At 70.1% G+C, this 56,528-nt stretch carries 47 protein-coding genes (2 of these 47 running past the window's edge); 20 read left to right on the top strand and 27 right to left on the bottom strand.

The annotated features are described in order from the left end of the window. From VFE82_RS01405 to VFE82_RS01425, 5 genes are all read right to left on the bottom strand, one after another. A protein-coding gene (locus VFE82_RS01405; RefSeq protein WP_324998444.1) for a DUF1631 domain-containing protein crosses the window boundary here: on the bottom strand, nucleotides 1-135 show its 5' end (the start). 2,313 nt of this gene lie to the left of the window's left edge; 135 of the gene's 2,448 nt are visible here — the first part of the coding sequence; it begins with the start codon at nucleotides 133-135; its stop codon lies off the left edge, out of view. Nucleotides 136-176: 41 nt separating this feature from the next. Further along, complete coding sequence (gene secF, locus VFE82_RS01410) at nucleotides 177-1,127, bottom strand: protein translocase subunit SecF (RefSeq protein WP_324998445.1); 951 nt, start codon at nucleotides 1,125-1,127, stop codon at nucleotides 177-179. Between the two features lie 86 nt (nucleotides 1,128-1,213). After that, on the bottom strand, nucleotides 1,214-3,094 hold the full coding sequence (gene secD, locus VFE82_RS01415) for a protein translocase subunit SecD (protein ID WP_324998446.1): 1,881 nt from the start codon (nucleotides 3,092-3,094) through the stop codon (nucleotides 1,214-1,216). Nucleotides 3,095-3,142: 48 nt separating this feature from the next. After that, nucleotides 3,143-3,475, bottom strand: coding sequence for a preprotein translocase subunit YajC (gene yajC / locus VFE82_RS01420; protein WP_324998447.1), 333 nt, complete (start codon nucleotides 3,473-3,475; stop codon nucleotides 3,143-3,145). A gap of 149 nt (nucleotides 3,476-3,624) precedes the next feature. Beyond that, entirely contained in the window at nucleotides 3,625-7,185 is a 3,561-nt protein-coding gene (locus tag VFE82_RS01425; RefSeq protein ID WP_324998448.1) for an indolepyruvate ferredoxin oxidoreductase family protein, read from the bottom strand. A 109-nt stretch (nucleotides 7,186-7,294) separates the two neighbouring features. On the opposite strand from VFE82_RS01425, the gene VFE82_RS01430 reads away from it, so the two are divergent. Together VFE82_RS01430 and VFE82_RS01435 are read left to right on the top strand one after the other, a co-directional pair. Further along, nucleotides 7,295-7,786, top strand: coding sequence for an Lrp/AsnC family transcriptional regulator (locus VFE82_RS01430; RefSeq protein ID WP_324998449.1), 492 nt, complete (start codon nucleotides 7,295-7,297; stop codon nucleotides 7,784-7,786). A 159-nt stretch (nucleotides 7,787-7,945) separates the two neighbouring features. Beyond that, nucleotides 7,946-9,799, top strand: a complete 1,854-nt coding sequence (locus VFE82_RS01435) for a PhoX family phosphatase (RefSeq protein ID WP_324998450.1) — start codon at nucleotides 7,946-7,948, stop codon at nucleotides 9,797-9,799. A gap of 72 nt (nucleotides 9,800-9,871) precedes the next feature. Here VFE82_RS01435 and VFE82_RS01440 read toward each other — a convergent pair whose 3' ends face one another. Together VFE82_RS01440 and VFE82_RS01445 are read right to left on the bottom strand one after the other, a co-directional pair. Beyond that, nucleotides 9,872-10,261: a hypothetical protein gene (locus tag VFE82_RS01440; protein WP_324998451.1), complete on the bottom strand. Its 390-nt coding sequence runs from the start codon at nucleotides 10,259-10,261 to the stop codon at nucleotides 9,872-9,874. Next, nucleotides 10,258-11,490, bottom strand: a complete 1,233-nt coding sequence (locus VFE82_RS01445) for a murein transglycosylase A (protein ID WP_414708707.1) — start codon at nucleotides 11,488-11,490, stop codon at nucleotides 10,258-10,260. Before VFE82_RS01445 ends, VFE82_RS01440 begins: the two co-directional genes overlap by 4 nt. On the opposite strand from VFE82_RS01445, the gene VFE82_RS01450 reads away from it, so the two are divergent. After that, entirely contained in the window at nucleotides 11,423-11,560 is a 138-nt protein-coding gene (locus VFE82_RS01450; RefSeq protein ID WP_324998453.1) for a hypothetical protein, read from the top strand. The genes VFE82_RS01445 and VFE82_RS01450 overlap by 68 nt on opposite strands. On the opposite strand, the gene VFE82_RS01455 is transcribed toward VFE82_RS01450, so the two are convergent. Genes VFE82_RS01455 through VFE82_RS01470 form a run of 4 tightly spaced genes read right to left on the bottom strand, consistent with a single transcriptional unit; the run spans nucleotide 11,557 to nucleotide 19,192 of the window. After that, complete coding sequence (locus tag VFE82_RS01455; protein WP_324998454.1) at nucleotides 11,557-12,195, bottom strand: response regulator transcription factor; 639 nt, start codon at nucleotides 12,193-12,195, stop codon at nucleotides 11,557-11,559. The two genes, VFE82_RS01450 and VFE82_RS01455, sit on opposite strands and share 4 nt — an antisense overlap. After that, nucleotides 12,195-14,273 (bottom strand): ATP-binding protein, encoded by a 2,079-nt coding sequence (locus tag VFE82_RS01460; RefSeq protein WP_324998455.1) that lies wholly within the window; start codon nucleotides 14,271-14,273, stop codon nucleotides 12,195-12,197. The genes VFE82_RS01455 and VFE82_RS01460 overlap by 1 nt, the downstream gene beginning before the upstream one ends. Next, on the bottom strand, nucleotides 14,270-15,079 hold the full coding sequence (locus VFE82_RS01465) for a carbon-nitrogen hydrolase family protein (RefSeq protein ID WP_324998456.1): 810 nt from the start codon (nucleotides 15,077-15,079) through the stop codon (nucleotides 14,270-14,272). The genes VFE82_RS01460 and VFE82_RS01465 overlap by 4 nt, the downstream gene beginning before the upstream one ends. A gap of 12 nt (nucleotides 15,080-15,091) precedes the next feature. Next, nucleotides 15,092-19,192: a YhdP family protein gene (locus VFE82_RS01470; RefSeq protein WP_324998457.1), complete on the bottom strand. Its 4,101-nt coding sequence runs from the start codon at nucleotides 19,190-19,192 to the stop codon at nucleotides 15,092-15,094. Between the two features lie 51 nt (nucleotides 19,193-19,243). Here VFE82_RS01470 and glnE point away from each other — a divergent pair, with 51 nt between their 5' ends. The 5 genes from glnE (at nucleotide 19,244) to VFE82_RS01495 (ending at nucleotide 29,368) form a co-directional block, all read left to right on the top strand. Next, nucleotides 19,244-21,997, top strand: a complete 2,754-nt coding sequence (glnE, locus tag VFE82_RS01475) for a bifunctional [glutamate--ammonia ligase]-adenylyl-L-tyrosine phosphorylase/[glutamate--ammonia-ligase] adenylyltransferase (protein ID WP_414708708.1) — start codon at nucleotides 19,244-19,246, stop codon at nucleotides 21,995-21,997. Between the two features lie 122 nt (nucleotides 21,998-22,119). Then, a complete protein-coding gene (locus VFE82_RS01480; RefSeq protein WP_324998459.1) occupies nucleotides 22,120-23,595 on the top strand; it encodes an efflux transporter outer membrane subunit in 1,476 nt (491 codons plus the stop codon). Next, complete coding sequence (locus VFE82_RS01485; RefSeq protein ID WP_324998460.1) at nucleotides 23,592-24,764, top strand: efflux RND transporter periplasmic adaptor subunit; 1,173 nt, start codon at nucleotides 23,592-23,594, stop codon at nucleotides 24,762-24,764. The genes VFE82_RS01480 and VFE82_RS01485 overlap by 4 nt, the downstream gene beginning before the upstream one ends. Before the next feature lie 13 nt (nucleotides 24,765-24,777). Further along, a complete protein-coding gene (locus tag VFE82_RS01490) occupies nucleotides 24,778-27,870 on the top strand; it encodes an efflux RND transporter permease subunit (protein WP_324998547.1) in 3,093 nt (1,030 codons plus the stop codon). A gap of 37 nt (nucleotides 27,871-27,907) precedes the next feature. Further along, nucleotides 27,908-29,368 (top strand): sulfatase-like hydrolase/transferase, encoded by a 1,461-nt coding sequence (locus VFE82_RS01495; RefSeq protein ID WP_324998461.1) that lies wholly within the window; start codon nucleotides 27,908-27,910, stop codon nucleotides 29,366-29,368. A gap of 54 nt (nucleotides 29,369-29,422) precedes the next feature. On the opposite strand, the gene rfaE2 is transcribed toward VFE82_RS01495, so the two are convergent. Both rfaE2 and VFE82_RS01505 read right to left on the bottom strand, forming a co-directional pair. Then, a complete protein-coding gene (gene rfaE2 / locus VFE82_RS01500; protein WP_324998462.1) occupies nucleotides 29,423-29,950 on the bottom strand; it encodes a D-glycero-beta-D-manno-heptose 1-phosphate adenylyltransferase in 528 nt (175 codons plus the stop codon). After that, nucleotides 29,947-30,807: a ferritin-like domain-containing protein gene (locus tag VFE82_RS01505; protein WP_324998463.1), complete on the bottom strand. Its 861-nt coding sequence runs from the start codon at nucleotides 30,805-30,807 to the stop codon at nucleotides 29,947-29,949. The genes rfaE2 and VFE82_RS01505 overlap by 4 nt, the downstream gene beginning before the upstream one ends. A 255-nt stretch (nucleotides 30,808-31,062) precedes the next feature. Between VFE82_RS01505 and VFE82_RS01510 the strand changes: the two genes are divergently transcribed. The 8 genes from VFE82_RS01510 (at nucleotide 31,063) to VFE82_RS01545 (ending at nucleotide 38,433) form a co-directional block, all read left to right on the top strand. Next, entirely contained in the window at nucleotides 31,063-31,635 is a 573-nt protein-coding gene (locus VFE82_RS01510) for a glutathione peroxidase (protein ID WP_324998464.1), read from the top strand. 306 nt (nucleotides 31,636-31,941) lie between these two features. Continuing rightward, complete coding sequence (locus VFE82_RS01515) at nucleotides 31,942-33,264, top strand: NAD(P)/FAD-dependent oxidoreductase (protein WP_324998465.1); 1,323 nt, start codon at nucleotides 31,942-31,944, stop codon at nucleotides 33,262-33,264. After that, nucleotides 33,261-34,019 carry a DUF1365 domain-containing protein gene (locus VFE82_RS01520; RefSeq protein ID WP_324998466.1) on the top strand — a complete coding sequence of 253 codons (759 nt, stop codon included), beginning with the start codon at nucleotides 33,261-33,263 and terminating at the stop codon, nucleotides 34,017-34,019. The genes VFE82_RS01515 and VFE82_RS01520 overlap by 4 nt, the downstream gene beginning before the upstream one ends. Then, nucleotides 34,016-35,233, top strand: coding sequence for a cyclopropane-fatty-acyl-phospholipid synthase family protein (locus VFE82_RS01525; protein ID WP_324998467.1), 1,218 nt, complete (start codon nucleotides 34,016-34,018; stop codon nucleotides 35,231-35,233). The genes VFE82_RS01520 and VFE82_RS01525 overlap by 4 nt, the downstream gene beginning before the upstream one ends. Nucleotides 35,234-35,235: 2 nt before the next feature. Beyond that, nucleotides 35,236-35,760 carry a chalcone isomerase family protein gene (locus VFE82_RS01530; protein ID WP_324998468.1) on the top strand — a complete coding sequence of 175 codons (525 nt, stop codon included), beginning with the start codon at nucleotides 35,236-35,238 and terminating at the stop codon, nucleotides 35,758-35,760. Then, entirely contained in the window at nucleotides 35,757-37,070 is a 1,314-nt protein-coding gene (locus VFE82_RS01535; protein WP_324998469.1) for an MFS transporter, read from the top strand. The genes VFE82_RS01530 and VFE82_RS01535 overlap by 4 nt, the downstream gene beginning before the upstream one ends. Beyond that, nucleotides 37,067-37,591, top strand: coding sequence for a DUF3833 domain-containing protein (locus VFE82_RS01540; protein WP_324998470.1), 525 nt, complete (start codon nucleotides 37,067-37,069; stop codon nucleotides 37,589-37,591). The genes VFE82_RS01535 and VFE82_RS01540 overlap by 4 nt, the downstream gene beginning before the upstream one ends. After that, nucleotides 37,588-38,433, top strand: coding sequence for an SDR family NAD(P)-dependent oxidoreductase (locus VFE82_RS01545; protein ID WP_324998471.1), 846 nt, complete (start codon nucleotides 37,588-37,590; stop codon nucleotides 38,431-38,433). The genes VFE82_RS01540 and VFE82_RS01545 overlap by 4 nt, the downstream gene beginning before the upstream one ends. Nucleotides 38,434-38,451: 18 nt before the next feature. On the opposite strand, the gene VFE82_RS01550 is transcribed toward VFE82_RS01545, so the two are convergent. Continuing rightward, on the bottom strand, nucleotides 38,452-39,066 hold the full coding sequence (locus tag VFE82_RS01550; protein WP_324998472.1) for a glutathione S-transferase N-terminal domain-containing protein: 615 nt from the start codon (nucleotides 39,064-39,066) through the stop codon (nucleotides 38,452-38,454). A 128-nt stretch (nucleotides 39,067-39,194) separates the two neighbouring features. Here VFE82_RS01550 and purB point away from each other — a divergent pair, with 128 nt between their 5' ends. Together purB and VFE82_RS01560 are read left to right on the top strand one after the other, a co-directional pair. Then, the gene (purB, locus tag VFE82_RS01555; protein WP_324998473.1) at nucleotides 39,195-40,574 is read left to right on the top strand and encodes an adenylosuccinate lyase; all 1,380 of its coding nucleotides are present in this window, start codon (nucleotides 39,195-39,197) and stop codon (nucleotides 40,572-40,574) included. A 14-nt stretch (nucleotides 40,575-40,588) separates the two neighbouring features. Further along, a complete protein-coding gene (locus tag VFE82_RS01560; RefSeq protein WP_324998474.1) occupies nucleotides 40,589-41,149 on the top strand; it encodes a YaeQ family protein in 561 nt (186 codons plus the stop codon). 31 nt (nucleotides 41,150-41,180) lie between these two features. Here the strand turns inward: VFE82_RS01560 and VFE82_RS01565 are convergent, their stop codons facing one another. Then, complete coding sequence (locus tag VFE82_RS01565; protein ID WP_324998475.1) at nucleotides 41,181-41,483, bottom strand: DUF2007 domain-containing protein; 303 nt, start codon at nucleotides 41,481-41,483, stop codon at nucleotides 41,181-41,183. Continuing rightward, nucleotides 41,483-41,917 (bottom strand): DUF3717 domain-containing protein, encoded by a 435-nt coding sequence (locus VFE82_RS01570; RefSeq protein ID WP_324998476.1) that lies wholly within the window; start codon nucleotides 41,915-41,917, stop codon nucleotides 41,483-41,485. Before VFE82_RS01570 ends, VFE82_RS01565 begins: the two co-directional genes overlap by 1 nt. A 59-nt stretch (nucleotides 41,918-41,976) precedes the next feature. On the opposite strand from VFE82_RS01570, the gene VFE82_RS01575 reads away from it, so the two are divergent. Continuing rightward, nucleotides 41,977-42,330 carry a phage holin family protein gene (locus VFE82_RS01575; RefSeq protein ID WP_324998477.1) on the top strand — a complete coding sequence of 118 codons (354 nt, stop codon included), beginning with the start codon at nucleotides 41,977-41,979 and terminating at the stop codon, nucleotides 42,328-42,330. Here the strand turns inward: VFE82_RS01575 and VFE82_RS01580 are convergent. Both VFE82_RS01580 and tfpZ read right to left on the bottom strand, forming a co-directional pair. Next, nucleotides 42,298-43,803, bottom strand: a complete 1,506-nt coding sequence (locus VFE82_RS01580) for a M48 family metalloprotease (RefSeq protein WP_324998478.1) — start codon at nucleotides 43,801-43,803, stop codon at nucleotides 42,298-42,300. The genes VFE82_RS01575 and VFE82_RS01580 overlap by 33 nt on opposite strands. After that, nucleotides 43,803-44,606, bottom strand: a complete 804-nt coding sequence (gene tfpZ, locus VFE82_RS01585) for a TfpX/TfpZ family type IV pilin accessory protein (RefSeq protein ID WP_324998479.1) — start codon at nucleotides 44,604-44,606, stop codon at nucleotides 43,803-43,805. Before tfpZ ends, VFE82_RS01580 begins: the two co-directional genes overlap by 1 nt. Between tfpZ and moaC the strand changes: the two genes are divergently transcribed. Then, nucleotides 44,605-45,093: a cyclic pyranopterin monophosphate synthase MoaC gene (gene moaC, locus VFE82_RS01590; RefSeq protein ID WP_324998480.1), complete on the top strand. Its 489-nt coding sequence runs from the start codon at nucleotides 44,605-44,607 to the stop codon at nucleotides 45,091-45,093. The genes tfpZ and moaC overlap by 2 nt on opposite strands. Here the strand turns inward: moaC and VFE82_RS01595 are convergent. The 9 genes from VFE82_RS01595 to VFE82_RS01635 form a co-directional block, all read right to left on the bottom strand. Further along, the gene (locus VFE82_RS01595; RefSeq protein ID WP_324998481.1) at nucleotides 45,084-46,559 is read right to left on the bottom strand and encodes a PglL family O-oligosaccharyltransferase; all 1,476 of its coding nucleotides are present in this window, start codon (nucleotides 46,557-46,559) and stop codon (nucleotides 45,084-45,086) included. The two genes, moaC and VFE82_RS01595, sit on opposite strands and share 10 nt — an antisense overlap. Before the next feature lie 146 nt (nucleotides 46,560-46,705). Next, a complete protein-coding gene (locus tag VFE82_RS01600) occupies nucleotides 46,706-48,391 on the bottom strand; it encodes a PglL family O-oligosaccharyltransferase (protein WP_324998482.1) in 1,686 nt (561 codons plus the stop codon). 81 nt (nucleotides 48,392-48,472) lie between these two features. Further along, a complete protein-coding gene (locus VFE82_RS01605; RefSeq protein WP_324998483.1) occupies nucleotides 48,473-48,955 on the bottom strand; it encodes a pilin in 483 nt (160 codons plus the stop codon). A gap of 144 nt (nucleotides 48,956-49,099) precedes the next feature. Beyond that, a complete protein-coding gene (locus VFE82_RS01610; protein ID WP_324998484.1) occupies nucleotides 49,100-51,505 on the bottom strand; it encodes a GspE/PulE family protein in 2,406 nt (801 codons plus the stop codon). 37 nt (nucleotides 51,506-51,542) lie between these two features. Further along, entirely contained in the window at nucleotides 51,543-52,337 is a 795-nt protein-coding gene (locus VFE82_RS01615) for a 3',5'-cyclic-nucleotide phosphodiesterase (protein WP_324998485.1), read from the bottom strand. A 77-nt stretch (nucleotides 52,338-52,414) separates the two neighbouring features. Beyond that, a complete protein-coding gene (locus VFE82_RS01620) occupies nucleotides 52,415-54,664 on the bottom strand; it encodes an adenylate/guanylate cyclase domain-containing protein (protein WP_324998486.1) in 2,250 nt (749 codons plus the stop codon). A gap of 49 nt (nucleotides 54,665-54,713) precedes the next feature. Next, nucleotides 54,714-55,367, bottom strand: a complete 654-nt coding sequence (locus VFE82_RS01625; protein ID WP_324998487.1) for an FHA domain-containing protein — start codon at nucleotides 55,365-55,367, stop codon at nucleotides 54,714-54,716. A 52-nt stretch (nucleotides 55,368-55,419) separates the two neighbouring features. After that, nucleotides 55,420-56,205 carry a Stp1/IreP family PP2C-type Ser/Thr phosphatase gene (locus VFE82_RS01630; RefSeq protein WP_324998488.1) on the bottom strand — a complete coding sequence of 262 codons (786 nt, stop codon included), beginning with the start codon at nucleotides 56,203-56,205 and terminating at the stop codon, nucleotides 55,420-55,422. Nucleotides 56,206-56,216: 11 nt separating this feature from the next. Continuing rightward, nucleotides 56,217-56,528: the 3' portion of a serine/threonine-protein kinase gene (locus VFE82_RS01635; protein WP_324998489.1), read on the bottom strand. It continues 2,484 nt past the right edge of the window; 312 of the gene's 2,796 nt are visible here — the last part of the coding sequence; its start codon lies off the right edge, out of view; its stop codon occupies nucleotides 56,217-56,219.

Consider the following 56,528-nt stretch of genomic DNA (forward strand, 5'->3'; position numbering starts at 1 on the left):
GCGCCGCTCCAGCGCCTCGCGGCTGCTGGCGGCCGAGTCGACCAGCTCGAACATCCGCAAGCGCAGCGCATCCGACAGTCCTGGCAGCACCCGTTCCAGCTGGCCGACGAAGTGCTCGCGCACCTGACGGGGCATCGGGACCGGGGAGGACGAAGGACCGCGCTTCACGGCCGGGCCTAGACGACGGCGCCCGCGTTCGGGTCGTTCGGGTCTTCCTTGCGGGGGCCGGTCTTGACGAGATCTTCGCGCTTGACTCCCAGCCACATCGCGATGGCGGCGGCCACGAACACCGAGGAGTAGATGCCGAAGCAGATGCCGATGGTCAGGGCCATCGCGAAGTAGTGCAGCGTCGGGCCGCCGAACAGCAGCATGGACAGCACCATGATCTGGGTGGAGCCGTGGGTGATGATGGTGCGGCTGATGGTCGACGTGATCGCGTTGTCGATGATCTCCACCGTGCTCATCTTGCGGTAGCGACGGAAGTTCTCGCGGATCCGGTCGAAGATCACCACCGACTCGTTGACCGAGTAGCCCAGCACCGCCAGCACCGCCGCCAGCACCGCCAGCGAGAACTCCCACTGGAAGAAGGCGAAGAAGCCCAGGATGATGACCACGTCGTGCAGGTTGGCGATGATGGCCGCCACGGCGAACTTCCACTCGAAGCGGAAGGCCAGGTAGATCACGATGCCCAGCACCACCATGCCCAGCGCCTTCAGGCCGTCGGTGGCGAGCTCCTCGCCCACCTGCGGCCCGACGAACTCGGTGCGGCTCAGGGCGACCGTGGGGTCCTGCGCCTTCAGCGCGGTCATGACGCGCTCGCTCTGCTGCGCCGAGCTGACGCCCTTCTGGGCCGGCAGCCGGATCATGACGTCCCGCGCGGTGCCGAAGTTCTGGACCTGGACATCGGAAAAACCGAGGCCGGCGACCGTCTGGCGCACCCGCTCGACCTCGGCGGTCTGCGCGTAGCTCACCTGCATGACGGTGCCGCCGGTGAACTCCACCGACAGGTGCAGCCCCCGCGTGACCAGGAAGAAGACCGCCGCGGCGAACGTGAGGAACGAAATCACGTTGAAGACCAACGCGTTGCGCATGAACGGGATGTCCCGCCGGATCTTGAAGAACTCCATCGCTTTATCCTTTCGGCGTGTTCAGCGCATCCCGTGCCTGCCGCGGCGGTGGCGGCGCCTGGACCGGGAACTGCACGCCTGCTTCCTCACTCGGCCTTGGTTATAGCGCTGTCCGGCGCCGGGCGCCAGACGGTGCCGATCGCGACGGACTTGAGCTTCTTCTTGCGGCCGTACCAGAGGTTGACCAGGCCGCGCGAGAAGAAGACCGCCGAGAACATCGAGGTCAGGATGCCGATGCAGTGGACGACCGCGAAGCCGCGCACCGGTCCCGAGCCGAACGCGAGCAGCGCGACGCCGGCGATCAGGGTCGTGACGTTCGAGTCCAGGATGGTGGCCCAGGCGCGGTCGTAGCCCGCGTGGATGGCGGCTTGCGGCGACACGCCGTTACGCAGCTCCTCCCGGACCCGCTCGTTGATCAGGACGTTCGAATCGATCGCCATGCCGAGCGCGAGCGCCATCGCCGCCATGCCGGGCAGGGTGAGCGTGGCCTGCAGCATCGACAGGATCGCCACCAGCAGCAGCAGGTTGACGGCCAGTGCCAGCCCGGAGAACAGGCCGAACAGCATGTAGTAGACCGCCATGAAGGCGACGATCGCCGCGAATCCCCAGGCCACACTGTGGAAGCCCTTGGCGATGTTCTCGGCGCCCAGGGTCGGGCCGATGGTCAGCTCCTCGATGATCTCCATCGGGGCCGCCAGCGAGCCGGCGCGCAGCAGCAGGGCCAGGTCGCTGGCCTCGTTCACGGTCATGGCGCCGGAGATCTGGAACCGGTTGCCCAGTTCGCCCTGGATCACCGGCGCGGTCAGCACCTCGCCCTTGCCCTTCTCGAACAGCAGGATGGCCATCCGCTTCTTCAGGTTCTCGCGGCTGACATCGCGCATGATCCGGCCGCCCTTGGCATCGACCGTGAGGTCGACCTTCGGCTGCTGGCTCTGCTGGTCGAAGCCGGGCTGGGCATCGGTGAGGCTGTCGCCGGTCAGGATGACCTGCTTCTTGACGATCACGGCACGGCCGTCGCGCTCGAGGTAGCGCTCGGACCCGAACGGCACCGGGCCGCTGCCGACCTCGGCCGCGCGGGCCTCGGCGCTCTCGTCGACCAGTCGCATCTCCAGCGTGGCCGTGCGGCCCAGGATGTCCTTGGCCTTGGCGGTGTCCTGCACGCCGGGCAGCTGCACGACGATGCGATCCAGGCCCTGCTGCTGGATGACGGGCTCGGCCACGCCCAGCTCGTTGATCCGGTTGTGCAGGGTGACCATGTTCTGCTTGAGCGCCTGCTCCTGCACCCGGCGCGCCGCCTCCGGCCGCAGCGTCGCGGTGAGACGGTACTCGGTGCCGTCCGGCGCGTCGGTGGCCTGCAGGTCGGGGAACTGGTCCTGGATCACGCGACGCGCGGCCGCCAGCGTCTGCGCGTCGCGCAGGCGGATCTCGACCGCCTGGCCGTTGCGGCCGATGCCGCTGTGCCGCACGTTGGCCTCGCGCAGCTGGCTGCGCAGGTCGCCGGCCAGGGACTCGGCCCGCTTGGTGAGCGCCGCCTGCATGTCGACCTGCAGCATGAAGTGCACGCCACCGCGCAGGTCCAGGCCCAGGTACATCGGCACGGCGCGGATGGCGGTCAGCCATGCCGGCGAGCGCGAGATCAGGTTGAGGGCCACCACGTAGGGCGCGTCGTTCGGGTCGGGCGACAGCGCCTTCTGCAGCACGTCGCGCACGCGCAGCTGGGCATCGGTGTTCTCCACCCGCACCTTGACCGAAGTGGCGTCCAGGGTGATCGCCTGCGGCTGCACGCCGGCGGCGGACAGCGCCTGCTCCACCCGCGCCTGCGTGGTGGCATCCACCTTCACCGTGGCCTTGCCGGCCGACACCTGGACCGCAGGCGCCTCGCCGAAGAAATTCGGCAGGGTGTACAGCACCCCCACCACCAGGGCGACCACCAGGATCGCGTACTTCCAGACCGGGTAACGGTTCATCGGGACACCAGAGGTTGGCCGCCGCCCGCGGGCCGCGGCCGTGCCGGATTACTTGATCGTGCCTTTGGGCAGCACCTGCACCACCGCGCTGCGCTGCAGCTGGATCTCGACGCCGTTGGCGACTTCGACGCCGAGGTAGGTGTCACCCAGGCGGGTGACCTTGCCGAGCAGGCCGCCGGCGGTGGCGACCTCGTCGCCCTTGGCGAGCGCCTCGATCATGGTGCGATGCTCCTTCTGCCGCTTCATCTGCGGGCGGATCATCACGAAGTACAGGACGACGAACATCAGCACCAGCGGCAGCATGCTCATCAGGGACGATTGCATGTCGCCTCCGGCGGCGGCGGCCGGCGCGGTCTGGGCGAAGGCGGAGGAAATGAACACTGTGGCTCCAGGCGGGAAAACGGGTCACGCGAAAGCGCCGCGACCGGACCGCACCGGTGGTGCGGCGGCGGGCGCGGCAAGCCTGGGATTGTATGTGGCGGGCCGTGAACCCGGCAGGAAGCCCACAAAGCGCGGGCGGTCCGGCCGGTTCAGGCTGCGCGGCGTTCGGCCGCCGGCTGCTGCCAGCGCTGCATCAGCGCCTGCCAGCGCTGGCGCGCAGCGGCCAGGTTGCGCTCCTTCACGTGCCCGAAGCCCTTGATCTGCTCGGGGATGGCGGCGATCTCCAGCGCCAGGCCGTGGTTGGCAGGCGACAGTCCCGTCAGGATCTGCTCGACGCTGGCGCGGTATTCGCCGATCAGCGCGCGTTCGGTGCGGCGCTCCTCGGTGCGCCCGAACACGTCCAGCGCCGTTCCGCGCAGGCCCTTCAGCCGGGCCAGCAACCTGAATCCCAGCAGCATGGCCGGGCCGTACTTGCGCTTGACCAGCTCGCCCTTGGCATCGCGCCGGGCCAGCAACGGCGGGGCGAGGTGGAAGTTCACCTTGTAGTCGCCCTCGAACATCGCGGCGATGCGCTCCTGGAAGCCGGTCTCCGTGTGAAGCCGGGCCACCTCGTACTCGTCCTTGTAGGCCATGAGCTTGAACAGGTTGCGCGCCACCGTCTCGGCCAGCGACGTCTTGCCCAGCGGCGCCTCGGCGGCACGCACCCGCGCCACGAAGGCCTCGTAGTCCCGGCCGTACGCCGCGTTCTGGTAGGCGGTGAGGAACTCCACCCGGCGCGCCACCAGCGTGTCGAGCGTCTCGCGCCGCTTGAACGCGATCACCTGCGCGGGCGCGAGCAGCTGCTCGACCTGCGCCGGGTCGTGGGCCGCGCGGCGCCCCCAGGCGAAAGCGGCCTTGTTGCTCTCGACCGCCACGCCATTGAGCTCGATGGCACGCAGCAGCGACTCGAGGGCGAGCGGCACCCAGCCCTTCTGCCAGGCGTAGCCGAGCAGCATGGGGTTGGTGTAGATCGTGTCGCCCATCAGCTTCGCGGCCGCCGCGTCGGCGTCGAAACTGCCGAGCCCACCGGGGCCGACGGCCTCGGCGATCGAGGCGGCGCAGGCATCGGCCGGGTTGGCCCAGTTGCCGTTCTTGACGAACGCGGCGGTCGGCGTGCTGTGCGCGTTGAGCGCCACGTGCGTGCGGCCTTCGCGCATGCGCAGCACCGTTTCCTTGCCGGCCGCCACGATCGGGTCGCAGCCGATGACCAGGTCGGCCGCGGCCATGCTGACGCGGGTGGTGTGGATGGCCTCGGGCCGCTCCCCGATCAGCACGTGGCTCCAGGTGGCGCCGCCCTTCTGCGCCAGGCCGGCCGCGTCCTGGGTGACGATGCCCTTGCCTTCCAGGTGCGCCGCCATCCCGAGCAGCTGCCCGATGGTGATCACGCCGGTGCCGCCGACGCCCGCCACCACGATGCCGTAGGCGCCCTGCAGCTGCGGCAGCTGGGGCTGCGGCAGCTCGCCCAGCTCGTAGGGCGAGGCCGCCTGCGTCTTGGCCTTGCCCTTGAGCTTGCCGCCTTCGACCGTCACGAAGCTCGGGCAGAAGCCCTTGAGGCAGCTCGTGTCCTTGTTGCAGGTGCTCTGGTTGATCGTGCGCTTGCGGCCGAACTCCGTCTCCAGCGGCTCGACCGACAGGCAGTTGCTCTTCACGCTGCAGTCGCCGCAGCCCTCGCAGACCAGGTCGTTGATCACCACGCGCACCGCGGGATCGACCATCGCGCCGCGCTTGCGGCGGCGGCGCTTCTCGGTGGCGCAGGTCTGGTCGTAGATGATGGCCGTCGTGCCCGCGAGCTCCCGGAATTCGCGCTGAATGCGGTCGAGCTCGTCGCGGTGCTCCACGCCGACGCCCGGCGGCAGCTTGGCCACGGTGTACTTCTCGGGCTCGTCGGTCACGATGACCAGCTTGTTGACGCCCTCGGCCTGCAGGCTCTGCGCGATCTGCAGCACCGAGTGCCCCTCGGGCCGCTCGCCGACCTGCTGGCCGCCGGTCATGGCGACCGCGTCGTTGTAGAGGATCTTGTAGGTGATGTTCACGCCGGCGGCGATCGACTGGCGGATCGCCAGCAGGCCGCTGTGGAAGTAGGTGCCGTCGCCCAGGTTGGCGAACACGTGCTTCTCGTTGGTGAACGGCTGCTGGCCGACCCAGGGCACGCCTTCGCCGCCCATCTGGGTGAACCCGATGGTCGCCCGGTCCATCCAGGTCGCCATGAAGTGGCAGCCGATGCCGGCCATGGCGCGCGAGCCCTCCGGCACGACGGTGGACGTGTTGTGCGGGCAACCCGAGCAGAACCAGGGCTGGCGGTCGGCCTTGACCTCCAGCACCTGCATCGACCGCTCCTTGGCCTCCAGGATGGCCAGTTGCGCATCGATGCGCGCCGCGGTGTCCGCATCCAGCCCCTGCTTCTTCAGGCGCCGGGCGATGGCACGCGCGATCAGCGCCGGCGACAGGTCGGCGTTGGCGCGCAGCAGCGTGCGCGCGGTCGGATTGGGCGTCGACCACTCGCCGCCGCTGTAGTCGCCCTCGACCTCGTCGAACTTGCCCAGCACGTGCGGACGCACGTCGGGCCGCCAGTTGTACAGCTCCTCCTTGAGCTGGTACTCGATCACCTGGCGTTTCTCCTCGACCACCAGGATCTCGCGCAGGCCGGTGGCGAACTCGCGCGTGATCTGTGCTTCGAGCGGCCACACCACGGCCACCTTGTGCACCCGAATGCCCAGGCGGCGGCAGGTCGCGTCGTCCAGCCCGAGGTCCACGAGCGCCTGGCGCATGTCGTTGTAGGCCTTGCCGCTGGCGATCAGGCCGAAGCGGTCGTTCGGGCCCTCGATCACGTTGTGGTTCAGGCGGTTGGCGCGCACGTAGGCCAGGGCCGCGTACCACTTGTAGTCCATCAGCCGCGCTTCCTGCTCGAGGGCGGTGTCGGGCCAGCGGATGTGCAGGCCGCCGGGCGGCATCGCGAAATCCTCGGGCAGGCGGATCTGCACGCGCTCGGGATCGATCATCGCGGTGGCGCTGGACTCGACGATCTCCTGGATCGTCTTCATGCCGGTCCAGACACCGGCGTAGCGGCTCATGGCGATGGCATGGACGCCGAGGTCCAGGATGTCCTGCACCGTCGCCGGGAAGAACACCGGCAGCCCGCAGGCCTTGAAGATGTGGTCGCTCTGGTGGGCGGCGGTGGAACTCTTGGCGACGTGGTCGTCGCCCGCCACGGCCATGACGCCGCCCCAGGGCGTGGTGCCCGCCATGTTGGCGTGCTTGAAGACGTCGGAACAGCGGTCGACGCCCGGGCCCTTGCCATACCAGATGCCGAACACGCCGTCGAACTTCTGGCTGCCGGCCGGCGCGAACCCGAGCTGCTGGGTGCCCCACAGCGCGGTGGCCGCCAGCTCCTCGTTGACGCCGGGCTGGAACACGATGTTCTGCGCCTTCAGGTACTTGTTGGCCTTCCACAGCGCCTGGTCGTAGCCGCCCAGCGGGGAGCCCCGGTAGCCGCTGATGAACCCCGCCGTGTTCTTGCCGGCCAGCGCGTCGCGCCGGCGCTGCAGCATGGGCAGCTTGACCAGGGCCTGCACCCCGCTCATGAAGGCCCGCCCGTGTTCGAGCGAGTACTTGTCATCCAGCGTGACGGTTTCGAGCGCCTTGCGGATGTGCTCGGGCAGCGGTGCGTTCATCGTGTCTCCATCGTTTGCCGCAGTGTAGGCCCGTGCCCCGGATAAGTTGTTGCGTTTGATGCTGCGAGATGGCTAGGATGAGAAAGATCCTTTCTCGAAAGAACGCCACATGGAAAAGCTCGACAGGTTCGACCTGCGCATCCTGGAAGAACTGCAGGCCGACGGCCGCCTCACCAACGCCGAGCTGGCGCAACGCGTCGGCCTGTCGGCCGCGCCCTGCTGGCGCCGGGTGCGCGCGCTCGAGGAGGCCGGCTACATCAAGGGCTACCACGCCGAGATCGACCGGCACCGGATCGGACTGGGCGTGCTGGCCTTCGTGCGGCTGGATGCGGACCGCAACACCGGCGAACGCACCCGCGAGATGGAGGAGGCGATCCGCAAGATCCCCGAGATCGTCTCGTGCCACTACATCAGCGGCGCGGGCACCTTCGAGCTGCAGGTGGTCTCGCGCGACCTCGATGCGTTCTCCCAGTTCGCGCGCCAGGTGCTGATCAACCTGCCGAACGTGAAGGACCTGCACACCAGCTTCTCGCTCGGCGAGGTCAAGGCCAGCAGCGCCCTGCCGCTGGCCCACCTGAGGCCCTCGGCGTCGCCCTCCTGACCCGCGCCAGCGTGCGTGCGACGTCGCTGTCGCTGTTGCTGTCGCTTTTGCTGTTGCTGTCGCTGGGGCTGTCATCAATGCGTCACTGGCGCTTCCTACGCTTGCGGCCTGCAGGAATCCCGCAACCCGTTCGACAGACCAGCAAGCAAGAGCAAGCCAATGTCCCACTTGACCGACAAGTTCCGCGCCGCCTCGCGCGCACGCAATCAACTCCCGGCCGTCCCCGGCCAGATGATGGAAGACGTCCTCGCCCAGGCCAGCGTCCCGCGCCGCGCGGTGCTGCGTGGCGGCTTCGGCGCCACGCTGGCCGCCGCCTTCGGCGGCTCGCTCCTGACCGGATGCGGCGGTGGTGGCGGCGGCGGCATCGCCGCGGCGGCGCCTGCGCCGGGCGGCACCCCCGCGGTCAGCTACGCGGTGGCCTTCAAGGGCGTGCCGCGCTCGACCACCGAGCAGGTCGTCGTGCCCGAGGGCTACACGGTCGACGTGCTGTTCGCGGCCGGTGACGCGGTCGAAGCAGGCGCCACCCCCTACACCGGCACCCTGCTGGATTCGACCGGCTACGAGAAAGTCGCCGGCGGCAACCACGACGGCATGCACTTCTTCCAGCTCGCCGGCGTCGACCCGAGCAAGGGCGGCCTGCTGGCGATCAACCACGAGGCGCCCGACGCGCAGATCCTGTTCCCGGCCGGCTTCACCTACGACGCGAACACCGCGACCGCCGAACAGAAGCGCATCGCGCTGTCGTCAGTCGGCGTGTCGGTGATCGAGGTGGAGGTCGTCAACGGCAAGTGGGTCGTCAAGCGCAACTCGCCCTACAACAAGCGCTACACCGGCAACACGGTCTACGCGGTGGGCGGTCCGGCGGCGGCGGTGGTCGGCGCCACGGTGGTTGGCACGCTCAACAACTGCTCCAGCGGCATGACCCCGTGGGGCACCTACCTGACCTGCGAGGAAACGACGGACAACTACCTGGACCCGACGCAGCCGGAGGAGGGCTACGGCTGGGTGGTCGAGATCGACCCGCAGGGCACGTTCCCCGCCACCAAGCGCACCGCGCTGGGTCGCTTCGACCACGAGAACACCGCCTACATGCTGGACGCCGACAACACGGTGGCGATCTACATGGGCGACGACAGCACCCCCGGCTGCGTCTACAAGTTCGTGCCCTCGGCCAAGTTCAACCCCGGCAACCGTGCCGCCAACCGCAACCTGCTGGACAGCGGCACCCTGTACGCCGCCAAGTTCAACGCCGACGGCAGCGGCCAGTGGATCGAGCTCACCCAGGGCGTGAACGGTCTGGTGGTCGGCGCGCAGGACCCCGGCAACGTCACCCAGTCAACCACGCCGCCGGCCGCCACCCCGGTCGACTTCGCGACCCAGGCCGACGTGTTGATCAACACCAAGTCCGCCGCCCGCGTGGCCGGCGCGACGCTGATGGACCGGCCCGAGTGGGTCACCGTGGGCCCCGACCGCAGGATCTACTGCACCTTCACCAACAACGGCTCGCGTGCCGTCGTCGATGCGGCCAATCCGCGCGCGACCAACCCGCACGGCCACATCATTCGCTGGAGCGAGACCGGCGACAGCGCCAAGGCCACCAGCTTCCGGTGGGAGCTGTTCCTGCTGGCCGGCGATCAGCGGCTGTCGGCAGCCAACCAGAAGGGCAACATCAGCGGCGACACCTTCTCCAGCCCCGACGGCATCGGCGTGGATCCGCAGGGCCGCCTCTGGGTCCAGACCGACGCCTCCACCGGTGCCAGCACCACCAGCACGTTCGGCAACAACTCCATGTACTACGTGGACCAGGCCACCAAGCAGTCCACCCGCTTCCTGGTCGGCCCGAACGGCTGCGAGATCACGGGCCTGACCTACACGCCGGACCTGGCGACGTTCTTCATCAACATCCAGCATCCCACGGGCTCGTGGCCATCGAATGTGCAGGGCAACACCCTGCCGCCCCGGTCGGCCACCATCGTGGTCCGCCGCACCGACGGCAAGCCGGTCGGCGCCTGACGCCGGCGGCGATCATCCCCGCATCGCCCATGCCCCTGCGGGGGCATGGGCGATGCGCCTTTTGCCTCTGGATCAGTGGCGCCGGCAGCGCAGCTCGGGGCCGGGTGGCCGCAGCCGGTGCAAGGTGGCCGCCGCGTCGTCCTCCCCGGAACCGAACTCCGCCCGCCAGCCGGGGCTGGACCACACGGTGTGGCCGGGGCGCGTTCCCCCGGCATCGCGCAGCAGCAGCTCGGGGCCCTGCGGCAGGCCGGCCAGCTGGAGCGTGTCGCTGGTGAAACGCGCGACCACGACGCTGCCGTCATCGCAGTGGTAGGTCGTGCCGGCGGCGGGATCGGGCACGGCCGCCACGGCCGCCGGTGCTGCCAGCGGGCCCCGCGACCCCGCGGGAGCCGGCCCTGGCGGCGCCACGCAGCCGGCCAGCACGGACAGCGCGGGGGCGAGTGCCAGCAGCCGGGCGTTCATCGCGGCCACAGCGCCCACATCCGCAGCGGCTGCTTCAGGCGGCCCGCCAGTTCGCCGGCCTCCGGACCCCAGCCCGCGAAGTAGTCGGCGCGCACCGCGCCCGTGATGGCGCTGCCGGTGTCCTGCGCGAGCACCAGCCGCTGCAGGGTCAGCTGCGGACCGGCCGAGGCCAGCCACACCGGCGTGCCGTACGGAATGCTCTCCTTGTCGACGGCGATCGAGCGTCCGGGCGTGAGCGCCACGCCCTGCGCGCCCCGCGGGCCGAAGGCCGCGTCGAAGTCGCCCAGCGGCTCCTCTCGGAAGAACGTGGTGCGCGGATTGCTCCAGAGCAGCTCCTGCAGGCGCTGCGGGTTCTCGCGCACCCAGGCCTTGATGCCGGGCCAGGAGGCGTCGCGGACAGCGCCCTGCTGCAGCAGCCAGCCGCCGACGCTGCGGTAGGGATGGTCGTTGGTGCCGGCGAAGGCCAGCCGCACGGTGCGGACGCTGCCATCGGGTTCTGCCACGCGCAGCCGTCCCGAACCCTGGATCTGCAGCATCAGAGCATCCAGCGGGTCGGCGAGCCAGGCGATCTCGCGGCCGCGCAACTGGGCCTGCGCCTGCGGCAGGGTGTCCATTTCCTGGCGGCTGTACCAGGGCTTGCGGCTGCCCAGCCCGGCGGGCGGCCGGTACAGCGGCACCGTGTGGCGCGCGGTCGGCTGGCGCGACGCCTCCAGCAGCGGCTCGTAGTACGCCGTCAACAACCCGTCCTGCGCGCCCTGCAGCGGCTCGATGCGGTACGGCTGCAGACGCTGGCGCATCCAGGCGCGCTGCTCGGCCGGCGTGGCGATCGACAGCTGGCGCACCTGCGGGCACAGCGGGGCGAAGGCCGCCGGCGGCCGCTCGCAACTCTTGAGCCAGGCGTTCCAGGCCTCGTGCAGGGCATCGTCCTCGAAGCCCGGCAGCTCGCTCCAGGGCACCGGCTGCCAGCGGCTCTTGCCCTGCAGCAGCGCCGCCCCCGGCGGCGAGTCGTCCTCGGCGGGGCGGACCGGGTCGGGCGCGGGGGCGCGCGGCGCCGGGCCGGCGCCAGGCAGGGGGGGAGCGGAAGACGGCGGCAACGGTGGCAACGGCGCGGCGCAGCCGACCAGCATTCCTACAATCGCCACCACACTCCAACCACGTTGCATGCTGCTGATTCTGCTGGAAGCGCTGGCCGCGCTGGCCTTGATCGTCCTGATCGTCTGGTGGACCATGTTCTCGGGCCGTCCCAAGGGCGAACCGCCGTCCGACCCGCCGGGCCGGGACGGCGACCCGAAACCCTAGGGCGCGGGCTCCACGTCGCGCAGGACGTTGGCGAGTTCGACGGCGGACTTCACCTCCATCTTGTCGAACACGCGCGCCCGGTGGACCTCCACCGTCCGCACGCTGATCGCCAGCTGGTCGGCGATCAGCTTGTTCGGCAAGCCCCGCGCCACCAGGCGCATGACGTCGCGCTCACGTTCGGTGAGCTCCGCCAGCCGTGCCGCGAGCCGCCGGCGCTCGCGCCAGCCGGCCTGCACCTGGGCCGACCGCTGCAGCGCCTGTTCGACCCGGTCGACCAGCGCGTTGTCGGAGAACGGCTTCTCGCAGAAGTCGAAGGCGCCCCGCTTGACCATGTCGACCGCGGTGGGCACGTCGGCATGGCCGGTCAGGAAGATCACCGGCATGGCGTCGGCCAGACCGCGCGCCACCAGCCGGTCGAACAGCGCCAGCCCGCTCATCCCCGGCATGCGGACGTCGAGCAGCAGGCAGCAGGGCTGCTCCGGCTGGAACCCGCCCTCGAGCATGGCCTCGAAGTCCTCGCCGGCGGCGAAGCGTTCGCTTGGCAGGTGGCGCGAGCGCAGCAGCCAGGCAAGGGCATCGCGCACGCTCTCGTCGTCGTCGACGATGAACACGGTGGCGTCGGGAGCGGGTTGCATCAGGTCAGGAGCGAGACGGGTCGCGGTGCGGGCGCCTGGACGACGCCGGCGGCCTGCGTGGGCAGGGTGAAACGGAAGATCGTACCCTGGGGCCGGTTGGGCTCGAAGGCCAGGAACCCTCCGTGCTGCTCCACCACCGTGCGGCACAGGGACAGCCCCAGGCCCATGCCTTCGGCCTTGGTGGTGAAGAAGGGCGTGAACAGCTGCTCGCGCACCTCGGCCGGGATGCCGGGGCCGCAGTCGGCAACCGAGAACTCGAGCCACGCCGCGGACGCGGCCGGCTCGCCGTCGGTCCGGCGCACCTGGATGACAAGCGACGGGCGCGGCACCTTGGCCTGGTCCATCGCCTGCATCGCGTTGCGCGCCAGGTTCAGCAGCACCTGCTCGACCATCGTGCGGTCGCACAGCACCGCGGGCAGGCCGGCCGCCACCCGCGTCTCCACCTGCACGCCCAGCTTGCGCGCCTGCAGGCCCACCAGCGGCATCACCGCGTCGACCAGCGCCTGCGGGGCCGTGGGTTCGCGCGCCTTGTCGCGGCGGCGCACGAAGTCGTGCACGCTCTTGATCACGCGCCCGGCGCGCTCGGCCTGCTCCGCGATGCGGCGCAGCGCCACCTGCAGATCGGCCGGCGCCGCATCCCGCCCGTCCAGCAGGTTCAGCGACCCGGTGGCGTAGCTGGAGATCGCCGCCAGTGGCTGGTTCAGCTCGTGACTGAGCAGCGAGGCCATCTCGCCGACCGTGGCCAGGCGGGCCGTGGCCTGCAGGCGTTCCTGGCTGGCGCGCGAAAGCTCCTCGACCCGGCGCTGCTCGCTGATGTCGAGGAAGGCGCTCATCCAGCCGGTCTGCACGCCTTGCGCGTTGATCAGCGGCGCTTCGATGATCAGCACCGGAAAGCGCGAGCCGTCCTTGCGCATGAACATCGACTCGAATCCTTCGCGCGGCGGCGCATGCCGCCCGGCCAGGCGGATCTCCTGCCGCTTCTGGTACTCGCCCACCAGCTCCGGCGGCCAGTAGGGGGCCGGGGTCCCCTGCCCGAGCAGCTCCTCGACCGAGAAGCCCACCATCTCGCAGAACGCAGGATTGACGTAGGTCGTGCGGCCGCGCAGGTCGCGCGCGCGCAGGCCCGTCACCAGGCTGTCCTCCATGGCCTTGCGGAACGCGAGCGCATCGGCGAGGTCGCGTTCGACTTCCAGCCGCCGCCGCGTGTCCTTGCCCAGCAGGAACAGCACCGCCAGCAGCGCGATCGACATCGCGGTGACCAGGGCCGTCAGCACGTTCGGGAACAGCTCCGGCGCCCCGCGCCAGCTGTCCATCCGCAGCACCATCGTGTTGCCTGGCAGGTCCAGCAGCTGCTGCGCGGTGAACACGCGCGAACCGCGGCGGGCCACGCCGTGCAGCGCCAGCCGGGTGCCGTCGGCCTCGGTGAACGACACCTCCTGGCTGCGGGTGAGCTGCGGCCCCACCATGTTGGACAGCATCTCGGCCAGTGAATAGGTGGCCACCACGTAGCCGGTGAGCTGGCCGCCGGTCACCTGGGGCAGGCACAGGTCCATCACCTCCAGGCCGAGGCCATCGGACTGCGGCACGAAGTAGCTCGCGGCGTAGCCGGCGCCGCTGCTGCGGCGCGCATTGGCGCAGGCCAGCGCCACCTCGGGCTGCGCAGCGGCGCGTCCGAAGCGGTCGAAGGCGGGCACCCGGTAGGGCGTGTCGACACCGGCCAGCGTGGCCAGCTGCGCATCGCGCCACTCGATGCGCAGCAGCTCGCGGCGCTCGTGCAGCAGCCGCTGTGCTTCCGCGCCCCAGGCGGCGACCTTCGGCGTGCCGGCCTGCAGGGCCTGCAGCGACTGCACGTTGCGCGTCAGGGCCGAGCGGATGTCGGACAGCGCTTCGCCGGCGTCGCGCTCCAGCTTGGACTGCACCTGGCTGGCCTCGTAGCGGCCGGCCAGCCAGATCAGCGTGACGAGCAGGGTGGCGACCAGTGCGCTGAGCGAGCCCCACAGCAGCCAGCGCTGCGCTGCCGGCGGCCGCCCGGCCGCACCCGAGGCGCCCTCGGTCCGGTCGACGCCGTCCCGGCTCATAGGACCCGGTGCTCCAGCGCCGGCAGCTGGCGGCGCACCTGGGCCAGCCGCTCGGCATCGAGCTCGGCCACCACGACCGCTTCTCCGTCCTCCTCGCGCTGCGCCAGCACCACGCCCCACGGGTCGACGACCAGGCTGTGGCCCCAGGTGCGCCGACCGTTCTCGTGCAAGCCGCCCTGGGCGGGCGCCGCGACGTACGCCAGGTTCTCGATCGCGCGGGCGCGCAGCAACGGCTCCCAGTGCGCCTGGCCGGTCACGTGGGTGAATGCGCTGGGCACGATCAGCAGGTCGGCCTGCAGCTGCCGGTACAGCTCGGGAAAGCGCAGGTCGTAGCAGACGGTCATCCCGACCCGCCAGCGACGGCCGTCGCGCGCGAGCACGTCGAAGGCGACCGGCGCCGCGCCCGGCTCGATGACGCGCGCCTCGTCGTACCGCTCGCGGCCGTTGTCGAAGCGGAACAGGTGGATCTTGTCGTAGCGCGCGACCCGCTCCCCCTGCGGCGAGAACGCCAGGCTGGTGTTGCGCACGTGCCGGTCGTCGCCCGCGGTGATCGGCAGCGTGCCGCCCACCACCCACAGCCCGTGCGCCCGCGCCGCGTCGGCCAGGAACGTCTGCACCGGCCCGTCGCCCGGCACCTCGCGCAGAGCCAGCTTGTCGGTGTCCGCGCGGCCCATGATGCAGAAGTACTCCGGCAGCACGGCCAGTTCGCAGCCCTGGGCGGCAGCCTGCGCGAGCAGCCGGCCGGCGGCGTCGAGGTTGTCCTGCAGGCGCACGCCCGAGACCATCTGGATGGCGGCGATCTTCATGGCGGAGCTCCTTCAGTTGTTGCCGGCCGCGCGGGTGTCGATGCCACGTCCGTCGCCCTGCGTGGCCTGGCGCGACAACTTGGTGATGCGCGGATCGGTCCAGGTGCCGTCGATCTGGAACTGCTGCGTCGCCGCGCGCGCCAGCGGCTCGCGCAGGAACAGCTGGGCCAGGAAGGTGCCGAGGCCGATGGCGGGGTTGATGGCGGCGGCGACCAGCGAGGCGGTCCCGGCGTTGATCTCGGGCACCACGACCACGCGCAGCTCCTGCGTTTCGCGGGCGAGGTCGGCCTTGCCTTCCATCACCACCGCCGCATTGACGCCCTTCATCTGCAGGTTGTTGGTGGCGGCGATGCCCTGCTGGATCGTGATGTCGCCTCGCACGAAGTCGAACGCGAAGCCCTGGCTGAACACGTCGCGGAAATCGAGGGTGAGCCGGCGCGGCAGCGCCTGCAGGTTCAGCACGCCCAGCAGCTTGGCCAGGCCCGGGTCGGCCTTGAGGAACTGGCCTGCCTGCACGTCGACGTGGAAGGTGCCGGTCATCGAGGGATAGTCCAGCGACATCGGCGAGCCGAGCCAGGCGACCTGGCCTTCCATGCGCCCGGCGCCGCGTCGCACGACGTCCCGCATGCCCAGTCGGCCGAGCAGCTGCCCCGCGTCGCCGATGTCCAGCCGGAAGTTCATCACCGTGCGCCGCCGCTCGCCCGGCTGCCGCGGCGGAGGCCGCTGGCCGGCTGGCAGCGCCTGCGCTTCGACTGCCGCCCAGTTCCCGGTGGCCTGGAACGAGCCCTCCGGCATCACCAGGGCCAGCCGGTTCAGCCTCCACTCGCGGATGCCGCCTTCGCGCGCGACCACGCCGGCACCCCGGTTGACCGCGTCGATCTCCAGCCGGCCCAGGCGCCTGCCGCGCAGCTCGAAATCCTCGACGACGACGTCCAGTGCGGGGATGCTGCCGGGCTGCTCGTCCAGCAGGGTCTCCACGGCCGTGGCTTCCGAGGCCGCGATCGACAGGCGCGCCAGGCGCGCGAACACGCGTCCCGCGCCCGCCCCGGACGGCTGCCGGTATTCGACGTAGCCATTGAGTTCGTCGGCGTCGACGTTGGCGCGCCACACCTGCCCTTCGCGCGCGCCGCCCACCACCAGGTTGTGCAGCACGCGCCCTTCCACCGTCAGCTCGCGCGCGCGCACCGCCAGCGTGTTGGGCAGGTAGCCCTCGGCCCCGCCCGGGGCGCCGCGCGGGGCCGCGCCCCCGGCGGGCTCGGTCCACAGTCCCTGCAGCACCTGCTGCCAGGCGTCGACGTTCGCAGCGCCGACGACCACGTTGGCGGTGACGCCCTGGTCCGGCAGCACCGCGCTCTCGCCGGGCGCCAGGCCGATGGCGATCGCACCCCGCAGCACCCGCGGCGCAGGCCCGCTCAGATCGCGGACGAAGCCGACCGAGGCGATCCGCCCCAGGTCGACCGACAGCTGGTCGGTCTGCCCGCTGGTGGTGGCGCCATCGCGCAGCAGCACGTTCTCGTAGCGCAGCGGCAGCAGCGCATCGGCGGTCTTGGCCAGCGGTGCCGGCAGGTCCACCGCAAGGCCCTGCAGGTTGCTGGTGACCTGCACCTCGGGCGTGCCCTTGCGGAAGGTGAGCACGGCCGCATAAGCGGCGCCGCCGGTGGCGTGGCGCGCCAGCCGCGCGAGCGCGCCGAGTTCGCGCGCCTGGCGCAAGCCTTCGGCCGTGGCATTGCCCTGGGCGCGCACCACCACCGCGGGCGCCTCGGCCCCCGCCGGCCGGGTGCCGCCATCCAGGCGCACGTCGCCGCCCAGCGCCCGGGCCTGCACGCCCTGGAGCGCAAAGCCCCGCTCGCTGAAGGTGACCGTTCCACGCGCCCGACCGAGCACCGGGCTGTCGGGGGTGATCTGCACGTCGTTGCCGGCGAGGGTGACGGAACCCTGCACCGTGCTGCGGTCGATCTGCGCGACCGGCAGCGAGAGCTTCAGGCGCACCTCCGCCGGCCCGGTGGCGGTCGCCTTGGCGAGTGCGTCCTGGGTGAGCGCACCCAGCGGCGAGCGCTGGACCACCCCCAGGGCGTCGGCCAGCGGACCGCGCACTTCGCCGGTGACGGCCACGGTGGCGTGCGCCAGGTCGGGCACTTCGGCATCGGCCTTGAACCGCAGGGCCGGTCCGTTGCCGAACCGCCCCTGCGCGTCCTCGACCCGCATGCCGCCGCGGTCGAACACCAGGTGCCCCGCCAGCTGGGTCAGCGCCGGCCAGGGCAGGCCGGTGCGGCCGGCGCGCGGCGCGAACGCATAGGTCGCATTGCGCACCTGGGCCGTGACGCGGAACTCGCCCGGGGCATGCGCGAAGGGGAAGTCGCGCAGATCGCCCTTGAGCCGCACCCGGGCATCGGTCACCTCGGCCTCCTGCACCGCTTCGCGCACGTAGTCGCGTGCGCTCGGCGGCAGCGCCTGCGGCAGGTAGCGCCACACCCGTGCGCCGTTGGCGCGGGCCAGGCTGCCCTGCAGCTCGAGCACCCCCGGAAACCGATGCGCGGATTCACCGGTGCGCCAGCTGGCGTGCACTTCCCCCTGCGCGTCGGCATTGCTGAACTTGAGGTTGGAGGCCGTCACCGTGATGCGGTCGCCGGCCAGCTGCCACTGCAGGTCACCCGCGAGGCGGTCGAACGGCAGCACGGGTTCCTCGAACACGCCGGGAAACTCGAGCGCGCCCGACTGCATCGCGACGCGGGCCGTGCCGCCGGCCTCCGTCAGGTCGAAGTCGACGGCGGCATTGCGCACGCCCGGGGTGCCGGCGTGGGGGCGTCCCTCCGGGGTGGCGGACACCGACCCCGCCGCGACGTGCAACCCGGAGACCCGCCCGCGCGCCTGGTACTTGACGGGGTCGTGCACGCTGCCCTGCCAGCGCGCCTGCACGCTCTCGACCAGGCCTTCGGGCGCGTACGTCGCCAGCGCTGCGTGGGTGGCCTTGCCCAGCGGCACACGCCCGGCCAGCTGCCGCAACGCCCCCAGGTCGAGCCGGTCGGCCCGCAGTTCGCCAGCGGCCGGCCGCTTGCCGTCGGCATCGGTCCACTGGACGAAGACGTTGCCGCCCGGCCAGCGCTGGCCCTGGTCGGTGACGAACTGCAGCTGCTGCGTCTCGAACTCGAAGCCCCCCGGCAGGCGCCGGCCGCCCAGCCGTCCGGACAGCGACGCCAGCCCCAGCGGCGCCAGGTCGGGGGCCAGCCGCGTGGCGACGTCGGCCACGGCGAGATCGGCGACCGCGCCGGCGAGCTGCCCGCGCGACACGTCGGCCCAGGCGCGCACCGCGCCGTGGCCGCTTTCGAGCTCCACGCCGAAACGCGCGTGCCGGCGCAGCTCGCCCAGGTCCACGCGCGGGAAATCGGCGTGGAGCTGTCCGTCCCAGTCCTGCCAGCGGCCGGGGTGGTTGGACAGCAGCGGCTGGCGGAACAGGCCCACCAGCGTGAAGCGGTCGCCCCAGCGACCCGGGGGCGTGGCATCCAGGCGGATGGCATGGCGGCGGGCGCCGTTGCGCACCACGAGGTCGACATCGGCCAGCGCCAGTTCCGGCGCGTTGCGCATCTCGTCGGTCCAGCGGATCTTGCCGCCGCGGATGACGAACTCGCGCTGGCGGAAGAACCAGTCGGCACCATCGCCGCCGTCCTGTGTTCCTCGCGACAAATCCAGGCCGGCCACATGGAGGCGGCCGTCGGCGGAGCGGCGCAGCTCGAGCTCCGGGTGGTCGATCAGCAGCTGGTCGAACCCGAGGTGCCACAGGGAACGTGGCGACAGCGACGCCAGCACCCGCGGCAGGCGCAGCGCTTCGTGCCCCTGGGGATCCAGCAGCACCACCGATTGCAGTTCCACCGAGGGGATCAGTCCGACACTGTGCGCACGGATGTTGCCGATCCGCACCGGCACCCCCACGACCCGCGAGGCATGCCGTTCCAGGACGGGGCGGAACTCACCGATTCGCGGCACAATCCAGCCGTGCAGCGTGCCCCAGGCCAGTGCCAGCAGCAGCCACAGGGCCGCGAGCAGCCACAAGGACCACTTCGCGCAGGCGCCAACGAACTTGAGCAGGCGCGAAGGAATCGGCGGCGAATCGTTCATGAAGACTTCGATGTGGCAGGAATTATGAGCCCCGGTGCCGGAGCGGGTTCGATGGCGCCGGCCGCGCAGGCCGCTGGGCTTCAGGCTGGGATGCCGCCGGCGGACGGCGGTTCCGCGCATTCGCGCTTTGCGCAGCGGATCCGCCGGCGTTACGCCGCCGACATGGCGCTGCTCGCACCCGGCGTGCCCGGGCGCGACGCGCTCCAGGCCACCTTCGACGCCCTGTCCACACGGGGTTACAACCTTTCCGACGGCCTAAGAGTCCTGCGCCAGCTGGTGCTCGAGCGCCTGCTGCGCCTCGATTGCGAGGAGGCGCTGCCGCTGCAGGCCGTCACTCGGGCCATGACGCACCTGGCCGAGTTCGCGCTGGACAAGGCCTGCAACCGTGCGATGGCCGACCTGGACGCGGTGCACGGCGAACCGGTCGGTGCCGACGGGCGCCGCGCCCGCCTCTGGATCGTGGGCATGGGCAAGCTGGGCGCACGCGAGCTCAATGTCTCCAGCGACATCGACCTGATCTACGTCTACGACCAGGACGGCGAGACCGCCGGCGTGAACGGGCGCGGCCGCATCAGCCTGCAGGAGTATTTCGCCAAGGCGGTCAAGAGCATCTTCGGGCTGATCGGCGACACCAGCGAGCATGGCTTCGTGTTCCGGGTCGACCTGGCCTTGCGGCCGAACGGCAATTCCGGGCCGCCGGCGGTGTCGCTCGATGCCCTGGAGGACTACCTCCAGGTGCAGGGGCGCGAATGGGAGCGGTTCGCCTGGCTGAAGAGCCGCGTGGTGGCGCCGCGGGCCGCCATCGTGGACGGCTCGGCGCAGGCGCTGCGGGGCGTCGTGCTGCCCTTCGTGTTCCGCCGCTACCTCGACTACAGCGTGTTCGATTCCCTGCGCGTGCTGCACCGCCAGATCCGCGAACACGCGGCGCGGCGCAGCGCCGGACGTCCCGAGCGCGCCAACGACGTGAAGCTCTCGCGTGGCGGAATCCGCGAGATCGAGTTCATCGTGCAGCTGCTGCAGGTGGTCCGCGGCGGCCAGTTCCCCGAGCTGCGCACCCGCCCCACGCTCGATGCGCTGCAGCGGGTCGCGGCGGCAGGCCTGATGCCGCAGTCGACGGCCGATGCCCTGGCGCAGGCCTACGAATTCCTGCGCCGCGTCGAGCACCGGATCCAGTACCTGGACGACCAGCAGACCCACGTGCTGCCGATGGGGTGCGACCAGACCGACGGCGACCTGGCCTGGATCGCCCGCACCATGGGCTACGCCGACTGCTGCCCGTTCCTGCACGAGCTCGACCGGCACCGCGAGATCGTGGCCCAGGAATTCGACACGCTGCTGGGGGGCCAGAGCGGCGAGTGCAAGAGCTGCGCCGGCCCGAAGGGCAGCCGTGGCGCGCCGCCCGATCTGGAAACCCTGCGCGACCAGCTGCCGCCGCAGCTGCGCGAGCGCATCGGCCGCTGGTGCGGCCATCCGCGCGTGCTGGCGTTGCGCGAGGACGCCCGGCACCGGCTCTCGCGGATCGTCGCGCGCACCGGCGAGTGGCTGCTCGAGGGGCGCGTGACCGAGGATGCCGCGCTGCGCATGGCCGACTGGCTCGAGCCCCTGCTGCGGCGCGAGAGCTATCTGGCGCTGCTGCTGGAGCGGCCGCGCGTGCACGAGCGGCTGCTCCGGCTTCTGGGCGCGGCCCGCTGGCCGGCGCGCTACCTGCTGCGGCATCCCGGCGTGATCGACGAACTCGCCGGCGAGGCCCTGCTGTCGGAGCGCTTCAACGCCGATGAGTTCGAGCAGGAGCTGGAGCAGCGGCGGCGCTCGCTGCGCACCACCGGGGAAGACGACGACGAGGCACTGCTGAACCTGCTGCGCCGCGCCCACCATGCCGAGGTGTTCCGCACCCTCGCCCGGGATATCGAGCGCCGGCTTACCGTCGAGCAGGTGGCGGACGATCTCAGTGCGCTGGCCGACGCGGTGCTGCGCGTGACGGCGCGCTGGTGCTGGGAGCGGCTGAAGAACCGCCACCGGGACGCGCCGCGGTTCGCGATCATCGGCTATGGCAAGCTGGGCGGCAAGGAGCTGGGCTACGGCAGCGACCTCGACATCGTGTTCGTCTTCGACGACGAGGACGACCGCGCCGCCGACGTCTACGGCGCCTTCGTGCGCAAGCTGATCAACTGGCTGACCACCAAGACCGCCGAAGGCGACCTGTACGAGATCGACACGGCGCTGCGCCCGAACGGCAGCTCGGGCCTGCTGGTCACCACCTTCGCCGCCTACGAGAAATACCAGCTGGGCCGCGGCAGCAACACCGCGTGGACCTGGGAGCACCAGGCGATGACCCGTGCGCGGTTCGTGCTCGGCGACGCCGACCTCTGCCAGCGATTCGACGCCGTGCGCGAGGCGGTGGTCACCGCCCCGCGCGACACCGCCGCGCTGCGCGAGGAGATCGTCGCGATGCGGCAGCGGGTGCGTGCCGCGCGCCCGGTGCCGCGCGGGCAGTTCGACGTCAAGCACAGTGAAGGCGGCATGGTCGATGCCGAGTTCGCCGTGCAGTTCCTGGTGCTGTCGCAGGCCGGCGGGCATGCCGAACTGATCCCCAACGTCGGCAACATCGCGCTGCTGCAGCGCGCAGAGGCCGCGGGCCTGCTGCCCGCCGGCATCGGTGATCGGGCCGCCGCGGCGTACCGCGAGTTGCGGCGGGTGCAGCACCGGGCGCGGCTGGACGAGCAGCCGACGCAGGTGTCCGAGAACGAACTGGCCGCGCAGCGCGACGCCATCCTCGCGCTCTGGCGCGCCGTGTTCGCGCGCTGAGCGGGGCCGGGCCGGCCCTTCACGGGTCGATGGTAGGCTTGCCGGTTGCTTCCTGAGCCGCGGGCCCCACGAACGCCCCGCACCCGCCGGGAAGCGCCAGCTCCCCACCAGGAAGGAAATCGATGACCACACACCGTCTGCTGGCAGGCGGCTGCCTGTTGTTGGGGCTGGCCGGCTGCACCTTGCCACGTCCTCCGGCCGTACCGTCCGCCCCCGCCGTCCTGGCCGGATGGTCGGCGCCCCTGCCCCACGGCGGCGCGGTCGCCGACCTCCAGCGCTGGTGGGAGCAGCTCGGCGACCCGGTGCTCGTCGAGCTGGTCGGGGCCGCGCAATCGGCGAGCCCGACCGTGGCCAGTGCCGCCAGCCGCATCGCCCAGGCGCGGGCCGCCCGGACCGCGGCCGGCGCAGCTCTCGCGCCCAACCTCGACGCCGTCGGCTCGCTCAGCCGCGGCACGAGCCAGGCCGCGGCCAGCCCGGGCGGCACCGGCGCCGCAGCGCCGCTCGCCGCGCCGGTCACCGTCGGCCAGCTCGGCCTGCAAGCCGCGTGGGAACTCGACCTGTTCGGCGGGCGCGCTGCCAGCCGGGATGCGGCGCAAGCCCGGCTGGAAGGTGCGCAGGCCGGCTGGCATGACGCCCGGGTGGCCGTGGCCGCGGAAACCGCGGCGAGCTACCTGGGCTGGCGCAACTGCGAGCGCCAGCTGGCGGTGGCGGCCAACGACGCGCGGTCGCGGGCGGAGACCTCCCGTTTGCTCGACCTGAGCATGCAGGCCGGCTTCACCGCGCGCGCCGACGCTGCGCTGGCCCGGGCCAGCGCAGCCGAGGGCCGGGGCCGCGAGCGCCAGCAGCGCGCCGCCTGCGAGACCGAGATCAAGACGCTGGTGGCGCTCACGGGCTGGCCCGAGGACGGGCTGCGCGCCAGGCTCGCGGCGGCCTGGCCGGAGCCGCCCGCGACGCTGCTGGACACCGTCCCCGTGCTGCCGGCCCGCCTGCTGGCCCAGCGGCCCGACGTCTTTGCCGCCGAACTCGAGGTCGCCGCCGCCAGCGCGGAGGTCGGTGCGGCGCAGGCCGACCGCTTCCCGCGGCTGTCGCTGTCCGGATCGATCGCGGCCGGGACGTTCCGGGTGGCCGGCACGAGCCTCGACGCGCAGACCTGGTCGATCGGGCCGCTCGCGGTGTCGCTCCCGCTGTTCGACGCCGGACGCCGCGCGGCCAACGTGGAAGCCGCCCAGGCCCGCTACGAGGAAGCCGCTGCGCTGTACCGGGCGCGGGCGCGCCAGGCCGTGCGCGAGGCCGAGCAGGCGCTGGTGGCACTCGACAGTGCCCGGGCGCGCAACGCCGACGCGCGCCTGGCGGCCGAGGGCTACCGCGCCTCCTTCGTCGCGACCGAGTCGCGCTACCGTGCCGGCCTGGCCAGCCTGGTCGAACTGGAAGATGCCCGGCGGACCATGCTCGCGGCCGAGACCGCGCTGGTGGGATTGCAGCGCGAGGCGCTCGGCGCCTGGATCAACCTGTACCGCGCGTCCGGTGGCGGCTGGACGCGCGAGGCCGGCACCACCACCGCACGCCAGAACAAGACCCCGGGGGAGAACGACGAATGACGATGTCCAGACGACTGCTCGCCGCGATTGCGGCGGTTGCCTTGCTGGCCCTGGTGGCCGTGCTGGTGTTCGCGCGCCGCGACGGCGCGGCCGCCGCCGGTGCGCACGACGAGGCGAAGCCGCCCGGCACCCGGCCTGCGCTGACGGTCACCACGATGGTTCCCCAGCGCACCAGCCTGCCGGTGCGGCTGGCCGCCAACGGCAGCATCGCCGCCTGGCAGGAGGCCAGCGTCGGCGCCGAGGCCGGCGGCCAGCGGCTGACCGATGTGCGCGTCAACGTGGGCGACCGGGTGCGCAAGGGCCAGGTGCTGGCGACCTTCGCCACCGAGACGCTCCAGGCCGCGGCATCGCAGGCGCGCGCGACCCTGGCGGAGGCGCAAGCCGCGGCGGCCGACGCCGCGGCCAATGCCGAACGCGCGCGCAGCCTGGAGGCGACCGGCGCCTTGAGCGTGGCGCAGATCAACCAGTACGTCACCGCCGAGAAGACCGCCCAGGCGCGGGTCCAGGCCGCCCGGGCCAGCCTGGAGGCGCAGGAGGTGCGGTTCGGCCAGACCCAGGTGCTGGCACCGGACGAGGGCATCATCTCCGCCCGCGCCGCCACCGTCGGTGCGGTGGTCGGCGCCGGCACCGAGCTGTTCCGGCTGATCCGCCAGGGCCGGCTCGAGTGGCGGGCGGAAGTCACGTCGGCGGAACTCGGGCGCCTGGCCCCCGGCACCGCGGCGCTGGTCACGGCGGCGAGCGGTGCGCGCCTGGAAGGCCGGGTGCGCACCATCGGGCCGACGGTGGACGCGCAGTCCCGCTCGGCGCTGGTCTATGTCGACCTGCGGCCGCTGCCCGGGCCGGCCGCGGGCAGCGCGCGCGCCGGCATGTTCGCGCGCGGCGAATTCGACCTCGGCGCCACCCCGGCGCTCACGCTGCCGCAGCCGGCGGTGGTGGTGCGCGAGGGCTTCAGCTACGTGCTGCGCGTCAATCCCGACGGCCGGGTCAGCCAGGTCAAGGTGCAGACCGGTCGCCTGGTGGGCGGGCAGGTGGAGATCACGGCTGGCCTGCCGGCCGATGCGCGTGTCGTGGCCTCCGGCGGCAACTTCCTCAACGACGGCGACCTGGTGCGGGTCGTCGAGGCGCCGGCGCCCGCGCAGGCGCCCGCTTCCGCGCCGGCCGCGCGGTAAGGAGGCCGCCATGATGAACGTCTCCTCCTGGTCGATCCGCAACCCGATCCCGGCCGTCATGCTGTTCGTGCTGCTGACGTTCGCCGGCCTGCTCGCCTTCCAGTCGATGAAGGTGCAGAACTTCCCCGACATCGACCTGCCCACCGTCACGGTGACGGCCTCGCTGCCGGGCGCCGCGCCGGCGCAGCTGGAGACCGACGTCGCGCGCAAGATCGAGAACTCGGTGGCGACGGTCCAGGGCATCAAGCACATCACGACCCGCGTGCAGGACGGCGCCGTCACGGTGACCGCAGAGTTCCGGCTCGAGAAACCGGTGCAGGAAGCCGTGGACGACGTGCGGTCGGCGGTCTCGCGCGTGCGGGCCGACCTGCCGGCCGACCTGCGCGACCCGGTGGTGGCCAAGCTCGACCTGGCCGGGCAGCCCGTGCTGGCCTACACCATCCGCTCGGCGCGGATGGACGACGAGGCCCTGTCCTGGTTCGTGGACAACGAAGTCTCGCGCAAGCTGCTGGCCGTCAAGGGTGTCGGTGCCGTCAACCGCGTGGGCGGCGTCACCCGCGAGATCCGGGTGGCCATCGACCCGCAGCGGCTGCAGGCGCTGGGGGCGACCGTCTCCGACGTCTCGCGCCAGTTGCGGCAGGTGCAGACCGAAAGCGCGGGCGGCCGCACCGACCTGGGTGGTGGCGAGCAGCCTGTCCGCACGCTGGCCACGGTGAAGACGGCGCGCGAGATCGGGCTGATCGAGATCGCGCTGACCGGCGGCCGCAGCGTGCGGCTGCTCGACGTGGCGACCGTGACGGACACCTATGCCGAGCCTCGCGCCGCCGCGCTGCTGGACGGCAAGCCGGTGGTGGGGTTCGAGGTCGCGCGCAGCCGCGGCGAGAGCGAGGTCCAGGTGGGCGCCGGCATCCGTGCCGCCCTGCAGGAACTGAAGACCGCGCACCCGGACATCGAACTGACGCAGGCCTTCGATTTCGTCACCCCGGTGCAGGAGGAGTACGACGGTTCGCTGAAGCTGCTGTACGAGGGCGCGATCCTGGCAGTGGTCGTGGTCTGGCTGTTCCTGCGCGACGTGCGGGCGACCCTGGTCTCGGCCGTGGCGCTGCCGATGTCCGTGATCCCGGCGTTCGTCGGCATGGCGCTGCTGGGCTTCTCGATCAACGTGGTGACCCTGCTGGCACTCTCGCTGGTGATCGGGATCCTGGTCGACGACGCGATCGTGGAGGTCGAGAACATCGTGCGGCACCTGCGCATGGGCAAGACGCCGTACGAGGCCGCGATGGAAGCGGCCGACGAGATCGGGCTGGCGGTGATCGCCACCACCTTCACGCTGATCGCCGTGTTCCTGCCCACCGCGTTCATGAGCGGCATCGCCGGCAAGTTCTTCAAGCAGTTCGGCTGGACGGCCGCGCTCGCGGTGTTCGCCTCGCTGGTGGTGGCCCGGGTGCTGACTCCGATGATGGCGGCCTACCTGCTGCGGCCGATCGTCGATCCGCATGCGCAGGATCCCGCCTGGATGCGCACGTACATGCGCGCGGCGCGATGGTGCGCCCGCCACCGGGTGGCCACCGTCATCCTGTCGACCGCCTTCTTCGTCGGCTCGATCGCGCTGATCCCGCTGCTGCCCACCGGCTTCATTCCGCCCGACGACAACTCGCAGACCCAGGTCTACCTCGAGCTGCCGCCCGGTGCGACGCTGGAGCAGACCCGCAACGTCGCCGAGCAGGCCCGCCGGATGATCGCGGGCGTGGAGCACGTGCGCAGCGTCTACACCACGATCGGCGCCGGCAGCGCCGGGGCAGACCCGTTCGCCAATCTGGGCGGCGCGGAGGTCCGCAAGGCCACGCTCACCATCCTGCTGGCCGACCGCAGCGAGCGCCCGCGCAAGCAGGGCATCGAGAACCACATCCGCACCGCGCTGCAGGATCTGCCCGGCGTGCGCAGCAAGGTGGGTCTGGGCGGCTCGGGCGAGAAGTACATCCTGGTGCTCACCGGCGAGGACCCGCAGGCGCTGCAGACGGCGGCGCTGGCGGTGGAGAAGGACCTGCGCACCATCCCCGGCCTGGGCAGCATCGCCTCCACCGCCAGCCTGGTGCGCCCGGAGATCGCCGTGCGGCCGGACTTCGCGCGGGCGGCCGACCTGGGCGTGACCAGCGCCGCGATCGGCGAAACCCTGCGCATCGCCACCGTGGGCGACTACGACGTCGCGCTGCCCAAGTTGAACCTGTCGCAGCGCCAGGTGCCGATCGTGGTCCGGCTGCAGGATGCCGCGCGCCAGGACCTGTCGGTGCTGGAGCGGCTGCCGGTTCCCGGCGCGCGCGGGCCGGTGATGCTCGGTCAGGTGGCGACCTTGGAGCTGACCGGCGGCCCTGCGGTGATCGACCGCTACGACCGCTCGCGCAACATCAACTTCGAGGTCGAGCTCTCGGGGCAGCCGCTGGGAGAGGTGGCGCAAGCCGTGCAGCAGCTGCCGTCGATCCGCAACCTGCCGGCCGGGGTGCGGCAGGCGACCGTGGGCGACGCCGAAGTGATGGGGGAGCTGTTCGCCAGCTTCGGCCTGGCCATGCTGACCGGCGTGCTGTGCATCTACATCGTGCTGGTGCTGCTGTTCAAGGACTTCCTGCAGCCGGTGACCATCCTGGCGGCACTGCCGCTGTCGCTCGGCGGCGCCTTCGTCGGCCTGCTGGTCGCGCAGAAGAGTTTCTCGATGCCGTCTCTGATCGGCCTGATCATGCTGATGGGCATCGCCACCAAGAACTCGATCCTGCTGGTGGAGTACGCCATCGTCGCGCGCCACGAGCACGGCATGAGCCGCTTCGATGCGCTGATGGATGCCTGCCACAAGCGGGCCCGCCCGATCATCATGACCACCATCGCGATGGGCGCGGGCATGCTGCCGATCGCGATCGGCTGGGGCGCCGCCGACCCCAGCTTCCGCTCGCCGATGGCGATTGCGGTGATCGGCGGCCTGATCACGTCGACGGTGCTGAGCCTGCTGGTGATCCCCGTGGTGTTCACCTACGTGGACGACGTCGAGCAGTGGCTGCGGCGGGCGGTGAAGAAGGTCCGTAGAGCACATCCGGAAGGCAGCCCAGGGAGGGCGTGAGCTGCCCGAAGCTCATCAATTCCTGTATACAGCGACGATGATCCGTTTGACTGCTCCCGGGCTCTTGCGATTCCTGGGCTATTTCACGTCGTTCGCCGCGGTCGGTCTGGCTGCGTGGATCGACCACACCTTCGGTGAACCCAGCATCGACCAGATCCTGTATCACCTTCACTACTCCGAAGGGGCTGCGGTGCAGATGGGGCAGATCTTCATCTTCACCTTCATCGCAGAAGTGATCGCGTTCCCGTTCGGGTTTGCCGTGGCGGCCCATTTGGCGCACGGCGCGGTCGAGCGACGGTGGCCGGCCTGGCGCGCTCACGTGTTGAAGGCGGCGTTGCCCGCTGCCGCGCTGTGGGGCGTGGCGGCGCTGCTACTGCAGTTTTCGGTCTTCTCCTATGCGGCCGCCCAGCTCGGGCCGGATCGCTTCGCGGAGCTCTATGTCGATCCGAATACCGTGAAGCTCCATGACGGGCCACGGTCGAATCTGATCATCATCTATGCGGAAAGTCTGGAGGAAACGTATGGTGACCCGCAGGCCTTTGGTCGTGACCTGCTCGCGCCACTTCGGCAACTCGGCGGGCAGCGGTTTGCCAATTACCAGCCGGCCGAGGGTGCCACGTGGACGATGGCCGGCATCGTCGCCAGCCAGTGTGGCGTTCCACTGAAGGTTTACAGCGAGTACGACATCCGCCGTCAGCCCGGCAGCGCCCGCGTGTTCCTGCCTGGCGCCACTTGCCTCGGGGATATCCTCGCTGCGCGCGGCTACCGGAATGTCTTTCTTGGTGGCGCACCGCTGTCATTCGCCGGCAAAGGCAGCTTCCTGCGGGATCACGGGTACACCAACACTTACGGCCGCGACGAATGGGAGAAAGCGGGTGCGAAGCCTGAGGAGCTGAACGAGTGGGGACTCTACGACAGTGCCCTGTTGCAGCGGGCGCGTTCAAAGCTCGACGAACTGCATGCGTCGGGACAGCCGTTCAATCTCACGCTGCTCACGTTGGACACGCACAACCCACATGGGTTCATGTCCCCCGCGTGCCGGGCAAGGGGTGCCCGCGACTTTTCTGGGATCGTCGACTGCGCGGCCACCCAGCTCGCCGACTTCGTCCGGTTCGTCGAACAACGCGGCTACCTTCGGGACACCCGCGTCGTCATCATTGGAGACCACCTGGCGGTGCCCAACCCCCTGTGGACACAACTGCAGCAGGCGCGTCACCGCAGCATCTTCAACCTGGTACTGGCGAGACCTCAGATCCAGTTCAACCGTGCGGACGTTCTTCCTTTCGACATGTTCCCCACGCTGCTGGAACTGGCGGGAACGGCGGTTGAAGGCGACAGGCTCGGATTGGGCTATTCGGCCGCGTTCCAGACCAATGTGGTCCGGCCGCAGGGCGGCAGTCCCATCACCTTGGGGGCCTTGAGGGGCTCGAGAAGCTATCGGGCTCTCTGGGAGCCAGGTGATTCGCTCGGCGCCAGCGGGTCGGCGCAGCTGCCATGACGCCAGGACCACGGCCTGCCGGCGCCTGGGAGGCCTGAACACCCAACCCAGACGTCACTGCTTCGGCGCGCAAGCTTCGGGCGCCGGGCGCCGGATCCGCTCGACCAGCGATGTGGTCGAGTAGCCGCTGACGAAGGGGATGGCCAGTGCGCGACCGCCCCAGCTGCGCACCAGCGCCGTCTCGGCCAGCTTGTCCATGTCGTAGTCGCCACCCTTGACGTACAGCGCCGGCCGCAGCTCGCCCAGCAACTGCACCGGCGTGTCCTCGTCGAACCAGGTGACCAGGCTGACGCTCTCCAGCGCGGCCAGCATGGCGGCCCGGTCGTGCTCGTTGTTCAGGGGGCGTTCCGGGCCCTTGCCCAGCCGGCGGGCCGAGCCGTCGGTGTTCAGGGCCACCACCAGGCTGCCACCCAGCGCCCTGGCCTGCGCCAGGTAGGTGACGTGGCCGCGGTGCAGCACGTCGAACACGCCGTTGGTGAAGACGACCGGCTGCTGCAGGCGGGCCAGGGCCGCCGGCGCCTCGGCGCGGGCCACGATCTTGCCCAGGAACGCCGGGCCGGGCCCGCCCGCGGGACGGCTCACGCGGCGTTCGGCTGGGCGACGCCCGGCGCCAGCGACGCGGTGATTTCCTTGCGGTACTTGTTCAGCTCCTGGACGCTCTTGAAGCTGCGGTCCATCAGCAGGCTGAGGTTGTGCAGGATGCGCTCGACCACCTTGGTCTCCCAGACGGCGTCGAAGTTGATCTGCTTGTCCAGCCAGTGCTCCAGCCATTCCGGGTCGGGCAGGCGGCTCTGGATCGTGTCGCGCGGGAACAGGTCCTTGTTCACGTGCAGGTTGGTCGGGTGCAGCGCCTGCGCGGTGCGGCGCGCGCTGGCCATCAGCACGCCGATCTTGGCGAACGCCGCCTTTGCTTCGTTGCCGAAATTGCTGATCGCCCGCTTCATGTAGCGCAGGTAGGCGCCGCCATGCCGGGCCTCGTCCTGGCTGAGCGTCTGGTAGATGTGCTTGATCACCGGCTCGGTGTGCCATTCGCTGGCGCGCCGGTACCAGTGGTTGAGCCGGATCTCGCCACAGAAGTGGAGCATCAGGGTCTCCAGCGCCGGCGCCGGCTCGAACTCGAACCGCACTTCGTGCAGTTCCTTCTCGGTGGGCACCAGGTCGGGGCGGAACCGCTTGAGGTATTCGATGAGCACCAGCGAATGCTTCTGCTCCTCGAAGAACCAGATCGAGATGAAGGCGGAGAAATCGCTGTCGTCGCGGTTGTCGCGCAGGAACATCTCGGTGGCCGGCAGCGCCGACCACTCGGTGATGGCGTTCATCTTGATCGTCTGGGCCTGTTCGTCCGACAGCAGGGCCGGATCGAACGTGTCCCAGGGAATGTCCTTGTCCATGTCCCAGCGGACGGACTCGAGTTGCTTGAACAGTTCGGGGTAGAGCATGGGGAGCAGGGGAGTTGCCGTGATTTTAGAAGGGGATGACGAAAAAGGCGTTACAACGGCTGGAGGCCCTTCGCACACAGGCGCTTCTCCTACGGATGACCCTGATCAGCGATCGGCATCGTCCAGTTCCTGCAGGAGCGGGCCCGATGGGCGTCGTGCCGCAGGGCAGCGCACCTCACCGACTCGCTGCGCGAATCCGCGCATGGTGCGGGCGCGTACTCCAGAATCCCGAATCGCCTGACCTTCGAGGTGACCATGCTCCGATCCTTCCTGCTGTGCCTGGCGGCGGCTTGCACCGCCGCCCCGGCCGTTCGCGCGCAGACCACGCCCGGCGCTGCGGCGGCCAGTTGCCCCGCCATTCTCAGCCAGAGTTTTCCGCGCCTGCAGGACGAGAAGCCGCAGTCCCTGTGCCAGTACGCCGGCAAGGTGCTGCTGGTGGTCAATACCGCGAGCTACTGCGGATTCACGCCGCAGTACAAGGGCCTGGAGGCGCTCTACAGCCGCTACCGCGACCGCGGCCTGGTGGTGCTGGGGTTCCCATCGAACGACTTCTCGCAGGAGCGCGGGAGCAACCAGGACATCGCCGAGTTCTGCGAGAACACCTTCGGCGTGCAATTTCCCATGTTCGCGAAGTCGAGCGTCCGCGGGGCCGATGCCAACCCGCTGTTTCGCGAACTGGCCGCGAGAACAGGCCGGCAACCGCTGTGGAATTTCCACAAATACCTCGTCGCACGCGACGGTACAGTGGTTGCGCAGTACTCGTCCATGACGACGCCGGACGACAAGGCCTTTGTCGGGCAGATCGAGAGACTGCTTGCCACCAGATGAGGCTTGCGTCTGCTGAACTGGTCGGTAATAATGCAGACCAACCAGTTCACATGACGTCGTGATGCTCACAAAACTTTACCGATCGACCCGACGTTCTCGCGGAACCTGGCGGCTCGACACCGTGTCCATAGGGGCACGGAGCGCGACTCCGACAGAACAAGGTTATTGCTGCGAAGTCTTCCGGGCCCCTACGGGCCGGCTGAAATCCCGGGGCGACTCTTCTCCTCCTCCCTCCCTCCCTCCTTCGTCACGGGGCGCTTCGCAGCATTTTTCTTTCCGGCCTGAGCCGACGGCTGCGGTGGCCGCATGAAGGTTGCCATCGTCGGCTCGGGCATCGCGGGCCTGGCGGCCGCCCACCAGCTGCGCGGCCAGGCCCAGGTGACCCTCTTCGAGGCGGGCGCCTGGTTCGGCGGACACACCCACACGGTCGATGTCACGCTCGAGGGTTCCGGCGGCCCCCAGACCTGCGGCGTGGACACCGGCTTTCTGGTGTTCAACGAGCGCACCTACCCTCAACTCATCCGCTTGCTGGCCGAGCTCGGCGTGCCGACATCGCGCTCGGACATGTCGTTCTCCGTGCAGGTGCCGGGGGCAGCGGCCGGCCGGCCGCTGGAATGGAGCGGCAGCAGCCTGGCGACCGTGTTCGCGCAACGCACCAACCTGCTGCGCCCGGGGTTCTGGCGCATGCTGCGCGACCTGCTGCGGTTCAATGCGCTGACCACCCGCATCGCGCGCGAAGGCACCGAGGCGCAGCTGCTGCAACCGCTCGGCGACTTCCTGCGCCTGCACCGGTTCAGCGCCGAATTCCGCGACTGGTACTTCCTGCCGATGATCGGCTGCATCTGGAGTTGCCCGACGGACCAGATGCTGCAGTTCCCGGTCGGCACCATGATCCGCTTCTGCCACAACCACGGCCTCCTGCAGGTCGCCAACCGGCCGCAGTGGTGGACCGTCGCGGGCGGTGCGCGCCAGTACGTCGAGCGCATCCTCGCCGGCATCGACGACAAGCGGCTGTCCTCGCCGGTGCGCTGGGTCCAGCGCGAGGGCGCCGGCGTGCGGGTGTGCAGCGATCGCGGCTGGGAGAGCTTCGACCGGCTGGTGGTCGCGACCCACCCCGGCCAGGCGCTCGCGATGCTGCTCGACGCGACCGAGGACGAACGCAACGTGCTGGGCGCGATCCGCTACCAGCCGAACCGCGCGGTGCTGCACACCGACACCTCCGTGCTGCCGCAACGTCGCGCGGCCTGGGCAGCCTGGAACTACGAGGGCGCGGGGCCCGGCCGCGCCTCGGCACGTGTGTGCCTGCACTACCTGCTCAACCGCCTGCAGCCGGTTCCGTGGTCGCAGCCGGTGATCGTGTCGCTCAACCCGGTGCGCGACATCGCGCCGGCCCGCATCCTGGGCGAATACGAGTACGCGCATCCGGTGTTCGACCTGGAAGCGATCCACGCCCAGGCCCTGGTGCCGCAGCTGCAGGGCCGGCAGCACACCTATTTCTGCGGCGCCTGGACCGGGTATGGCTTCCACGAGGATGGCCTCAAGTCCGGGCTGGCGGCCGCGCGCCAGCTGCAGGCCGACCTGCGCGCCACCAGCACCGGCGCCAGGCCGGCGCAAGAAGCGCTGGCATGAACCAGCCGCAGCTGGGCTTCGGGCAGGTGCGGCACGCACGGCTGCGGCCCGCGCGCCACGCGTTCGCCTATCCCACGTTCTTCCTCCTGCTGCCGATGCGCAGCCTGCACGGAGGGGCCGCCGCGGGTTCCCCGCTGCCCCACAACCGGCCGGGGGCGCTCAGCTTCTGGGACCGCGACCACGGCGACGGTCGCGCCGACGCGCTGGAATGGCTGGACGAGCTGCTGCGCGCCGAAGGCATCGACGATGCGGACGGCGAGGCCTGGCTGCACTGCTATCCGAGGGTGCTGGGCTACACCTTCAAGCCGGTGAGCTTCTGGTACTGCCACCGGCGCGACGGCAGCCTGCGCGCCATCGTGGTCGAGGTGAACAACACCTTCGGCGAGCGCCATTGCTACCTGCTCACCGCGCCGGCGTTCGGCCGCGAACTGCAGGCCGCCAAGGTGTTCCACGTCTCGCCGTTCTGCCGCATCGAGGGCCGCTACCGGTTCCGCTTTCTGTTCACGCCGGGGCGCGACCGCACCGTGGTCCGGATCGACCACGACGACGCCGAGGGCCCGCTGCTGCTCACCAGCGTGAGCGGCCGGCTCGAACCGGTGACCGCCGCCGCCCTGCGCAAGGCGCTGTGGGGCCATCCGCTCATGACGCTGGCCCTGGTCGGCCGCATCCACTGGCAGGCCCTTCGGCTCGCGCTCAAGGGCGTGCCTTTCTTCAGCAAGCCCGCGGCGCCCGCGGACTTCGTCACCCGTCCATGAACACGACCACCGCACCCGATCTCCTGCTGCCGGCCGGCGTCCCCGCCGCCGCGCGCAGCACGCTGCGCCTGCTGCAACGGCTGGTGCACGGCTCCCTCACCGTGCAACTGCCGGACGGCGGGACCCTGCGCTTCGGCAGCGGCCAGGCGCCGCACGCGTCGATCGCCCTGCGCAACTGGAATCCCTGCACCGCCGCGCTGCGGTCGGGCGACATCGGCTTCGCCGAGAGCTTCATCGACGGGGACTGGACCACGCCCAACCTGACGCAACTGCTGCTGGTCCTGCTGCGCAACCGCCAGCAGGTCGAGGACGTCATCTACGGCCACTGGGCGGGCCGCCTGCTGTACCGCATCCGCCATCTCCTGCGACGCAACACGCGCGGCGGCAGCCAGAAGAACATCCACGCCCACTACGATCTGGGCAACGCGTTCTACGGGCTGTGGCTGGACGAGACGATGAACTACTCGTCGGCCTGGTTCGACGGCGACCCGGGACAACCGATGCAGCAGGCCCAGCGGGCCAAGGTCGCGCGGGCGCTGCGCATGGCCGGGGTCCAGGCGGGCGACCGGGTGCTGGAGATCGGCTGCGGCTGGGGCGCGCTGGCGGAGATGGCGGCCACCGACTTCGGTGCGCACGTCACCGGGCTGACGCTGTCCACGGAACAACTGGCGTTCGCGCGCGACCGCCTGGCCCGCCGGGGCGCCGCGCAGCAGGCCGACCTGCGCCTGCAGGACTACCGTGAAGTGGCGGACGGCCCCTACGACGCGATCTGCTCCATCGAGATGGTCGAGGCCGTCGGCCGCGAATACTGGCCCGCGTACTTCGATGCCGTGGCGGGGCTGCTCAAGCCAGGCGGCCGTGCCTGCATTCAGAGCATCGTGATCGACGACGCCCTCTGGCCGCGCTACATCCGCTCGACCGACTTCATCCAGCAGTACATCTTCCCTGGCGGCTGCCTGCCCTGCCCGGGCGAGTTCCGGCGGGAGGCGCGCGCCGCCGGCCTGCAGGTGGTCGACGAACTCGCGTTCGGACCCGACTACGCCGAGACGCTGCGCCGCTGGCGCGACGCCTTCCTCGCGCAGCGCGCGCGCATCCTCGCCCTCGGCTTCGACGATCGCTTCCTGCGCACCTGGGAGTTCTACCTCGCCTACTGCGAGGCAGCGTTCGACCAGGGCAGCATCGACGTCGTGCAGTACACCTTGCACAAGGCCTGACCATGCACCGGCCGGCCACCCTGCTGCTTGCCTTGTCCATGGCATGGCCGGCGCAGGCACAGCCCGATCCGGCCTGGCTGCCGCAGGCCAGCCCGGCCGGATCGGCCCGCCTGACCGTCTGGGGCTTCGAGGTCTACGACGCCCGGCTGTGGGTCACGCCCGGCTTCCGTCGCCGCGACCTGGACACGCATGCCTTCGCGCTCGAGTTGACCTACCGGCGGGCCTTCCGGGCAGCCGACATCGCGCGCCGCTCGCTCGCGGAAATGGCGCGCACCGGGCCGATCGCGCCACCGCTGGCCAGGCGCTGGGAAGACCAGCTGGGCCAACTGCTCCCCGATGTGCAGGAAGGCGATCGGCTGCTCGGCCTGCACCGGCCGGGGCAGGGCGCCGAGTACTTCCACAACGGTCGTCGCCTGGGCGCCGTCGCCGATGCCGAGTTCGCGCGGCGCTTCTTCGCGATCTGGCTCGGGCCCGCCAGCTCGGAGCCGGCCTTGCGCGACGCCCTGCTCGCGGGGACCGCGCCATGACCGCCGCCCGGGCAGCCGACGCGCGCCCTGCACGGAATCCTGCGAGCGGACATCCGGCCGCCCTGGCCCTCACGGCCGGGGAGACCCTGCGCTACGGCCTGCTCGGCCTGCCGCTCGCCTTCGTGGCGCTGCCGCTGTACGTGCTGCTGCCCAGCCATTACGCACGCGAATTCGGCGCACCGCTGGCCGCGCTCGGTGCAGTGTTGCTCGCCGCGCGGGCACTCGATGCGCTCGCCGACCCATTGATCGGGCGATGGGTCGACCGGCTGCATGCGCGCTCCGCCGACGCCGTGCTGCGCTTCGCCGCGCTGGGCGCCTTGGTGCTGGCCGGCGGCTTCGGGCTGCTGTTCCTGCCACCCGTGCGCGGCAGCGGACCGCTGCTCGCGTGGGGCGGCACGATGCTGGTGGTGACCTCGCTCGGCTACAGCGCGGCGAGCATCGCCCACCAGTCGTGGGGCGCGATGCTGGGCGGCGACGACATCCAGCGCAGCCGTGTCACCGGCCACCGGGAAGCGCTGGCGCTGCTGGGCGTCCTGCTTGCCGCCGTCGTGCCGGCGGTGGTCGGTCCCGCGGGCGCTGCCTCGTTGCTGGTCGTGCTGCTGGCTGTCGCGTGCTGGACCTGGTGGCGGTCGCCGCGGCCAGCGGTGCAGCCCGCCGGCCACCGGCCCGCGCTGGTGCTGCCGCTGCGCGAGCCGGCGTTCCGCCGGCTGCTGCTGGTCTTCGTGGTCAACGGGGTGGCCAGTGCGATCCCGGCGTCCCTGGTGCTGTTCTTCGTGCAGGACCGCTTGCAGGCACCCAGGGTGCTCGAGCCCGCCTTCCTGGGCACCTACTTCCTTTGCGCCGCCCTGTCCGTGCCTGGCTGGCTGGCCCTGGTGCGGCGGATCGGGCTGGCGCGCACCTGGCTCGCCGGCATGGGTGCGGCCGTGGTCGCTTTCGGGTTCGCAATCGGACTCGGACCGGGTGACAGCATCGCCTTCTTCGCCATCTGCGCGGCCTCCGGACTCGCGCTCGGCACCGACCTGGCCCTGCCTTCGGCGATGCTGGCCGGCCTGATCGCCAGGGCCGGCCACCGCGGGCGGCTGGACGGCGCCTATTTCGGCTGGTGGAACCTGGCCGCCAAGGCAAGCCTGGCGCTCTCGGCCGGGCTGGCGTTGCCCGCCGTGCAGCTGGCCGGCTACACCCCGGGCCGGCGCGATGACGAGGCCCTGGCGGCCCTCACCCTGGCCTATTGCCTGCTCCCCATCGCGCTGAAGCTGCTGGCGGCGGGCGCGCTCTACTGGAACTTCATCCGATCCGGAGGTGACGCGTGAGACGTCGGATGGTGCTGGCCTGCGGGGCTGGCGTGCTGGCCGGCTGCGCCGGGCCGGAGCCGGCGCGCGATGCCGCCGAGCGACCCGCCTTGGACCTGCGCCGCTACTTCGACGGGCAGGTCGATGCCTGGGGCGTCTTCACCGACCGCTCGGGCGCGGTGGTCAAGCGCTTCACCGTCGCCCTCACGTGCCGCTGGCAAGGCGACGAGGGCGTGCTGGACGAGGACTTCCGGTTCTCGGATGGCAGCCGGCAGCGGCGCGTCTGGCGCATCACGCGGCTGCCGCACGGCCAGTACCGCGGGCGGGCCGACGACGTGGTCGGCGAGGCGGTCGGCGAGCAGCAGGGCAACGCGCTGCGCTGGCGGTACACCCTGGCGCTGCCGGTCGATGGCCGCACCTGGCACGTGCAGTTCGAGGACTGGATGTTCCTGGTCGATGACCGCGTGCTGCTCAACCGCGCCACCATGCGCAAGTTCGGGATCCGCCTCGGCGAGGTCACGCTCTCCTTCTCCAAGCGATGATCCCGCGCACCCTTCCCGCTCCGGCGCCCGTGCCGACGCACCTCGGCCCGCGCCCCTCGCCCGGGCTGTTCGAGCGGCCCAACCCGCCGCTGCGCGACTGGACCGGCCGCCATGTCTGGCTGGTCGGCGCCTCCAGCGGCATCGGCCGCGCTCTGGGGTCGGCGCTGCATGCACGCGGTGCGCGGGTGGTGGTCTCTGCCCGGCAGCACGCCGCCCTGGCCGCCTTCGCCGAGGCCCACCCCGGCAGCACGGCGCTGCGGTTGGATGTCACCGATCCCGTCAGCGTGCGGGCAGCGGCGCAATCGGTGCTGCGGGTGGGCCGGCTGGACGCCGTGGTGTACTGCGCCGGCCACTACCGTGCGCTGCGCGCGGACGACTGGTCGCTCGAGGAGATGCTGCGCCACCAGCAGGTCAACTACGTCGGCGCGCTGCACCTGCTGGACGCCGTGCTGCCGGCCCTGCTGGCGCAGGAGGGCGGCCATCTGAGTCTGGTCGGGAGCGTGGCCGGCTACCGCGGGCTTCCGCGCAGCCTGGCCTACGGGCCGACCAAGGCGGCGCTGATCCTGCTGGCCGAGACGCTCTGGCTCGACCTGCGCGGGCGCGGCATCGGCGTGAGCCTGGTCAGTCCGGGGTTCGTGGACACACCGCTCACCGCCCATAACGAGTTCCACATGCCGGCACTGATGACACCGGCGGCGGCGGCGCAGGCGATCCTGCACGGCTGGTCACAGGGGCGCTTCGAGATCGACTTCCCGAAGCGCTTCACGCTCGCGATGAAACTGCTGAGGCTGCTGCCCTTTCCGCTCTACCAATGGCTGGTGCGGCGGACCACCGGGCTCTGAACGCCCGGTGCGGGTCGATCAGGACGGCTGCGTGTCCTGGAAGCTCGTGCGCTGCATGAGCTTCTCGTGCAGCCGGGCCAGGTTGGGGTAGTCGGTGCGCCAGTCGATGGTGGGGAACCGGAAATCGAGGTAGCCGAGCACGCAGCCGACGGCGATGTCGGCCAGGCTCAGGTGGATGCCGGCGCAGAACGGCTTCTCGCCCAGCCCCTGGCTCATCGCCTTGAGGCTCGCGTGCGACTTGCCCAGCTGGCGGTCGATCCACGCCTGGCTGCGCTGCTCCCGGGTGCGCCCGGCCCAGTTCGCCTCCAGGCGCGCGAGGATCAGCGCATCCAGCACGCCGTCGGCCAGCGCCTCCCAGGTCTTGACCTCGGCGCGCTCGCGGCCGACCGCCGGGATGAGCTTGCCCACCGGCGAGAGGGTGTCCAGGTACTCGACGATCACGCGGGAGTCGAACAGCGCTTCGCCACCTTCCATCACCAGGCAAGGCACCTTGCCGAGCGGATTCGATTCGGCGATCGTGGTGTCGGCCGACCACACGTCTTCCTGCACGAACTGATAGTCCAGCTTCTTCTCGGCCATCACGACACGCACCTTGCGCACGTAAGGGCTGGCCACGGCTCCGATCAGTTTCATGGGACTCTTGCTGTTGTGGGGCACGCGGCGATTCTAGGGGAAGCGGTCCTGCCGCTGCGGCGGACAGCGGCGCCAACGCACCCGCACGCCCGGCGCGCCGGGCCCGGCGGCCTACAATCCGCCCTCCCATGACGCTGTCCACCATCTCCGCGCTGTCGCCCCTGGACGGGCGCTATGCCGCCCGCCTGGCCCCGCTGCGGCCGCTCATGAGCGAACAGGGCTACATGCACCGGCGGGTGCAGGTCGAGGTGTGCTGGTTCATCGCGCTGTCCGATGCCGGCTTCGCCCAGTTCAAGCCGCTGTCCCCGGGCGCCCGCACCTACCTGCTCGGCCTGGTGAAGAACTTCTCCGAGGCCGACGCGGTGGCCATCAAGGAGATCGAGAAGACCACCAACCACGACGTGAAGGCGGTCGAGTACTGGATCAAGTCCAAATTCGAGGCCCGGCCCGAGCTGCGGGCAGCCAGCGAGTTCGTGCACTTCGCCTGCACGAGCGAGGACATCAACAACACCAGCCATGCGCTGCAGCTCAAGGGCGCTCGCGACCAGGTGCTGCTGCCGGCCCTCGATGCCGTGATCTCGCGCATGCGGGACATGGCACACGCCTTCGCCGACGTGCCGATGCTCAGCCGCACGCACGGCCAGACCGCCAGCCCGACCACCGTGGGCAAGGAGATCGCCAATGTGGTGGTGCGCCTGGCCACCGCGCGCGAGCGCATCGCGGCGGTGCGGCCGCTGGGCAAGATGAACGGCGCGGTGGGCAACTACAACGCCCACCTGGCGGCGTGCCCCGACTTCGACTGGGAAGCCTTCAGCCGCAAGGTGGTCGAGACCCCCGAGCCGCTGGGCCTGGGGCTGACCTTCCAGCCGTACAGCATCCAGATCGAGCCGCACGACTACATGGCCGAGCTGTTCGACGCCATCGCACGGGCCAACACCATCCTGGTCGACTGGGCGCGCGACGTCTGGGGCTACATCAGCCTGGGCTACTTCAAGCAGAAGCTGCGCGAGGGCGAGATCGGCTCGTCCACGATGCCGCACAAGGTCAACCCGATCGACTTCGAGAACGCCGAGGGCAACCTGGGCCTGGCCAACGCGCTGCTGCGCCACCTGTCGGAGAAGCTCCCGGTGTCGCGGTGGCAGCGCGATCTGACCGATTCGACCGTGCTGCGCAACATGGGCGTGGCCTTCGGCTACGCCACGCTGGCGTACCACTCGCTGGGCATCGGCCTGGGCAAGCTCGAGCTCAACCGCGAGGCGGTGGCAGCCGACCTCGATGCGTCCTGGGAAGTGCTGGCCGAGCCGATCCAGACGGTGATGCGCCGCTACGGCGTCCAGGGCGCCTACGAGAAGCTCAAGGAGGTCACCCGCGGCAAGACGGTGCGCGCCGAAGACCTGCACGCGCTGATCCGGTCCCTGGACATTCCCGCGCCGGAGCGCGAGCGCCTGCTGGCCATGACGCCGGCGAGCTACGTCGGCATGGCCGCCGAGCTGGCGCGCCGGGCCTGAGGCGAGGCTCCTGCTTGGCCCTCAAGTCCACCGTCTTCAAGGCGCAGCTCGCAGTCGCGGACATCGACCGCGGCTATTACGCCGACCACACGCTCACGCTGGCGCGCCATCCGAGCGAGACCGACGAACGCATGATGGTGCGGCTGGTCGCGCTGGCGCTGAACGCGCACACGCTGCAGACCGAGTGCGGCGGCGACGCTACGCTGGGCTTCGGGGCAGGCCTGTCCGATCCGGACGACCCGGACGTCTGGCTGCGCGATTTCACCGGCCGCACCCGCTTGTGGATCGAGGTCGGCCAGCCGGAAGACAAGCCGCTGGCTCGCGCCTGCTCCAAGGCCGACCGGGTGCTGGTGTACTGCTTCCACCACGCCGCCGAGGTCTGGTGGCGCGGCCTGGAGAACAAGGTTTCGCGGCTGGACAAGCTGGCCGTCTGGCGGATCCCCACGGCGGCGTCGCAGGCGCTGGCCGGGCTGGCCGAGCGTTCCATGCAGTTGCAGGCGACCATCCAGGAGGGCACGCTGATGCTCTCCGGCGCCGGCGGCACCGTGGACGTCGAGCCGGTGCGCTGGAAGTGACGGCCGGGCGCGCTGCGCTGGTCGCCCGGTGCTAGGCCGGCATCGCGCGCCCGCACTGCCAGCAGCTCTCGAAGCCACCTTCCACCAGCTCGCCGCAGGTGCAGGCCCAGCGGCGCTGCGGCGCGCGCTCGAAGGCGGCGAGCAGGTCGCGGGCGCCCTGTTCCTGGCTCCGATCGGCCAGCCAGACCTCGGGCAGGCACTGGTCCGGCGGCAGCTCACCGGCCGCCGCCCCGAGGAAGTAGCGTTGCATGCAGGCGTCGAATCCGGCCTGGCGCAGGGCGTCGACCCAGAGCGCCGCGATCGCGATGTTGGGTGCGCGCGCGAGCCGCAGCATCAGGCGCCCTGGTCGGCCGATGGCGGCGGGCCCTCGGCGGCGCGTTCGGCGTACCGGTTGAAGCGCCAGGCATCGCCTTCGAGCGTGATGCGGCGCCAGGTGCGGCGCTTGTCGGCGGGCGACATCTCGGGCCAGTGCTGCACCTCCTCGAAGGTGCGGCCGCAGCCCTTGCAGACCTCGTCGCCCTGGCTGGTCGAGCAGATCGCGATGCAGGGCGTGTCGGGCGTGCTGTCGTACCAGGCCTTCCAGGCCTCGTAGGCCCGCGTCGGAAAGCCGCGCTCGTCGGCCTCGTCCTCGTGGTAGTACACCATCAGCGCGTACACCTCCGCCAGGGCGCGCAGCTCGGGCGCCAGGGTCACGCCGTCGGGCGAGGGCTTGCGCTCGCGCCAGAAGTTGATCGCGGCTTCGATGTCGGTGATGTGGATGCCGGCCATGGGGGGCAGGGATGATAGCCCGGCAGGGACCCGGGTGCCCGGTGCTATCCTGTCGCGCCATGAAGCTGATCGCGAAGTGGCTGCTCAGCGCCTCGGCGCTGCTGTTCGTGGCCTATGTCTACCACGGCGTCGAGGTGAAGAGCTTCACCGCGGCCCTGGTGGCGGCCGTGGTCATCGGCCTGTTCAACATGGTCGTGCGGCCGGTGCTGGTGGTGCTGACGCTGCCGGTGACCGTGCTCTCGCTCGGCCTGTTCCTGTTCGTCATCAACGCGCTGATGTTCTGGGCCGCGGCGTCGGTGCTGGACGGCTTCGACGTCCGCGGCTTCCTGGGAGCCCTGGTCGGCTCGCTGGTCTACTCGCTGATCGGCCTGGTGATCGATTCAGCGCTCGAGCGACTGTTCCCGCAGAAGTGACTCCACCTGCCGCGTGCGGGTGTCGATGATCGACGCCTCGATGTAGTCGCCTGCCGCACCGCCCCGACGCGCGAGGTCCTGCGCCGCCTTCAGCCGGTCGAGGGCGGCCGCGTAATCCAGCTGGGCGACGCGCGCTTCGGCGTCGGCGCGGACCGCGCGCAGTTGCTGCCCCTGCGTGCCGTAGGCGCTGGAGAGCAGTTGCCAGGCCATGGCGTCGCGCGGCTGGCTCGCCACCCAGGTCTGCAGCCGTTGCGCCACCTCGTGCGCGCCGCCGCTGCCCACCCGTGCCTGCGACCAGAGCAAGACTTCGGCCCGCGAGGAGCCCGCGCCGTCCAACAGCGACGCGGCCCGGCTCTCCTGCCCGGCGGCCAGGGCGATCTCGGCGACCAGCAGGCGTGCATGGCGCATGGCTGCGGCGTCCCCCTGGACCTCCGTGGTCAGGCGCTGGGCCAGTGAGGCTGCATTGCCGGGATCGCGCAGGCGGGACGCGGCCAGGGCCGCGGCATAGAGGGCGCCCGCCCGGCGCGCCTTGGGCCAGCCCGCCTGCAGTCCGGACGCTTCGCCGAGCGCAGCGCGCAGCGCATCGACGCCCGTGCTGGAGAGCACCCGCGAACGGGCCGTCATCAGCGCATGTTCCAGGGCGACCGATGGCGTTGGCGCCGCCGCGCGTGGCGCCAGCTGGAGCCGGCCCTGCATGTCGGCCATCCGCTCCGTGGTCATGGGGTGGGTGCGCAGGTACGGATAGGCGCCGTTGTCGTTCAGGCGGGACGCCTGCTGCAGCTTGTCGAACATGGTGACGAAGCCCTGCGGCTCGTAGCCGGCCTGCGTGAGCACCCCCAGGCCGATCCGGTCGGCCTCGCGCTCCATGTCGCGCGAGAAGTTCAGCTGGTTCTGGATGGCCAGGGCCTGTCCGCCCGCCATCATGGCGTTGGCCGCATCGGGGCTGCGCGATGCCGCGAGCGCGCCCAGGATCATGGCACCCAGCACCCAGGGCGCCTGCCGCTTTTCCTGGCTGACCAGGCGGGCAATGTGGCGCTGTGTGACGTGACTGAGTTCATGCGCCAGCACCGAGGCGATCTCGTCGCGGGTCGAGGTGACGTTGATCAGCCCCAGCTGCAGGCCCAGCCAGCCCCCCGGCAGCGCGAACGCATTGACGATGCGGTCCTTGCCCAGCAGCACCTGCCAGGCGAAGCGCTCGTCCAGCTCGGCCGTCAGCTCGCCGCGCTTGCGGGCTGCATCGAGCAGCGGCTGCCAGATGCCTTGCACATACTCGACGAGCACGGGATCGTCGATGTAGTCGAGATCGCGGTACAGCTCGCGGGCGATCTTCTCGCCCAGCCGGCGCTCGGCGGCGCTGGTCATCTCGCTGCCGTCGCCCAGCGTGGGCAGCTGGGCGACGGCGGGCGCCAGCAGCGAGGCGCCCAGCAGCACGGCGACCGTCAGGCGTTGCAAGGCGAAGGCGGGACGGAACATCAAAACGAGTCGATGGGCAAATAGCCGATGATGCTCCCGCTGACACCGTCGAGCAGGACTGTCCAGGCCTCGGCCTTGCGCGCCACCAGGGGAAGATAGCGCACGCGGGCCGGGTCGCCCACGGGCGAGGCCGCAACGGCCGCATCGATCGCCGCGGCGTCGCGAGGGAAGCGGCGCTTCAGGTCGGCCAGCGGCCGGGCCGCCTGGACCACCTGGGCCCGGCCGGCGTCGTACGACTGCCAGAGATCGGAGCGGGCCCCGAGGTGCACGCCGCCCAGCGCCGCCAGCGTGTACTCCATCTTCTGCGCCGGGCTCTTGAAGTCACGCAGCGCGATCGGCGTGGGGCCGGTCAGGGGGGCGACGGGGATACCGGCAGGCGCGAGTGCCTCCATTTCCGCCGGGATGTCCATGCGGTGGATCACGCGGAAGCGGTCGATCTCGAAGACCAGGTGCACGGGGCGCGCCAGGTTGACCGTCCACAGACCGTAGCCGAGCCCCGCCAGTTGCAGAAGCGCGACGACGACCAGGTCGCGTCGCAAGGCGGCGCGCGGCTTCGCCGTGTTGAAGACGGCCAGGGTCAGCAGCGGTCCGAGCACCACGTCCACCGACACCACCAGGAAGAACAGCTCGCGCCCGCCCGAGACCTCGCGGTAGGGGTACGGGTACCAGAGCACGAACACCAGCAGCGCTGCCAAGGAGGCCACCAGGCCACTGAGGACGAGGTGGATGCCGGCGGCACGAAGACGCTGCCACCAACCGGCGCGGACCGTATGATCGTCGAGAGACACGGAAGCTTGTTGCATGAGCGAACTCACCCACTTCGATTCGGAAGGCCACGCCCACATGGTCGACGTGGCGGCCAAGCCCGCGACCCACCGGATCGCGGTGGCCCACGGCAGGATCGACATGCTACCGGGGACGCTGGCGCTCATCCAGAGCGGCAGCGTCAAGAAAGGTGATGTGCTGGGCATCGCCAGGATCGCCGGCATCCAGGGCGCGAAGAAGACCAGCGACCTGATCCCCCTGTGCCACCCGCTGGCGCTGACGCGCGTCGCCGTGGCCTTCGAAACCCATGCGCAGGACGCCGCGTCCCCGGCGCATGTCACCTGCACCGCCACGGCCGAGACCATCGGGCCGACCGGCGTGGAGATGGAAGCCTTGACCGCCGTCCAGGTCGCGTTGCTGACGATCTACGACATGTGCAAGGCGGTGGACCGCGGGATGACCATCACCGGCGTGCGGCTGCTGGAAAAGCACGGCGGCAAGTCGGGCAGCTTCGTTCAGCCCTGAGCGCCGGCTCCGCCGCGCTGCCTGGCGCGCCAGGCTTCGTAGTCGCTGGGGAAGGCGGCGCGGTAGCGGGCCAGGTAGAACACGGCCTCGTCCTCCCGTCCCAGCATCGTGGCGCTCTCGATCAGGCGCTCGATGACGCGGGGCTCCGGGGAGTAGTGCAGCATGTCGGTCGCGAGCTGGTGGACTGTGGCGGCGTTGGCCAATGTGAGCGGCGTGAGCGTGAGCTCGGCGAAGCGCGCCTGGTTCGCGAACAACCACGAGCGCTGCGCGTGCTGCAATGGTTCCTGCCTCCACGGTGCAAGTCGCTGCTCGGGCGGCAGGTAGATCTGGCTCACGCGGGCGTAGTCCCAGGCAACGTATCCGGTCGCGGCAAGCAGGGCGGCGCAAGCCGCGACATTCGGCCACTTCGCAGTGGTTGCGACCTCCTTCTCTGGCGCGAGCAGCCAGCCCAGCGCGGCGCCGAACGCAAGCTGGAACGGCCCGTACCACAAGGGGTACTCGAGCATGCTGTGCACGAGAATCAGCGCAAGCATGGCCCACGCCAACTGTCGCCGCACTTCCGGCTCGCGCCAGGGTCGCTGCCGCACGACCCACCAGGTTGCGCCACCGCAGATCGCCATCGACGCGGGAACGCCGAGCTCCACCGCAAGATGGAGCGGAAGGTTGTGGGCGTTGTCCAGGATGTCGCAGAACCTCGCGCCGGGATAGAGGGTGGAAAAGTGCGCGAAGTCCAGTTCACCCCAGCCCCAACCGGTGAGGGGCCGCATCGAGATCAGGTGCAGGACGTTGGACCACAGGACCAGCCGACTGCTGCAGCCGCTCTCACCGCCCAAGCGGCCCCAGAGGGTTCGCGGCGGCACAGTTCCCTGCGCTGCTTCCAGCAGCGCAGGCAAGAATGCGGTCGCGGCCAGGTAAGCACCTCCCGCGGCGGCGAGCAAGGCGAGTCTGCGCGGCCGCTCAGCCCCGGACCAGCAAACCACCAAGACGCTGAGCACAATGGCCTGGACCATGCCGGTCCGAGACACCGTTGCGGCACAGCCGGCAGCCAGCAGTGCCACCAAACCGACGGTGGCTGAGGTGGATAGCGGCAGCGGCGCCCAGAGAACGACGACCACACCCAACCAGCACAGGGTGGCCTGCATGTTAGGCTGCCGCAAGTTGCCGTATGCCTCCCCCACGGCTGCCGGGCTGGCAAGCGGCCCCAGGTGTGATGCGAGGCCGAAGAATTGAAGTAGCCCCAGAGTGGCGCTGCATACGGCGCCCGTCAGCAGACCTGTCAGCAGCGCATCGCGGACTTGGGGGGCGCCAGGAAGGGTCGACCCTACTCCGACCAGCAGCAGCCCGGCGCCCAACATGACCAGTTCGGGCGGCGCGCCGGCGTGACAGACGACTCCCCATGCCAGCACGCCCGTCGCCGCAACCAACGGCGCCAGGAGAATCGACGCGCCGCCAGCGAAGGCGAACATCCCCAACATCAGCCCACACGCGGCACTCATGAGCCAAGGCTGGACCGAGGCAGAAGGGCCACCAGCGATCGGATTCAGCCAAGGAGCCGCCGCCAATGCGACGGCCAGCCACCCGGCCACTCGCACCGGGGAGGAGCGCGTCTCGCTCACGGCTGCGGGGCAGCCTGCGGCTCGGCTGGCATCCACTCCTTGGCGACCGCTTTGCACTGCACTGGCGGCAGCACGGCACAGGACCGCTCGGCCCAGTAGCGCGCCTGCTCGGGATGGCCATTGAGCGCGTACGCCCCCACGACCTTGCGGAACGCCAACGGCGAGGTGTTGTAGATCAGGAGATCCTTCCAATGCTCGATCTGCGCCTGCGTCATGCCGGCCTTCGGCGGGACGCGGCTCATTTCGATGAAATCCGTCCACTCCCTGAGCAGCAACGTCGGTGGTGGTGTCTCATCGTGATTCCGACCGATCCGCATGAGCTGGAAGCGCAGTTCGGTGAACGCGCTGGCCACTTGCAGGTAGTCGTGCACCACCGCTGCCGAGGCAGTTGCCAATGCCACCGTGGCGGCCACGGCAACCGTCCGGGGCAGCCGGGCTGCGGACGGCCACTGGAGACGGGCCGCGCCGGAGCCGGCGAGCAGCGCGAAGGGCCACAGGAAGTAGCCGTGATGAAGAGGCAGCTCGAGCATCGCGTGGACCAACAGGACGGCCAGTGCGCCGGCGGTGAGTAGCTGTTCCATGGTCGACACCGAGCGGGCGAGCTTCCACAGGTACCAGCTGCCGAGCAAGACCAAGACGGCGGCGAGCGGGATGCCTACCCACAACATCAGGTCGAGCACCAGGTTGTGGCTCTGCTCCAGGTAGGCGTCCGCCAGTTGCGGGTGCCGGGGGAAGACTTGGAGATAAGCCTCGTTGGTGTGGTTCCACCCATAGCCCAGCCAGGGCCGCTCCAACGCGGCGTCGAGCGCCATGCGCCAGATGCTCCAGCGAAGGTCGCCCGCGGACCGCGCGAACATGGAAAGCTCCGGTTGCTGGCCCATCAATGTGTTCAAGGGCTCCAGACCGAAAAGGCATACCAGATGCCATACGTACAGCGCTTGCACGACCCGGGCGGCGTTCCGGGGCACGAAGGCGGGCCGGCGCAGCGTCAGGAAGACGACCAGCAGCGTCAGTGTCAGCAGTGCGGTCCGCGATTCACACAGCGCCACCCCGAAAAGGATGAGCACGGCCAACCCGATCGCGACGCCGGGCCGGATCCATCGCTTGTGCCAAGCCCAGGCAGTCCCCAGCAAACCCCACAGCAGCAGGGATCCCAACTGGTTTGGCTGCCCCAAGTTGGCGTAGGGACGCCGTGTCCCGGAGGGGAAGATCCAGAACTGACGCCACTCTGGGTTGGTCGCGTGCCCAAGCCACTGGTAGATCTGGAGGCCGACGGAAACGACGGCCGCGATGCAGGCGGCCATCAGCACGAGTCCAGCGGCGTCCCCAGGGCGCTGGCGGCTCCAGTGCTCGCCGATGATGAACGCGCCCGCGAACCCCGCGAGGTACAGCGAATTCACGATCACCTCGCCCCGCAAGGGCTGCAGACCGACCGCGTGCTGAGCCGACGGGATCAGAGCTGCGATCAGGAGAGCGAGTGCAGCGCCAGAGATCCGGATTGGTTCCCGGGCGACCGCAAGGCGCCAGAATGCCAGGCCGAGCAGCGCTCCTGCGATCCAGGCGCTCGTGTGAAAGGTGTTCCAGGGCTTGTAGTGGTTGGGGAGCAACCACCCGAGGGCCATGACCAGGGCCAGAATGATCGGACCAAGGGATGCGCCCTGGATCTCTCGATTCAAATTCATAGGGCAGCCAGTGCCAGCGCAGAGGCGTTCGGGAAGAAAAAAGAGGCCGCAGCGCGGCCTCTTCCTTTTGGTTGTCAGCGATTAGCTGCTGCTCTTGCAGGAACCCGGCAGGTACTTGGTGGGGAAGGGGTTGGTGCCAGCCGGGCCACAGCGCCATTCCGTGATGGTCTTGCCACCGTCCTGCGCACCATTCACGGCCTGGGTGCCGATGTAGGGCTTCAGCTCGATCGAGTTCGCCGTGGAGGAGGTCTCCCCCTTCAGGGCGCCTTCGCTGGCCTTGACGGTGATCACGCCGTTGGTGTCCGACGTGCCGCTCTGGACCATCTTGGTGGCGGAGATGGCGCAGCCGGAAATGGCCGACTGCGCGTCCTGGTTCGGGGCACTTTGCAGCGACTCGGTGACCGTGGTGCGGCAGGCAGACGCCGCCAGGATCACTTCAGAGGTACGAGCACGGACGGTGTAGTCCTGGTAAGCCGGCAGAGCGACGGCGGCCAGGATACCGATGATCGCCACGACGATCATCAGTTCGATCAGGGTGAAACCCTTTTGCAGTTGACGCTTCATATTTCCTCCTAAGGTTTGGGCTGGAAGCTCAGCTGTTTTGCAAAGCCTGTGCCAGCCTGTTTTCGTGACTTTCTGCCAGCTCTTCGCGGCATGAGCCCGCTGGCGCGGACACTTTCGTCCGGATGAGCTGACAAATTTGTCTTGTCAGCGGATGCAAACCGACCGAACCTGCTTCAAGTCGGTCAGTCCCATGAGGATCTTCTCCATGCCGTCCATCTTTAGGGTCCGCATGCCGCCGGCCACCGCGGCGACGAATAGTTCGGCCACGCGGGCGCGCTCCTGGACCAGGCGTTTGAGCTGGTCGTCGGCCACCAGCAGTTCGTGCAGGCCGACCCGGCCCTTGTAGCCGGTGCGGTTGCACTTGTCGCAGCCGACGGCCCGGTAGAAGTGCAGCTGGCCGTCGCGCCCATGGCTGTCGACCCAGCTCTCGTACAGTTTCTGCGCCTCGCCCCCCGGATCGGCCTTCCACGCCTCGGTTTCCTTCAGGTCCAGCGAGTACTCGGCGATGAAGGCGCGCAGCTCCTCGTGGGTGGGAACGTAGTGCTCCTTGCAGTCGCACAGGCGCTTGGCCAGGCGCTGCGCCAGGATCCCCAGCAGGGCGTCGGCGAAGTTGAACGGGTCCATGCCCATGTCCAGCAGGCGCGTGATCGACTCGGGCGCGGAGTTGGTGTGCAGCGTCGAGAACACCAGGTGCCCCGTGAGCGACGCCTCGACGCCCATGGACACGGTTTCCTTGTCGCGCGATTCGCCCACCATGATGATGTCCGGGTCGGCGCGCAGGAACGCCCGCATCACCAGCGCGAAATCGATGCCGGCCTTCTTGTTCACCTGCACCTGGCGCAGGCCCTTCTGCGTGATCTCGACCGGGTCCTCGGCCGTCCAGATCTTGGTCTCGGGCGTGTTGAGGAACTTCAGGATCGAATGCAAGGTGGTGGTCTTGCCCGAGCCGGTGGGCCCGCAGACGTAGAACAGGCCGTACGGCTTGCTCACCGTCTCTTCCAGGTGCTCCCGGTTGTGTTCGGTCAACCCCAGCTTCTCCAGCGGGATCGGCTCGCCGGCCGCCAGGATCCGCATCACGATGTCCTCGACGCCGCCGGCCGAGGGGATGGTGGCCACCCGCAGCTCGATGTCCAGCGGGCCGTACTTCTTGAACTTGATCTTGCCGTCCTGCGGCTTGCGACGCTCGGAGATGTCGAGATCGCACATGATCTTCAGGCGCGTGACCAGGGCCTGTCGGAAGTGCGCCGGGACCTCGATGTAGGGCACCAGGCTGCCGTCGACGCGGAAGCGGATACCGGTCTTGGCCTTGCCGGGCAGCGGCTCGATGTGGATGTCGGAGGCGCGCTGGTGGTAGGCGTCGACGATGACCTTGTTGACGAACTTCACCAGCTCGTTGTCGGCGGCCGCGGACTCGAGCGAGACGTCCTCGCCGCTCTCGTCGTCCATCGGCGCGTTCAGGTCCGCCAGCAGCTCGTCGATCGACTGGCCTTCGGCCGCGCCGTACAGCTGGTCGAGCGTCTGCTCGAACTCGGCCTGCGTCGTGACCCGGAAGGCGAACCGCGACAGGCGCGGGAACACCTGGGGCACGATGCGCGAGTTGCGCACGGCCTCGGGATCGGTGCACATGATCACCAGTCCCTCGGTCGAGTCCTCCAGCGGGATCCAGCCCTGCTCGATGACGAACTCGCGCTTGAGCGGTCCCTGCAGCTGCTCGGACCGGATGCGGCCGGCGTTGAACGGCTCGTACGGCACCCCGAAGAACTTGGCCAGCGACGGTCCGACCTGGGCGGGTCGGATCTGGTAGTCGGCCAGCAGCAGCCGTTCGACCGGCAGTGCCTGCTCGCGCGCGCGAACGATGCACTCCTGAAGCTCCTGAGCCGTCAGCACGCCGTCGGCCACCAGACCGTCGTACTTGGTCGCGCGCAGGCGCTGGCTGTCCTCGGCCCGCTGCATGCGCTGGCGGATGGCCGTGGCCAGCGTGCGGCACAGCTGCGTGGCGCCCTCGACCTCGAGCTCCCCGAACGGCTGGTCGCTCTTGGTGTTGATCACCTGCAGCACGCCGTGCACGGTCTCGCCCTCGTGGATGGGCAGGACCATCATCTGCTTGGTGCGGTAGCCCGAGCGCTTGTCGACCTCCTGCAGGAAGCTGAGCGTCGGATGGACGCGCTTGAGCGCCTCCTCGTCGTAGACGTCGGCGATGTTCACCATCTGCCGGCTGTAGGCCACGTAGCCTGCGATGCTCTGCGTGCCGATCGGCAGCTTCAGATCACGCGCGGTGTTCAAGCCGGTCTTGATCTTCGAGACGATCGCCGTGCGATCCTCGTTCACGGCGTACAGCGTGAGGCGGTCGGCGTTGAGCAGCTTGCAGATGTCGCCGCTGACCTCCAGCATGATCTGGTCCACGTGGTCAGTGTCGTGGATGCGGGTGGTCACCACCTGCAACTGGCGGTAGAACAGCGCCTCGAACGAGACGCCGCGCTTGTCGGGCGGCAGCAGTTGCGAATCGAAGAAGGCCTGCGAGTCGCGGCCGGACTTGAGGACGGCGCTCATGAAAAACTCCTGGGGGGCGGGGGGCGCCGGAGCAGCTTCACAGCTCGAACTCCTGACCGGCGCGCAGCCAGCGGATGTCGTGCGACACGTCGGCGCCAAACGGTTGCGTCATGTCGAAGCGCTGGATCTCGTCCATGATCAGGTCGGTCTCGGCCGGCTTCGTGTGCGTGATGTAGATCGGAAAGCGCTTGCCGCGGTCGATGCAGTCCAGTTCGTCGGCCAGGGCCTGCGGCGACAGGTGCAGGCTGCGGCGCGCCAGGTCCTTCTCACGGTTGCTGAACGCGGTCTCGATGACCAGCGCGGCCACCGGGATCGCGTTGAGGCGACGCCAGAACGCCGGGTTGCGCTCGGTGTCGCCGGTGAACACCCAGTTGCCACCGTTCTCCGCCGACACCGCATAGCCGACGGCGGGCACCGTGTGCACCGCGGGCAGCACTTCGATGCGCTTGCCGCCGATGACCAGCTTCTGGCCCACCTCGATCTCCTGGAACACGATGAAAGGATTGGCCGCGCTCGGGATGCGGGTGAAATCGGGCCAGATGACGTTGTTGAATACGTGCGCCTTCAGGGCCGCGATCGTGCCGGGCAGCGCATACACCTGCACCGGCCGCGTCAGCTGCGAGGCGATGGCGTCGACCATCAGCGGCAGGGCGGCCACGTGATCGAGGTGCGAATGGGTCAACAGCACGTGGCCGACCGCCCCCATCTCCGCAAGCGTCAGGTCACCCACGCCGGTGCCCGCGTCCACCAGCACGTCGCCGTCGATCAGAAACGAGGTGGTGCGGCAGTCCCTGGCGATCGCCCCGGAGCACCCGAGCACGCGAACCTTCATGCCTCAGGCTCCGGCGGCGGTTGCACCGCGGGCGCGCGGCGTCGGGGAATGGCAGGTGCGAACGCCCAGGGACGTGCTCATTTGGTCTCGAAGTTGGTGGCGCCGTCCCATGCCGGGTCGAAGGGCAGCAGCCGCATCGAGGCTACACGTTCCTGATACAACTCGTAAAGGAATTTTTTCGGGTGCATGCGGCGCAGATTCGACAGCTGCACGTCGCACCGGTCCCAGTCCTGGGCGCGGTAGGCCTGAAGAAAGGCCACCCAGGTGCGCAGCTCGTCCGCCTTCGCTGCCTCCAGGCCGTCAGCGCGGCCCACCGGGCAGAAGATGCCGACGGCCTGCTCCTTGCCCTTGACCCGGACCCGGTCCAGCTCCTGCCAGGCGAACCCGGCAGCCTGCTGGCGGGTCGACTCGCTGACCACGATGTCGACCCCGTACGCCTTCGACAGTCCTTCCAGCCGCGAGCCGAGGTTGACCGCGTCGCCGATCACCGTGTAGCTGCGCCGGACCTGGGAGCCCATGTCGCCGACGCACATCCAGCCCGTGTTCAGCCCGATGCCAACGCCGATGGTGGGCAGACCCCGGGCGTGATGCTCCTCGTTGATCGCATGCACCGCCGCGGCCATGTCGACCGCGGCGCGCACCGCCAGCGTGGCGTGGTCGGGGGTGTCCACCGGCGCACCCCAGAACGCCATGACGCAGTCGCCCATGTACTTGTCGATGGTGCCGCGATGCGCGCGGATGGTGTCGGTCAGCCGGTTGAACACCTCGTTGAGCAAGGCCTGCAACTGCACCGGCTCCATGCACTCGGACATCTTGGTGAAGCCTCGCATGTCGCAGAACATCACCGTCAGTTCCTTGTTGGCGGCTTGCATGCTGTAGCCGTCGGGGTTCTTGACCATCTCGTCCACGAGCTCGGGCGGGACGTAGGTGCCGAACAGGTTGGCGAGGCCCCGCCTGGTGCGGCTTTCGATGAAATACCCGTAGCTCATGTTGAGCGCGAACGCCGCCAGGATCATCGCCAGCGCCGCCGCGAGAGGCATCACCAGACCGGCACCCAGGTACAGCCAGGTGTTCAGGCCAACCACGACGGCGAGCACCGCGATGCTGGCCGCCACCGCCTTCGGCGCCGACAGCAGCGGAAGCAGCAGGGCGAGCAATAGGCCGGCGACCGTTAGCACCACGACGTCGTAGCCGACCGCGTAGTCCGGACGCACGGGCAGCTGGCCGTCCAGCAGGCCCGCGAGCATGTTCGCGTGCGTCTCGACACCGGGATAGGTCTGGCCCACGGGCGTGACCCGCAGGTCCTGCAAGCCCGGTGCCGTGGTCCCGACCAGCACGATCTTGCCGTGCAGGCTCCCCGCCGCAAGCCGCCCGGCCAGCAGGTCGGCCGCCGACACGTACTGGAACGTGCCCGCCGCCGCGCCCCCTGGGCCACGGAAAGGCACCAGTGCCGCCACCCGGTCGTCCACCGGAATCGACAGCGTCTTCTGGCCCAGGCGCAGCACGACGCTGTCCAGACCCTGGTAGCCGGAGGAGACGAACCGCTCGCGCGGGAAGCCCGGCTCCACCGAAGGCAGCCCCATGAGCATGCGGAACATGGCCAGCGAGAGCGACTCGTGGTACTGGCCCTTGTAGTCGACCAGCAGCGGGACCGAACGGACGACGCCGTCGGTGTCGACGATGGGATTGAAGAAGCCCGCCAGCGGCGCCGCGCCCGCCAGCGGCTCGATGTTGGCGCCGTAGCCATTCCAGCTGGTGAAGCGGATCGGACGTCCTTCGAGCATGTCGCGGTCCATCACGGGTCGGGGCAGCACGCCGCTGGCGCGGCCTTCGCGATCGCTGGTGAAGTAGTAGCCCAGCACCACCGGGCGCTTGCGCAACGCGCGCGCGAACACCGCGTCGTAGTCGAGCGTGGCACCGAGCTGCGCGACGCGGTCGGCGAAGCCCGGCTGGTCCTTCAGGTCCGTCTGCGCCAGCTGCCGCAAGCGCTTGAGGCCGGAACTCTCGTCCGGCTCAGCGAACACCACGTCGAAGCCGAGCAGGGCAACCTGCTGGCGGTCGAACAGTTCGTCGGTGAGGTCGGCGAGGCGGTTGCGGCTCCAGGGCCAGCGACCGACTTCCGAGAGGCTCTTCTCGTCGATGTCGACAATGACGATGCGCGGGTCGGGCGTCGCGGGCATCGTGGCCCGCAACCGCGTGTCATAGAGGATGTCGTCCAGTCGTTGCAGCAGCACGAGCGGCAACGCGCCACTGGCGTGCGCCAGCGCGATCAGCAGGGGAACCAGGGTGACCGCGATCCGGACCCAGTGTCTGGCAAGCGCGCCCATCCGGCCGCAGAGGTCTGGAGGCTGTGCTGGCGGTGGCAGCCCGCCTGCGTCAGCCCTGGACGAACTGCATCTGGGTGCCAGCCAGCTCGAGCAGATCGCCGTTCTTCAGCGTGACCGGCTCGGCGCCGATCGGCGCCCCGTTCAGGGTGGGCTTGCTGCCGCCTTCGACATGCGCGACGACGTAGCCGTGCGGGCGCTGGGTGATCGCAGCGACGGCGACGCCCGGCTTGCCGATGGTGGTCACGACCTTGAGCAGCGGCACTTCACGCCCGGCGGCCGCGCCGGACAGGACCTTGATCGCGCCTTTCAGGCCGGACACGGCCGGGCCACCGGCGGCTGCGGGGGCAGGGGCCGGTGCGGCCGGCGACACCGAGCCCGCCTTCATGATCATGGTCTTCTCGTACGAGGCGCCGGGCGCTTCGTTGATGTACTTGATCTTGTACTTGCCGATCTCGACGGTGTCGTTGTTCTGCAACAGCTGCTTCTTGACCGCCTTGCCGTTGATGTACGTGCCGTTGGTGCTGTTCAGATCTTCGAGGTAGACCTCGCTGCCCGTCATCTGCAGCACGGCGTGCTCGCCACTGACGGCCAGGTTGTCGATCACGATGTCGTTGTACGGACGACGGCCCAGCGTCGTGCGGTCCTTCGTCAGCTGGACTTCCTTGATCACGACTCCGTCGATCGAGACGATCATTTTCGGCATGACCCGCTCCTGATGATTTCTTCTGTCAAAGTTCGCTACCGAAGATGGTTGCCTATTTTCCCAGCAATCGGGAGATCAGGCCCTTTTTTTTCGAAGCGACGTCCGCCTGCGCAAGCAACACCGAGATGTTGTCACGCCCTCCATTCGAATTGGCTGCGTCCACCAGCCGGTCGGCCTTGTCGTCCAGCGAACCCTCGGCCTGCAGGATGCGGCAGATGGTGGGGTCGTCGATCATGTCCGACAGTCCGTCGGAGCACATGAGATAGAGGTCGCCGGGCTCGACCCGGTGCTCGTTCACGTCCAGCAGCACGGCGTCCTCGACACCCAGCGCCCGCGTCACGAGGTTCTTGTTGGTCGAGACGGCCGCCTGCTCCGGCGTGATCAGCCCGGCATCCATCTGCTCCTGCAGCAGCGAGTGGTCCTTGGTGATCTGGGCCAGCTCGGTGCCGCGCAGCCGGTAGCACCGCGAGTCACCGATGTGACCGAGCATGAGCCGCGTGTCCTGGAAGACCCCCACCACCAGGGTGGTGCCCATCCCCGAGTAGTGGGGGTTGGAATTGGCCGCGTTGAAGATGGAACGGTTGGCGTTGTCGACGCAGATCTCCATCGCCCTTCGCACCTCGCGGGCGTTGGCGTGGCGGCCTGCCTGTGACAGCCAGCGGCCCAGCTCGGACTTGATGAAGGTGGTGGCCATGCCGCTGGCGATCTCGCCGGCGTTGTAGCCCCCCATGCCGTCGGCGAGGATGCCCAGCCGGGTCGCCTCGTCGAAGGTCACCGAGTCTTCGTTGTTCTCGCGAGCGAGGCCCGGGTCGGTACGGATGCAGAACTCGTAATTCATGACTGGCCGGCTCAGGCCTGCGGATCGCTGTCGGCTTCTGGGGTGGAGGCCGTGTCGGCCGGCACGGGCCGGCTGAACACCGCGGTCTTGGCGAACGGGTCGGCGGGGCCGGGACCGTCCGGATGGGCCGCATCATAGCCGGGGCCGGACCTGCCGCCCCCCGAACCCGGATGCGTCCGTTCGAAGGCTGCCGATGCGGCGGCCGCGGCAATGCTCTTTGCGGCGACCGACCGGGCCTGATCGGCGGCGTCCAAGGCGAAGGCTGCGGTTCTCACCTGGGCGCCTGGATCGCCGGCTGGCCTGGGCGTTCCCGCATCGACCGC

The organism is Ramlibacter sp., from assembly GCF_035655895.1.
GTDB lineage: Bacteria > Pseudomonadota > Gammaproteobacteria > Burkholderiales > Burkholderiaceae_C > Ramlibacter.

Excerpts from the sequence above, each read along its gene's own strand:
- VFE82_RS01600 (WP_324998482.1), bottom strand. The coding sequence starts at position 48,391 with ATGAATTTGAATCGAGAGATCCAGGGCGCATCCCTTGGTCCGATCATT.
- VFE82_RS01605 (WP_324998483.1), bottom strand. The coding sequence starts at position 48,955 with ATGAAGCGTCAACTGCAAAAGGGTTTCACCCTGATCGAACTGATGATC.
- VFE82_RS01575 (WP_324998477.1), top strand. The coding sequence starts at position 41,977 with ATGAAGCTGATCGCGAAGTGGCTGCTCAGCGCCTCGGCGCTGCTGTTC.
- VFE82_RS01630 (WP_324998488.1), bottom strand. The coding sequence starts at position 56,205 with ATGAATTACGAGTTCTGCATCCGTACCGACCCGGGCCTCGCTCGCGAG.
- secD (WP_324998446.1), bottom strand. The coding sequence starts at position 3,094 with ATGAACCGTTACCCGGTCTGGAAGTACGCGATCCTGGTGGTCGCCCTG.
- VFE82_RS01580 (WP_324998478.1), bottom strand. The coding sequence starts at position 43,803 with ATGTTCCGTCCCGCCTTCGCCTTGCAACGCCTGACGGTCGCCGTGCTG.
- VFE82_RS01440 (WP_324998451.1), bottom strand. The coding sequence starts at position 10,261 with ATGAACGCCCGGCTGCTGGCACTCGCCCCCGCGCTGTCCGTGCTGGCC.
- tfpZ (WP_324998479.1), bottom strand. The coding sequence starts at position 44,606 with ATGCAACAAGCTTCCGTGTCTCTCGACGATCATACGGTCCGCGCCGGT.
- VFE82_RS01425 (WP_324998448.1), bottom strand. The coding sequence starts at position 7,185 with ATGAACGCACCGCTGCCCGAGCACATCCGCAAGGCGCTCGAAACCGTC.
- VFE82_RS01450 (WP_324998453.1), top strand. The coding sequence starts at position 11,423 with ATGCTGCTGATTCTGCTGGAAGCGCTGGCCGCGCTGGCCTTGATCGTC.
- VFE82_RS01535 (WP_324998469.1), top strand. The coding sequence starts at position 35,757 with ATGACCGCCGCCCGGGCAGCCGACGCGCGCCCTGCACGGAATCCTGCG.
- VFE82_RS01505 (WP_324998463.1), bottom strand. The coding sequence starts at position 30,807 with ATGCTCTACCCCGAACTGTTCAAGCAACTCGAGTCCGTCCGCTGGGAC.
- VFE82_RS01430 (WP_324998449.1), top strand. The coding sequence starts at position 7,295 with ATGGAAAAGCTCGACAGGTTCGACCTGCGCATCCTGGAAGAACTGCAG.
- purB (WP_324998473.1), top strand. The coding sequence starts at position 39,195 with ATGACGCTGTCCACCATCTCCGCGCTGTCGCCCCTGGACGGGCGCTAT.
- VFE82_RS01490 (WP_324998547.1), top strand. The coding sequence starts at position 24,778 with ATGAACGTCTCCTCCTGGTCGATCCGCAACCCGATCCCGGCCGTCATG.
- VFE82_RS01455 (WP_324998454.1), bottom strand. The coding sequence starts at position 12,195 with ATGCAACCCGCTCCCGACGCCACCGTGTTCATCGTCGACGACGACGAG.
- VFE82_RS01550 (WP_324998472.1), bottom strand. The coding sequence starts at position 39,066 with ATGAAACTGATCGGAGCCGTGGCCAGCCCTTACGTGCGCAAGGTGCGT.
- VFE82_RS01495 (WP_324998461.1), top strand. The coding sequence starts at position 27,908 with ATGATCCGTTTGACTGCTCCCGGGCTCTTGCGATTCCTGGGCTATTTC.
- VFE82_RS01520 (WP_324998466.1), top strand. The coding sequence starts at position 33,261 with ATGAACCAGCCGCAGCTGGGCTTCGGGCAGGTGCGGCACGCACGGCTG.
- VFE82_RS01435 (WP_324998450.1), top strand. The coding sequence starts at position 7,946 with ATGTCCCACTTGACCGACAAGTTCCGCGCCGCCTCGCGCGCACGCAAT.
- VFE82_RS01530 (WP_324998468.1), top strand. The coding sequence starts at position 35,236 with ATGCACCGGCCGGCCACCCTGCTGCTTGCCTTGTCCATGGCATGGCCG.
- VFE82_RS01620 (WP_324998486.1), bottom strand. The coding sequence starts at position 54,664 with ATGGGCGCGCTTGCCAGACACTGGGTCCGGATCGCGGTCACCCTGGTT.
- VFE82_RS01545 (WP_324998471.1), top strand. The coding sequence starts at position 37,588 with ATGATCCCGCGCACCCTTCCCGCTCCGGCGCCCGTGCCGACGCACCTC.
- VFE82_RS01525 (WP_324998467.1), top strand. The coding sequence starts at position 34,016 with ATGAACACGACCACCGCACCCGATCTCCTGCTGCCGGCCGGCGTCCCC.
- glnE (WP_414708708.1), top strand. The coding sequence starts at position 19,244 with ATGGCGCCGGCCGCGCAGGCCGCTGGGCTTCAGGCTGGGATGCCGCCG.
- VFE82_RS01610 (WP_324998484.1), bottom strand. The coding sequence starts at position 51,505 with ATGAGCGCCGTCCTCAAGTCCGGCCGCGACTCGCAGGCCTTCTTCGAT.
- VFE82_RS01510 (WP_324998464.1), top strand. The coding sequence starts at position 31,063 with ATGCTCCGATCCTTCCTGCTGTGCCTGGCGGCGGCTTGCACCGCCGCC.
- VFE82_RS01480 (WP_324998459.1), top strand. The coding sequence starts at position 22,120 with ATGACCACACACCGTCTGCTGGCAGGCGGCTGCCTGTTGTTGGGGCTG.
- VFE82_RS01485 (WP_324998460.1), top strand. The coding sequence starts at position 23,592 with ATGACGATGTCCAGACGACTGCTCGCCGCGATTGCGGCGGTTGCCTTG.
- VFE82_RS01570 (WP_324998476.1), bottom strand. The coding sequence starts at position 41,917 with ATGGCCGGCATCCACATCACCGACATCGAAGCCGCGATCAACTTCTGG.
- VFE82_RS01615 (WP_324998485.1), bottom strand. The coding sequence starts at position 52,337 with ATGAAGGTTCGCGTGCTCGGGTGCTCCGGGGCGATCGCCAGGGACTGC.
- VFE82_RS01470 (WP_324998457.1), bottom strand. The coding sequence starts at position 19,192 with ATGAACGATTCGCCGCCGATTCCTTCGCGCCTGCTCAAGTTCGTTGGC.
- VFE82_RS01565 (WP_324998475.1), bottom strand. The coding sequence starts at position 41,483 with ATGCTGCGGCTCGCGCGCGCACCCAACATCGCGATCGCGGCGCTCTGG.
- VFE82_RS01515 (WP_324998465.1), top strand. The coding sequence starts at position 31,942 with ATGAAGGTTGCCATCGTCGGCTCGGGCATCGCGGGCCTGGCGGCCGCC.
- VFE82_RS01625 (WP_324998487.1), bottom strand. The coding sequence starts at position 55,367 with ATGCCGAAAATGATCGTCTCGATCGACGGAGTCGTGATCAAGGAAGTC.
- VFE82_RS01460 (WP_324998455.1), bottom strand. The coding sequence starts at position 14,273 with ATGAGCCGGGACGGCGTCGACCGGACCGAGGGCGCCTCGGGTGCGGCC.
- moaC (WP_324998480.1), top strand. The coding sequence starts at position 44,605 with ATGAGCGAACTCACCCACTTCGATTCGGAAGGCCACGCCCACATGGTC.
- VFE82_RS01445 (WP_414708707.1), bottom strand. The coding sequence starts at position 11,490 with ATGGTCCACCAGACGATCAGGACGATCAAGGCCAGCGCGGCCAGCGCT.
- secF (WP_324998445.1), bottom strand. The coding sequence starts at position 1,127 with ATGGAGTTCTTCAAGATCCGGCGGGACATCCCGTTCATGCGCAACGCG.
- VFE82_RS01465 (WP_324998456.1), bottom strand. The coding sequence starts at position 15,079 with ATGAAGATCGCCGCCATCCAGATGGTCTCGGGCGTGCGCCTGCAGGAC.
- VFE82_RS01595 (WP_324998481.1), bottom strand. The coding sequence starts at position 46,559 with ATGTTCGCCTTCGCTGGCGGCGCGTCGATTCTCCTGGCGCCGTTGGTT.